Annotated in this window: 44 protein-coding genes, 1 tRNA gene, 1 pseudogene and 1 riboswitch (2 of these 47 only partly in view); of the genes and pseudogenes, 23 read left to right on the forward strand and 23 right to left on the reverse strand. The window is 71.5% G+C overall.

What is annotated here, in order from left to right; all coding sequences use genetic code 11:
- The 6 genes and pseudogenes from OG912_RS00525 to OG912_RS00550 all read left to right on the forward strand — a co-directional run.
- A protein-coding gene (locus OG912_RS00525) for a non-ribosomal peptide synthetase/type I polyketide synthase (RefSeq protein WP_327707638.1) crosses the window boundary here: on the forward strand, positions 1-8,297 show its 3' portion. Its footprint begins 1,030 nt before the window's first position; 8,297 of the gene's 9,327 nt are visible here — the last part of the coding sequence; its start codon lies beyond the left edge, outside the window; its stop codon occupies positions 8,295-8,297.
- Positions 8,284-9,969, forward strand: a complete 1,686-nt coding sequence (locus OG912_RS00530) for a phytoene desaturase family protein (protein ID WP_306084029.1) — start codon at positions 8,284-8,286, stop codon at positions 9,967-9,969. The genes OG912_RS00525 and OG912_RS00530 overlap by 14 nt, the downstream gene beginning before the upstream one ends.
- Positions 9,970-9,980: 11 nt before the next feature.
- Positions 9,981-11,624, forward strand: coding sequence for a phytoene desaturase family protein (locus OG912_RS00535; protein WP_327713305.1), 1,644 nt, complete (start codon positions 9,981-9,983; stop codon positions 11,622-11,624).
- Entirely contained in the window at positions 11,621-12,676 is a 1,056-nt protein-coding gene (locus OG912_RS00540) for an MDR family NADP-dependent oxidoreductase (RefSeq protein ID WP_219572193.1), read from the forward strand. The genes OG912_RS00535 and OG912_RS00540 overlap by 4 nt, the downstream gene beginning before the upstream one ends.
- Complete coding sequence (locus OG912_RS00545) at positions 12,673-13,767, forward strand: Rieske 2Fe-2S domain-containing protein (RefSeq protein ID WP_327707639.1); 1,095 nt, start codon at positions 12,673-12,675, stop codon at positions 13,765-13,767. Before OG912_RS00540 ends, OG912_RS00545 begins: the two co-directional genes overlap by 4 nt.
- Positions 13,768-13,879: 112 nt before the next feature.
- Positions 13,880-14,113, forward strand: a pseudogene (locus OG912_RS00550) (tyrosine-type recombinase/integrase); the annotation flags it as partial.
- Between the two features lie 109 nt (positions 14,114-14,222).
- Here the strand turns inward: OG912_RS00550 and OG912_RS00555 are convergent.
- Positions 14,223-14,296, reverse strand: a tRNA-Pro gene (locus tag OG912_RS00555).
- A gap of 128 nt (positions 14,297-14,424) precedes the next feature.
- On the opposite strand from OG912_RS00555, the gene OG912_RS00560 reads away from it, so the two are divergent.
- From OG912_RS00560 to OG912_RS00570, 3 genes are all read left to right on the forward strand, one after another.
- The gene (locus OG912_RS00560; protein ID WP_327707640.1) at positions 14,425-15,126 is read left to right on the forward strand and encodes a transketolase; all 702 of its coding nucleotides are present in this window, start codon (positions 14,425-14,427) and stop codon (positions 15,124-15,126) included.
- Positions 15,127-15,200: 74 nt separating this feature from the next.
- Positions 15,201-16,103, forward strand: coding sequence for a transketolase family protein (locus OG912_RS00565; RefSeq protein WP_327707641.1), 903 nt, complete (start codon positions 15,201-15,203; stop codon positions 16,101-16,103).
- A gap of 121 nt (positions 16,104-16,224) precedes the next feature.
- On the forward strand, positions 16,225-16,836 hold the full coding sequence (locus tag OG912_RS00570) for a carbohydrate-binding protein (protein ID WP_327707642.1): 612 nt from the start codon (positions 16,225-16,227) through the stop codon (positions 16,834-16,836).
- 65 nt (positions 16,837-16,901) lie between these two features.
- Here OG912_RS00570 and OG912_RS00575 read toward each other — a convergent pair whose 3' ends face one another.
- The 5 genes from OG912_RS00575 to OG912_RS00595 form a co-directional block, all read right to left on the reverse strand.
- A complete protein-coding gene (locus OG912_RS00575; protein ID WP_327707643.1) occupies positions 16,902-19,100 on the reverse strand; it encodes a right-handed parallel beta-helix repeat-containing protein in 2,199 nt (732 codons plus the stop codon).
- A complete protein-coding gene (locus OG912_RS00580; RefSeq protein ID WP_327707644.1) occupies positions 19,097-20,563 on the reverse strand; it encodes a M1 family metallopeptidase in 1,467 nt (488 codons plus the stop codon). The genes OG912_RS00575 and OG912_RS00580 overlap by 4 nt, the downstream gene beginning before the upstream one ends.
- Positions 20,560-22,233 (reverse strand): extracellular solute-binding protein, encoded by a 1,674-nt coding sequence (locus OG912_RS00585; RefSeq protein ID WP_327707645.1) that lies wholly within the window; start codon positions 22,231-22,233, stop codon positions 20,560-20,562. Before OG912_RS00585 ends, OG912_RS00580 begins: the two co-directional genes overlap by 4 nt.
- Positions 22,234-22,290: 57 nt before the next feature.
- Positions 22,291-23,151, reverse strand: a complete 861-nt coding sequence (locus OG912_RS00590; RefSeq protein WP_327713306.1) for a carbohydrate ABC transporter permease — start codon at positions 23,149-23,151, stop codon at positions 22,291-22,293.
- 82 nt (positions 23,152-23,233) lie between these two features.
- Entirely contained in the window at positions 23,234-24,247 is a 1,014-nt protein-coding gene (locus OG912_RS00595) for an ABC transporter permease (protein WP_326740286.1), read from the reverse strand.
- 339 nt (positions 24,248-24,586) lie between these two features.
- Here OG912_RS00595 and OG912_RS00600 point away from each other — a divergent pair, with 339 nt between their 5' ends.
- The 5 genes from OG912_RS00600 (at position 24,587) to OG912_RS00620 (ending at position 32,658) form a co-directional block, all read left to right on the forward strand.
- The gene (locus OG912_RS00600) at positions 24,587-25,576 is read left to right on the forward strand and encodes a hydroxyacid dehydrogenase (RefSeq protein ID WP_327707646.1); all 990 of its coding nucleotides are present in this window, start codon (positions 24,587-24,589) and stop codon (positions 25,574-25,576) included.
- Positions 25,577-25,638: 62 nt separating this feature from the next.
- Complete coding sequence (locus OG912_RS00605; protein ID WP_327713307.1) at positions 25,639-26,733, forward strand: LacI family DNA-binding transcriptional regulator; 1,095 nt, start codon at positions 25,639-25,641, stop codon at positions 26,731-26,733.
- Positions 26,734-26,892: 159 nt separating this feature from the next.
- Entirely contained in the window at positions 26,893-28,251 is a 1,359-nt protein-coding gene (locus tag OG912_RS00610) for a M60 family metallopeptidase (RefSeq protein ID WP_327707647.1), read from the forward strand.
- Positions 28,252-28,273: 22 nt separating this feature from the next.
- Entirely contained in the window at positions 28,274-30,685 is a 2,412-nt protein-coding gene (locus OG912_RS00615; RefSeq protein ID WP_327707648.1) for a polysaccharide lyase 8 family protein, read from the forward strand.
- A gap of 35 nt (positions 30,686-30,720) precedes the next feature.
- A complete protein-coding gene (locus OG912_RS00620) occupies positions 30,721-32,658 on the forward strand; it encodes a DUF2264 domain-containing protein (protein ID WP_327707649.1) in 1,938 nt (645 codons plus the stop codon).
- A 25-nt stretch (positions 32,659-32,683) separates the two neighbouring features.
- Here OG912_RS00620 and OG912_RS00625 read toward each other — a convergent pair whose 3' ends face one another.
- The 10 genes from OG912_RS00625 to OG912_RS00670 form a co-directional block, all read right to left on the reverse strand.
- Entirely contained in the window at positions 32,684-33,274 is a 591-nt protein-coding gene (locus OG912_RS00625) for a GAF domain-containing protein (RefSeq protein ID WP_327707650.1), read from the reverse strand.
- Positions 33,271-33,906 (reverse strand): GTP-binding protein, encoded by a 636-nt coding sequence (locus OG912_RS00630; RefSeq protein ID WP_443061070.1) that lies wholly within the window; start codon positions 33,904-33,906, stop codon positions 33,271-33,273. The genes OG912_RS00625 and OG912_RS00630 overlap by 4 nt, the downstream gene beginning before the upstream one ends.
- 118 nt (positions 33,907-34,024) lie before the next feature.
- Complete coding sequence (locus OG912_RS00635; RefSeq protein WP_148017001.1) at positions 34,025-34,396, reverse strand: DUF742 domain-containing protein; 372 nt, start codon at positions 34,394-34,396, stop codon at positions 34,025-34,027.
- A 2-nt stretch (positions 34,397-34,398) separates the two neighbouring features.
- On the reverse strand, positions 34,399-34,833 hold the full coding sequence (locus OG912_RS00640) for a roadblock/LC7 domain-containing protein (RefSeq protein WP_326740279.1): 435 nt from the start codon (positions 34,831-34,833) through the stop codon (positions 34,399-34,401).
- Positions 34,834-34,840: 7 nt separating this feature from the next.
- Complete coding sequence (locus OG912_RS00645; protein ID WP_327707652.1) at positions 34,841-36,811, reverse strand: sensor histidine kinase; 1,971 nt, start codon at positions 36,809-36,811, stop codon at positions 34,841-34,843.
- A gap of 354 nt (positions 36,812-37,165) precedes the next feature.
- The gene (locus OG912_RS00650; RefSeq protein WP_327707653.1) at positions 37,166-38,161 is read right to left on the reverse strand and encodes an alpha/beta hydrolase; all 996 of its coding nucleotides are present in this window, start codon (positions 38,159-38,161) and stop codon (positions 37,166-37,168) included.
- Positions 38,158-38,871, reverse strand: coding sequence for a C39 family peptidase (locus OG912_RS00655; RefSeq protein ID WP_327707654.1), 714 nt, complete (start codon positions 38,869-38,871; stop codon positions 38,158-38,160). The genes OG912_RS00650 and OG912_RS00655 overlap by 4 nt, the downstream gene beginning before the upstream one ends.
- A 216-nt stretch (positions 38,872-39,087) precedes the next feature.
- The gene (locus tag OG912_RS00660; RefSeq protein WP_327707655.1) at positions 39,088-40,113 is read right to left on the reverse strand and encodes an ArsR/SmtB family transcription factor; all 1,026 of its coding nucleotides are present in this window, start codon (positions 40,111-40,113) and stop codon (positions 39,088-39,090) included.
- Positions 40,114-40,257: 144 nt separating this feature from the next.
- Positions 40,258-41,523, reverse strand: coding sequence for an MBL fold metallo-hydrolase (locus OG912_RS00665; protein WP_326740274.1), 1,266 nt, complete (start codon positions 41,521-41,523; stop codon positions 40,258-40,260).
- Positions 41,524-41,616: 93 nt separating this feature from the next.
- A complete protein-coding gene (locus OG912_RS00670; RefSeq protein ID WP_327707656.1) occupies positions 41,617-42,057 on the reverse strand; it encodes a PPOX class F420-dependent oxidoreductase in 441 nt (146 codons plus the stop codon).
- Between the two features lie 216 nt (positions 42,058-42,273).
- Here OG912_RS00670 and OG912_RS00675 point away from each other — a divergent pair, with 216 nt between their 5' ends.
- The 3 genes from OG912_RS00675 (at position 42,274) to OG912_RS00685 (ending at position 44,986) form a co-directional block, all read left to right on the forward strand.
- Entirely contained in the window at positions 42,274-42,864 is a 591-nt protein-coding gene (locus tag OG912_RS00675; RefSeq protein WP_327707657.1) for a carboxymuconolactone decarboxylase family protein, read from the forward strand.
- Positions 42,865-43,025: 161 nt separating this feature from the next.
- Complete coding sequence (locus OG912_RS00680; protein ID WP_327707658.1) at positions 43,026-44,234, forward strand: glutamate dehydrogenase; 1,209 nt, start codon at positions 43,026-43,028, stop codon at positions 44,232-44,234.
- A gap of 161 nt (positions 44,235-44,395) precedes the next feature.
- Positions 44,396-44,986, forward strand: coding sequence for a TetR/AcrR family transcriptional regulator (locus tag OG912_RS00685; RefSeq protein WP_327713308.1), 591 nt, complete (start codon positions 44,396-44,398; stop codon positions 44,984-44,986).
- 82 nt (positions 44,987-45,068) lie between these two features.
- Here OG912_RS00685 and OG912_RS00690 read toward each other — a convergent pair whose 3' ends face one another.
- A complete protein-coding gene (locus tag OG912_RS00690) occupies positions 45,069-46,070 on the reverse strand; it encodes a DUF6745 domain-containing protein (RefSeq protein WP_327707659.1) in 1,002 nt (333 codons plus the stop codon).
- Between the two features lie 64 nt (positions 46,071-46,134).
- Positions 46,135-46,461, reverse strand: coding sequence for a hypothetical protein (locus OG912_RS00695; protein WP_136330525.1), 327 nt, complete (start codon positions 46,459-46,461; stop codon positions 46,135-46,137).
- A gap of 175 nt (positions 46,462-46,636) precedes the next feature.
- Between OG912_RS00695 and OG912_RS00700 the strand changes: the two genes are divergently transcribed.
- The 5 genes from OG912_RS00700 to OG912_RS00720 are packed head-to-tail and all read left to right on the forward strand — an operon-like array spanning position 46,637 to position 51,872.
- Positions 46,637-47,590 (forward strand): STM4015 family protein, encoded by a 954-nt coding sequence (locus tag OG912_RS00700; protein ID WP_327707660.1) that lies wholly within the window; start codon positions 46,637-46,639, stop codon positions 47,588-47,590.
- A gap of 27 nt (positions 47,591-47,617) precedes the next feature.
- Positions 47,618-48,760, forward strand: a complete 1,143-nt coding sequence (locus OG912_RS00705; protein WP_327707661.1) for an STM4014 family protein — start codon at positions 47,618-47,620, stop codon at positions 48,758-48,760.
- A gap of 37 nt (positions 48,761-48,797) precedes the next feature.
- Complete coding sequence (locus tag OG912_RS00710) at positions 48,798-49,613, forward strand: STM4013/SEN3800 family hydrolase (RefSeq protein ID WP_327713309.1); 816 nt, start codon at positions 48,798-48,800, stop codon at positions 49,611-49,613.
- Positions 49,610-50,974: an STM4012 family radical SAM protein gene (locus tag OG912_RS00715; RefSeq protein ID WP_327707662.1), complete on the forward strand. Its 1,365-nt coding sequence runs from the start codon at positions 49,610-49,612 to the stop codon at positions 50,972-50,974. The genes OG912_RS00710 and OG912_RS00715 overlap by 4 nt, the downstream gene beginning before the upstream one ends.
- A gap of 7 nt (positions 50,975-50,981) precedes the next feature.
- Positions 50,982-51,872 (forward strand): STM4011 family radical SAM protein, encoded by an 891-nt coding sequence (locus tag OG912_RS00720; RefSeq protein ID WP_327707663.1) that lies wholly within the window; start codon positions 50,982-50,984, stop codon positions 51,870-51,872.
- Positions 51,873-51,886: 14 nt separating this feature from the next.
- On the opposite strand, the gene OG912_RS00725 is transcribed toward OG912_RS00720, so the two are convergent.
- Together OG912_RS00725 and OG912_RS00730 are read right to left on the reverse strand one after the other, a co-directional pair.
- On the reverse strand, positions 51,887-52,729 hold the full coding sequence (locus OG912_RS00725) for an SGNH/GDSL hydrolase family protein (protein ID WP_326740265.1): 843 nt from the start codon (positions 52,727-52,729) through the stop codon (positions 51,887-51,889).
- A gap of 211 nt (positions 52,730-52,940) precedes the next feature.
- A complete protein-coding gene (locus tag OG912_RS00730) occupies positions 52,941-53,882 on the reverse strand; it encodes a M23 family metallopeptidase (RefSeq protein WP_327707664.1) in 942 nt (313 codons plus the stop codon).
- Positions 53,883-53,885: 3 nt separating this feature from the next.
- Positions 53,886-54,044, reverse strand: a riboswitch (cyclic di-AMP (ydaO/yuaA leader).
- A 474-nt stretch (positions 54,045-54,518) separates the two neighbouring features.
- Between OG912_RS00730 and OG912_RS00735 the strand changes: the two genes are divergently transcribed.
- Positions 54,519-55,331: a tyrosine-protein phosphatase gene (locus tag OG912_RS00735; RefSeq protein ID WP_327707665.1), complete on the forward strand. Its 813-nt coding sequence runs from the start codon at positions 54,519-54,521 to the stop codon at positions 55,329-55,331.
- 90 nt (positions 55,332-55,421) lie between these two features.
- Here OG912_RS00735 and OG912_RS00740 read toward each other — a convergent pair whose 3' ends face one another.
- The 3 genes from OG912_RS00740 to OG912_RS00750 form a co-directional block, all read right to left on the reverse strand.
- Positions 55,422-55,598, reverse strand: a complete 177-nt coding sequence (locus OG912_RS00740) for a DUF6126 family protein (protein WP_326740262.1) — start codon at positions 55,596-55,598, stop codon at positions 55,422-55,424.
- Between the two features lie 47 nt (positions 55,599-55,645).
- The gene (locus tag OG912_RS00745; protein ID WP_327707666.1) at positions 55,646-56,254 is read right to left on the reverse strand and encodes a helix-turn-helix domain-containing protein; all 609 of its coding nucleotides are present in this window, start codon (positions 56,252-56,254) and stop codon (positions 55,646-55,648) included.
- Positions 56,255-56,343: 89 nt separating this feature from the next.
- On the reverse strand, positions 56,344-57,671 hold the 3' portion of the coding sequence (locus tag OG912_RS00750; protein WP_326740260.1) for an aspartate aminotransferase family protein. It continues 70 nt past the right edge of the window; only the last 1,328 of its 1,398 coding nucleotides appear in the window; its start codon lies off the right edge, out of view; the stop codon is at positions 56,344-56,346.

Consider the following 57,671-nt stretch of genomic DNA (forward strand, 5'->3'; position numbering starts at 1 on the left):
CCGGGGCGCGGTGCTACGTCGGCTCGGTCAAGACCAACATCGGGCACACGGAGGCCGCCGCCGGCGTCGCGGGCCTGATCAAGACGGCGCTGGCCCTCCGGCACCGCCGCATCCCACCGCACCTGAACCTCGAACAGCCCAACCCCGCCATCGACTTCGCCGCGCTGCCCTTCGAGATCCCGACCGCACCGGTCGACTGGCCGGAGCACGAGGGACCCGCGCGGGCAGGCGTCAACTCCTTCGGCTTCGGCGGCACCAACGCCCACGTCCTGCTGGAGGAGGCGCCGCCCCGCCCGCCGGAGGAGCCGCGCGCGACGGCCCGGACGCCCGCCCGCTCGGTCCTCCCGCTGAGCGCCCGGCACGCGTCGGGCCCGGCCGAACTGGCCGCAGGCGTCCGCCGCGAACTTGCCGCCGGAGTGCCCCTCGCGGACCTCGGGCACACCCTGGCCCACCGCCGCCAGCACTTCGAGGAGCGCCTCGCCGTCGTCCACTCCCCCCTCGGCCCGCCCGGCTCCCTCGACGAGGTACTGGCCGCCTGCGAGCGCGGGGAGCAGCACCCCCGGGCCGTGCGGGGCCGCCTCCGGGAGCCCGGGGCGCAGCGGCTGGTGTGGGTGTTCACCGGCATGGGGCCGCAGTGGTGGGGCATGGGGCGCGAGCTCCTGGACGCCGAGCCCGTGTTCCGGGAGGCGGTCGAGCGCTGCGATCGGGAGGTCCGGCGCCAGGCGGGCTGGTCGCTGCTCGACGAGCTGACCCGGCCCGAGGCGGAGTCCCGGATGGCCGAGACCTGGCTCGCCCAGCCCGCCAACTTCGCCGTCCAGGCGGGGCTCGCGGCGCTGTGGGAACACCACGGGGTGCGGCCGGACGCCGTCGTCGGGCACAGCACCGGCGAGATCGCGGCCTTCCACCAGGCCGGGGTGTACGGCCTGGAGGACGCCGTCCGGATCGCGCTGGCGCGCAGCGCCCTCCAGCACCGGCTCGCGGGCACCGGCGTGATGCTGGCGGCGAACCTGTCCGAGGAGGAGGCCGAGCGGCTGGTCCGCCCGTACCGGGACCACGTGTCGGTCGCCGCCGTGAACAGCCCGGCGTCGGTGACGCTGTCCGGGGACCGGGACACCCTCGGGGAGCTCGCCGGGCGGCTGGAGCGGGAGCAGGTCTTCGCCCGGTTCCTCGACGTCGAAGTGCCGTACCACAGCGTGCGGATGGACCCGATCGAGGCCGAGCTGCACAAGGCGCTGGCCGGGATCGCGCCGCGCGCCGCCGGTCTCCCGCTGTATCTGACCGGCCGCGAGGGGCGTGCGCGGGGGCCGGAGCTGGACGCCGCGTACTGGTGGGAGAACGTCCGGCGGCCCGTCCGGTTCCGTGCCGCGGTCGACCGGCTGGTCGACGACGGGTACACGCTGTTCCTGGAGATCGGTCCGCACCCGGTGCTCGGCCACTCGATCCGGGAGTGCCTGGAGGGCCGGGCCGTCGAGGGGGTGACGCTGCCGTCGATCCGGCGCCGGGAGGACGAGCCCGAGCGGTTCGCCCGCTCCCTCGCTGAGTTGTACACGCTGGGCGTCGACGTGGACTGGTCGGTGCTCCAGCCCGTGGGGCGGCCGGTGCCGCTGCCGGGCTATCCGTGGCAGCGGGAGCGGTACTGGGTGGAGCCCGCGCCGGTGGAGCAGATCCGGCTCGGCCGGCTGGACCACCCGCTGCTCGGCCGGCGCACCTCCGCGCTGCAGCCGACCTGGGAGAGCCGCCTGGACACCGAGCGGCTGCCGTACCTGGCCGACCACCGGATCGAGGACAGCACGGTCTTCCCGGCCGCCGGGTACCTGGAGATGGCCGCGCAGGCGGTCCGGGCGCTGACCGGCGGCGACACGGCGACCCTGGCCGACGTCGAGTTCTCCCGGGCCCTGTTCCTGCCCGACGGCGAGGCGACGACCGTCCAGCTCGCCTTCGCACCGGAGGAGGCCGGGTTCACCATCGCCTCCCTCGCCGGTTCCGGGACCGGGGCTCCGGACCGTACGGTCCACGCGAGCGGGGTCGTCCGCACCGGGCAGCCACGCCGGCTCGCGGAACCGCTGGACACGGACGCGGTACGGGCGCGGGCGGGGCGTCGGCTCGACCGGGAGGCGTGCTACGGCGAGCTGGCGGCGCTCGGCTACCACTACGGCCCGGCGTTCCGGGCGATCGACGAGGTGTGGACGGCGCCCGGCGAGGCGCTGTCGCTGATCCGGCCCACCCCGGGCATGGGCGACGGGGCCGCGGACTGCCATGTGCACCCCGTGCTCCTGGACGCCTGCTTCCAGACCATGCTCACCGCGATGACGCCGGACGACGGCCGGTCCGCCGGGATCCGGCTGCCCGTCGGCATCGCGGAGCTGCGGCTGGACGCGGTCGGCGACCGGGCCCTGTGGGCGCACGCGACGGTGACCGCGGAGAGCGACGAGGAACTGGTCGGCGACCTCGCCCTGTACGCCGAGGACGGGACGCCGCTCGGCCGGATCAGCGGCTTCCGCGCGGCGGCGGTGGACCGGGTGGCCTCCTCGGTGAAGCTCGGCACCATCGACGGCTGGCTGGCCGAGGTGGTCTGGGAGGAGACGCCCACCGAGGCGCCGGAGGACGGCGGGACCGCCGAGGGGACCGGGGACGGTCCCGACGGCTTCCCCGCGCCCGACCTGGTGGTCTTCGCCGACGAGGGCGGGCTCGGCGCGCGGATGGCCGAGGCGGTCGTGGCGCGCGGCGGGCGGTGCCGGCTGGTCCGCCCGGGCAGCCGATACCGAAGCGGGGCCCGGCACATGACCGTGCGACCCGATTCGGCGGCCGATCTGCGCAGGCTGTTCGACGAACTCGGGCCGGGGTTCGGAGCCGTGGTGCATCTGTGGAACCTCGATCTGCCCCGGCTGGACACGGTCGGCGCGGCGGACCTCGACGGGATCGGCACGGTCGGCGGCTACTCGCTCGTCCTGCTCGCCCAGGTGCTGCCCGAGGCGTGCCCGGAGGGGCGCCTGCACATCGTCACGAGGGGCGCCCAGGCGGTGGTGCCGGGCGAGCCGGTGGAGCCGTTCGGCGCGCCCGCCTGGGGCATCGGCCGGGTGCTGTGGCAGCAGGAGCTCATCGGTCACAGCGGCAAACTGATCGATCTCGACCCGGCCGGGGGTCCCGGCGAGGCCGAGGTGCTGCTGCGCGCGCTCACGGCGGACGACGGCGAGGGCGAGATCGCGCTGCGGTCCGGGCGGCGGCACCTCAGCCGGCTGCGTCCGCCCGCGGGGCTGACCCGTCCGCTGCCGCTGCGGCTGCGCGCGGACGGCGCCTATCTGGTCACGGGCGCGTTCGGGGCGCTGGGGCGGCTGCTCTGCCGCACCCTGGTACGGCGCGGGGCCCGGCGCCTGGTCCTGCTCGGCCGCACCGGCGTGCCGGAGCGCGGCGCGTGGCGGGGGCTCGATCCGGGCGGCCCCGAGGGGCGGCGGGTCGCGTTCCTGCGCGAGCTCGAAGCGCTCGGCGCAGAGGTGCTGGTCGCCGCGGTAGACGTGACCGACGCGGCGGCCATGGAGGGCTGGCTGGCCGGGCGTCGGGCCGCCGGTCTGCCGCCGGTGCGGGGCGTGTTCCACCTCGCGGGACAGGTGCGGGACGTCCTGCTGCCGTCGTTGGACCGCGAAGCGTTCGACGCGGGCTACGGGCCGAAGGTGCACGGCGGGTACCTGCTGCACCGGCTGCTGCGCGACGAGCCGGTCGAGCACTTCGTACTGTTCGCGTCGGTCGCCTCGCTGCTGACCACGGCCGGTCAGGTCAACTACGCGGCCGGGAACGCGTTCCTGGACGCGCTCGCCCATCACCGCCGGGCGCTCGGTCTGCCCGCGCTCAGCCTGGACTGGGGGCCGTGGGCCACCGGCATGATCGAGGAGCTCGGGCTGGTCGCCCACTACCGGGACGCACGCGGGATGAGCTCGCTGGCGCCGGAGGCGGGCATGGCGGTCCTGGAGCGGGTGATCGGGCAGGACCGGGCCCAGTTGCTGGTGGCCGCGGTGGTGGACTGGCCGGTGTTCCTGTCCTGGTATCCCACCCCGCCGCCGCTGGTGTCGGTGCTCGCCGCCGCGGCGCCGCGGGAGGTCCCGGCGGGGCAGGGCGGCAGTCTGCTCGACGCGTTCCGCGCCGCCGACGAGGCGGCGCGTACGGCGTTGGTGGCCGAGCGGTTCGCGGCCCTCGCGGCGGGTGTGCTGCGGGTGCGGCCGGAGCTGGTCGACGCGGACGCCCGGCTCGGCTCGCTCGGTCTGGACTCGCTGCTCGCCATGGAGCTGCGGGCCCGGACCCACACCGAGCTGGGGGTCTCGCTGCCGGTGGTGGCGCTGCTCAGCAATGGGCCGGTGAGCGAGCTGACCGAGCGGCTGCACGCGGGGCTGACCGAGCTCGCGGCGGCCGGGGGTCCGGTGGCGGAGACGGCGGTGGATTTGTTCACCGACGAGGCGTGCTACCCACTCACCCACAACCAGCAGGCCCTGTGGTTCCTCCGGCAGCTCAACCCGGACGGCTTCGCGTACAACATCGGCGGCGCGGTGGAGGTGCGCGCGGAGCTCGACCCGGAGCTGCTGTTCGATGCCTTCCGGACGCTGATCGCCCGGCATCCGAGCCTGCGCGTCAACATCACCGCCGAGGACGGGCGTCCGGTCCAGCGGGTGCGGCCCGAGGCCATCGCCGACACCGGTCTTCTCGATGTGTCCGGGCTGCCCTGGGACGAGGTCCGCGCCCGGCTGGTAGCGGAGTACCGCAGGCCGTACGACCTGGAGCGGGATCCTCTGGTGCGGCTGCGGCTGTTCCGACGGGCCCCGGACCGCTGGGTGCTGATGAAGGCGGTCCACCACATCGTCTCGGACGCGATCTCCACCTTCACCTTCATCGAGGAGCTGTTCGAGGTCTACCACGGGCTGCGCACCGGCCGGCCGGCGGAGCTGGCCCCGGTCCGGGCCCGCTACCTGGACTTCCTCAACCGGCGGAACCGCTTCCTGGCCGGGCCCGAGGCGCCGCGGATGCTGGAGTACTGGCGGGAGCACCTGCCGCGGGAGGTCCCGGCGCTCGAACTGCCCACCGACCGGCCGCGCCCGCCGGTGCAGACCGACAACGGCGCCTCCGAGTTCTTCCAGCTCGACGACGAGCTCAGCGCCCGGGTGCAGACGCTGGCCCGGGAGCACAACGTCACCGTGTTCACGGTGCTGCTCACCGCGTACTACCTGCTGCTGCACCGCTGGTCGGGGCAGGACGAGATCGTGGTCGGCAGCCCCGTCACCGGGCGCACCGAGGAGGAGTTCGCCTCCGTCTACGGCTACTTCGTCAATCCGCTGCCGCTGCACGTGAGCCTGGCCGGGGAGCCGTCGGTGGCCGAGCTGCTGGGCCGGGTGCGGGACACGGTCCTCGGGGGCCTCGACAATCAGGAGTACCCGTTCGTGCTGCTCGTTGAGCAGTTGGGCCTCCAGCACGACCCGAGCCGCTCGGCGGTCTTCCAGGCGATGTTCATCCTGCTCACCCACAAGGTGGCCGTGGAGCGCTTCGGATACACACTGGACTACATCGAACTCCCCGAGGAAGAGGGGCAGTTCGATGTCACGCTGTCCGCGTACGAGGACCGGTCCGACGGGCGCTTCCACTGCGTGCTGAAGTACAACACCGACCTGTTCGACGCGGCGACGGTGCGTCGGATGACCGCGCACTACCGGAACCTCCTCGACGGCCTGACCCGCGCGGAGGGCGAGCGCCCGGCGGGACGGCTGCCGATGCTGGGGGCCGGGGAACGGGAGCGGATCGTCACCGGGTTCGGCGGCGTCGGCCGACGGATCGACCACGACGTGCCGGTGCACGAGCTGATCGGGAAGATCGCCGCGCAGTTCCCGGAGGCGGTCGCGGTGTCCGTGCCGGGCGGGCGGCGGCTCGGCTACCGGGAGCTGGACCAGCGCTCGCGGCGCGTGGCGGCCTCGCTGCGCGAACGCGGCGTCGGCGCCGGGACGGTGGTGGCGGTGCATCTTGCGAAGTCGCCGGAGCTGGTGATCGCGCTGCTCGCGGTGTGGCGGGCCGGGGGCGCGTATCTGCCGCTGGACCCGGACCACCCGGCGGAGCGGCTGGCCGAGCTGATGGAGAACGCCGGGGCCACGCTGGTTCTGACCGACGGGCGGCGGGGCCGGGCGGCCCGGCTGCCGGGACGGCCGGTCACCCTTGACGACCTGGACCGGCCGGGGACCGAGGAGCGGCCGGAGCCGGCCGTGGGCCTCGACCAGACGGCATACGTGATCCACACCTCGGGTTCCACCGGCCGCCCCAAGGCGGTGCGGGTCAGCCACCGCAACCTGGCCTCGGTGCTCGTCGCCTGGCAGCAGGAGTACCGGCTGGACACCGACGTCCGGGTGCACCTGCAGATGGCGGGCGTCTCCTTCGACGTGTTCACCGGGGACCTGGTCAGGGCGCTGTGTTCGGGCGGGACGCTGGTCCTCGTCGACCGGGACCTCCTCTTCGACACCGCGCGGCTCTACCGGACCATGCGCGAGGAGGGCGTGGACTGCGGCGAGTTCGTGCCGTCGGTGGCGCGCGGGCTGCTGGCGCACTGCGAGCGGAAGGGGCTGGGCCTGGAGTTCATGCGCCTGGTGATCGTCGGCTCGGATGCCTGGCGGGCGGGCGAGCACCGGAGGCTCGTCGCGCTGTGCGGGCCGGGGACCCGGGTGGTCAACTCGTACGGGCTGACCGAGGCCACCATCGACAGCGCCTACTACGAGGGGCCGGCGGAGGGGCTGGAGCCGGGCCGGATGGTGCCGGTCGGCCGGCCGCTGCCCAACAGCGAGCTGTACGTCCTCGACCGGCACGGCGAGCCGGTGCCGCCGGGGGTGGCCGGTGAGCTGTGGATCGGCGGCGCCGGCGTCGCCGACCGCTACCTGGGCGATCCGGAGCGGACGGCCGAGCGGTTCGTGACCCTCGAACCGGGCGGCGAACCCGTACGGCTGTACCGGACGGGGGACCTCGGGCACTGGGACGCGGAGGGGGTGCTGCACCTCCTCGGGCGGGCCGACGGGCAGGTGAAGGTGCGCGGCCACCGGGTGGAGACCGGGGAGATCGAGGCGCGGCTGGCCGCCCGGCCCGAGCTGGCGCAGGTGTGCGTGACGGTACGGCGGGACGAGACGGGCGAGAACGTGCTGTGCGCCTACTGCGTGCCCGCGCCGGGCGCGGTGGCCGACGCCCGGGGGCTGCGCCGCCACCTCGCGGAGCAGCTGCCGACGTATCTGATCCCGGCGCACTTCACTGAGGTGTTCGCGCTGCCGCTGACCGCGAACGGCAAGGTCGATCTCGGCGCGCTGCCGGAGCCGCGCGCGGAGGCGGGACCGGAGAGGTACGAACCGCCGGTGACGCTGTACGAGACGCGGATGGCGGGGCACTGGCGGTCGCTGCTCGGGCTGGAGCGGCCGGGGCTGCGGGACGACTTCTTCGAGGCGGGCGGCAGTTCGATCAAGCTGATCGAGCTGATCCACCACCTGCGGACCGAGTTCAACGCGTCCGTGCCGGTCGGGCCGCTGTTCCGGACCAGCACCCTGCACGGCATGGCCCGCACCCTGGAGGACGTCGTCACCGGGCGGCTGCCCGGCGCCGAGCCGTACCTGTGGTTCAACCCGGGCGCGGACCCGGCGGCGACGGTGTTCTGCCTGCCGCCCGCGGGCGGGCACGGGCTGGTGTACCGGCAGCTCGCGGCGCGGCTGCCCGAGCACCGCTTCGCCGCGTTCAACTACCTGTCGGGTCCGGACAAGGCGGCCCGGTACGCGGATCTGGCCGAGGAGCTGCACCCGGGCGGGCCGTACACGCTGTTCGGCTACTCCCTCGGCGGCAACCTCGCGTTCGAGATCGCCGGGGAGCTGGAGCGGCGGGGCCGCGCGGTGGACCTCGTGCTGATCATGGACTCGTACCGGATCGCCGAGGCCGTCGCCCTCGGCGAGGAGCACCTGGCCGAGTTCGAGGCGGAGCTCGCGGAGCACCTGCGGCGGCACACCGGTTCCGAGATCGTCGCCCGGGAGACCGTGGAGCAGGCCCGCGAGTACCTGGCGCACTGCGGTGCTCACCCGTCGCTCGGTGTGCTCGGCGCGCCGATCGCGGTGATCTCCGACCAGGACAAGCTGCTCCGCTTCGCGGCGGACGAGCCCGGCGGCTGGCACGGGGTCACCGCCGCCGGGTGCACCGTACGCGAGGGGCACGGGCGGCACGCCGAGATGCTCGACGGCTCGTTCCTCGACGGGAACGCGGAGCTGGTCCGGGCGCTGCTGGCGGGAGGTACCGCGGATGGGCGTGCGTGACGGCGGGCCCCGTTGGGAGGCCCGGCCTCCCGGCGGGCGGCCCCGGGTGATCATCATCGGCGCGGGCATGTCCGGTCTGGCCGCCGGCTGCTACGCGCAGATGAGTGGGCTGGAGAGCCGGATCTTCGAGAAGCACGTGCTGCCAGGGGGCTGCTGCACCGCCTGGGCCCGGCAGGGCTACCTCTTCGACTACTGCATCGACTGGCTGGTCGGCACGGCACCCGGGACCGGGGCGAACGACGTGTGGCGCGAGCTCGGGGCGCTGGACGGGAAGCGGATCACCCATTTCGATCAGTTCAACCGGGTGGTGACGGAGGACGGCCGGTCCGTCACGTTCTACAACGACCCGGACCGGCTCCAGAAGCACCTGCTGGAGCTCTCGCCCGGCGACGAGCGCCTGATCCGGGCGTTCTGCCGGGACCTCAGGCGCTTCGCGGGGCTCGCCCCGCACTGGGAGCTGAAGCCGCCGCCGCTGAAGTCCCTGACGGAGAAGGCGCGAACGCTGCTCGCGATCCTGCCGGCGTTCCGGCTGTACTGGCGCACCGCGGCCACGCCGATGCGCCGGTTCGCGGACCGCTTCGAGGACCCGCTGCTGCGCCAGGCGTTCCCGAACATGTTCCTCCAGGAGCTGACCGGCTTCCCGCTGCTCCCCTTCCTCTTCACGATGTCCTGCGCCTTCAACGGCAACGCGGGCTTCCCGGAGGGCGGTTCGCTGGGTCTGGCCCGGTCGGTGGAGGAGCGGTACACGGGGCTCGGCGGGCACATCGGCTACCGCGCCCGGGTGGAGCGGATCCTCGTCGAGGACGGGCGGGCGGTCGGCGTACGGCTGCGGGACGGGCAGGAGCACTTCGCCGACCATGTGATCGCCGCCTGCGACGGGCCGACGGTGCTGGACCGGCTGCTGGAGGGGCGGTGGAGCAGCCCGCGCACCGAGCGGCTGTACACGGAGCTGCTGGACCGGCCGGACAACCTGTACCCGGCGGTGGTCTCCGCGTTCGTCGGAATCGACGGCCCGCTGCCCGCTGGTGAGCCACACAGCACCACGTACCTCCTCGGTCCGGAGCGGGGCGCGGCGCTGCCGGGGAGCCTCCAGCACAGTCTGGTGGTGCAGCGGCGGTCCGACTACGCCGACGGCTTCGCGCCGGCCGGGAAGTCGGTGCTGCACTGCACGTACTTCACCGACCACCGGTCCTGGCAGGATCTGCGGAAGGCGGACCGGCGGGCGTACCGGGAGCGCAAGCAGGAGGTCGTCGACTTCCTGCGGGGCTTCCTGGCCGAGCGTCATCCGGGCCTCGAGGAGCGGATCGAGCTGGTGGACGTGGCGACGCCGGCGACGACGGAGCGGTACACCGGCAACACCTACGGCAGCATCCTGGCCTGGAAGGCGTTCTCCGAGGCCGACGACGTGTCGACCGCGCTGGTGGACCGGGACCGGATGCGGCTGCCGGGGCTGAGCGGCTTCTCGATGGCCGGGCAGTGGACCGGGATGGGCGGCCTGATCCGGGCCGCGACCAGCGGCCGGTACGCGGTCCAGTTCCTCTGCGACGAGCTGGGCAGGGAGTTCCGGGCCTGGCCGAGCGAGGGTGCCGGGCCGTGGCATCCCGGGAAGCTGGGCCGGCTGCCACGACTCGAACAGCGGGGCGACGCCGGGAAGGCGGCGGTGGCCGAATGACCAGAAGGACCATGCTGATCGTCGGCGGAGGGCTCGGCGGGCTCTCCACCGGCTGCTACGCCCAGATGAACGGCTATCGCAGCAGGGTGCTGGAGATGCACGAGATCCCGGGCGGCTCCTGCACGGCCTGGGACCGGGGCGACTTCACCCTCGACTGCTGTGTGAGCTGGCTGCTCGGCAGCGGGCCGGGCAACGAGATGCACCAGATCTGGCTGGAGCTCGGCGCGCTCCAGGGCAAGCGGATGCGCAACTTCGACGTGTTCAACACGGTGCGCGGCCGGGACGGGCGGGCGGTCCACTTCTACTCCGATCCGGACCGCCTCGAAGCGCACCTGCTCGCACTCTCCCCCGGCGACGCCCGGGTGATCCGCGACTTCTGCGCCGGGCTGCGGACCTTCCGCAAGGCACTGGCCCGCTACCCGTTCCTCACCCCGGTCGGGCTCATGGGCCGCCTGGAGCGCTGGCGGATGCTGGCGTCCCTGGTCCCCTACTTCAACGTGATCCGGCGCTCCATCGGCACGCTGATGCGGGACTACTCGCAGCGCTTCCGGGACCCGCTGCTGCGCGAGGCGTTCAACTTCATCCTGTACGAGAAGCATCCCAACTTCCCCGTGCTGCCGTTCTACTTCCAGCTCGCGGCGCACGCCGACGCCTCGGCCGGTGTCCCCGAGGGCGGCTCGCTGGGCCTGGCCCGCTCGGTCGAGGAGCGCTACCGAGGGCTCGGCGGCGAGGTCATGTACAACGCCAGGGTCGTGGAGATCCTGGTGGAGAACGACCGGGCGGCCGGGGTCCGGCTGAGCGACGGCACGGAGCTGCGGGCGGACATCGTGGTCTCCGCCTGCGACGGGCGCACCACGCTCCTCGACCTGCTGAAGGGCCGCTACCTCACCGACACCTACCGGGAGCTGTACACCCGGACCATCGCGGAACCCGACATGGTCTTCCCCGGCTACCTCACGGTCTTCCTGGGGCTGCGCCGGCCCTTCCCGGACGGCGAGCCCTGCACCACGTACCTCCTGGAGGACGCGGTCGCGGAACGGCTCACCGGCATCCGGCACCCCAGCGTCAACGTGCAGTTCCGCAGCCGCCACTACCCGGAGCTGTCGCCGCCGGGCACCTCCGTGGTGTACGCCACGTACTTCTGCGACATCGCGCCGTGGAGGGAGCTGAGCACCGGTCCCGAGCAGTTCACCCGGATCCGCCGCGGCGAGGAGCTGCACACGCTGCCGGTCGGGCGCGGGCGCGACTACCAGCGGGCCAAGCGGCAGGTGCGGGACACGATCGTGGACTTCCTCGACGAGCGGCACCCCGGGCTGCGGGACGCGATCGTGGTGCGGGACGTGTCCACCCCGCTCACCCAGGTCCGCTACACCGGCAACTACGACGGCACGGTGCTCGGGTGGCAGCCGTTCGTGGACAGCGGCGAGACCGTGGAGCAGGAGGTCAAGCGACACGGTCCGGGACTGCCGGGGCTCGCGGACTTCTATCTGTCCGGCGTCTGGGCCACCACCGGCGGCCTGATCCGGGCCGCGGCCTCGGGACGGCACGTCATGCACTTCGTCTGCCGCGACGACGGGCGGCCGTTCACCGCCTCCGTCGACGACAGCGCCCCTCTCCCCGTACAACTCATCGAACCCGCAGGAGCGACCCCGTGAAGACCGAGAAGTGGATCGTCAGCGAGCACAACGACGGCGTGCCGGACGTGGACCGGATGTACGTGAAGGTGGTGGAGGAGCTCGACACCGACCTGGCCGAGGACGAGATGCTGCTGCGCACGCGGTACGTCTCCGTCGACCCGTACCTCCACGGGATCGCCCTGGACACCCCGATGGGCGACCACATGGGCGCCGACTCGATCATGGAGGTGCTGGCGGCCGGACCGCGGGCGATGTTCGGCGTCGGGGACCTCGTGCAGGGCTTCGGCGGCTGGCGCACCCACCTGGTCAGTAACGGCGCGGGGGCGCTGTGGCAGACCGGCACGTTCCCGATGGTCTTCCCCGCGTACCGGAAGCTGGACCCGGCCCACTACGACGAGGCGCTGCCGCTGAGCACCGCGCTCGGCATCCTCGGCGGCGCCGGGATGACCGCGTGGGGCGCCCTCACCACCTTCCTGGCCGTACGGACCGGCGACACGGTCCTGATCAGCGGCGCGTCCGGCGCGATCGGCACGCTGGTCGGGCAGCTGGCGAAGCGGGCGGGCGCGCGGGTGGTGGGCACGACCGGTTCGCCGGAGAAGGCGGCGCGGCTGACGGCGCTCGGCTTCGACGCCGTCGTCGTCTTCCGGCACGGCGGGGACCCTGCGCAGCTCCGCGAGGACCTGGCGAAGGCGGCTCCTGGCGGCGTCGACCGGTACTTCGACAACCTCGGCGGGGTCATGACCGACACCGTCTTCACGATGCTCACCGTGGACAGCCGGGTCGCGGTGTGCTGGCAGTGGGCGAGCCAGGTCGGCGGCGAGTGGACCGGGCCCCGGCTGCTGCCGTACATCATGTTCCCGCGCACGACGATCCGCGGGATCTTCGCGCTGGAGTGGTTCACCGAGGACAAGTGGGCGGCGCTGCACGCCGAGCTGGGGCCGCTGGTGCGCGCCGGCGAGATCCGCTACCAGCAGACCGTGCACCACGGCTTCGACTCCATTCCCGCCGCCTACCGCAGCCTGTACACCGACCGCGCGGCGTCCTTCGGCAAGGTGCTGGTCGAGCTGTGAGGCGCGGCCACACCCGGGCGCTCACGGAGGGCCCGAGCCCGGCCGACGCGCACGAGCCAGTCCTGCCGTACCCCGACGGCTGGTTCTCGGTGGCGTTCTCCTCGGAGGTGGTGCGGGGGACGCTGCTGACCCGGCCGCTCCAGGGCGAGGACGTGGTGCTCTACCGGCTCCGCGACGGCGAGGTGCGGGCGGTCCGCCCGTACTGCCCGCACCTGGGGGCGCATCTCGGGCTCGGCGCGCTGGAGGGCGACGAACTGCTGTGCCCCTTCCACCGCTTCGCCTTCGGCCCGGACGGCGCCTGCACGCGGACGGGGTACGGCACGCCCCCGCCGCCGTCCTCGGACCTGACCCTGCTGCCGGTGCGCGAGGTCGACGGCGCCGTCTTCGTGTGGCGGCACCACGACGGGCGGGCGCCGGACTGGGAGCTCACGCCCTGGCACACGCTCGGGACGCGGGCGCCGCGGTTGGCCGCGTGGGAGATGGCGGGGCACAGCCAGGACGTGGTCGAGAACACGGTGGACATCGGGCACTTCACGCCGCTGCACGGCTGGGGCGCGTCGGAGGTAGCCGAGCCGGCGGTCTTCGAGGGGCGGTCCTTCCGGGTCTCGGTGCGCTCCGAGGAGCGGGTGCCGCTGCTGGGCGCGAGTCCGCTGGAGGTGACGCTGGAGGGCAACGGGATCAGCCGGGTGCACGTGTGCACGGCGCTCCCTCGGTTCGGGGTGCGCACCTGTGCCGTATACACGACCACGATGATCGCGCCCGCGGCCTTCCAGCTGCGCCAGACGAGCCGCTTCGAGGTGGCCGAGCCGGCCGCCCTTCCGGCCCCGCTGGCCCGCTGGGTGAGCGGCTCGGCACACCGGCTGCTGGCGGGTGTGATGTTCCGGGGCAACTGCGCTTTCGTGTCCCAGGACTTCCCGGTCTGGGCGACGAAGCGGTACGTGTCTCCGCCCCGGCTGGCCCGCGGCGACGGCCCGATCGGCCCGTTCCGCCACTGGGCCCGGCAGTTCTACCCGCCGGACCGGCTGCGGGCGCGGGTGCCGTCGTCAGTGATGCGGGGAGCGGCGGGGGAAGCGGAGAGCAGGGTGACGTAGCCCGGCCGCTCCGAGAAGCCGGGGGCGGGGGCTTCGCCGGACGGGAGGACGGGGCGGTTCGGATGACGGCGGGGCGTCAGGCGCTCCGCCACGCCTGGTGCTCTTCGAGCGCGAGCATCTGCGCCGCCACGACCTCCGACACACCGGACTGACCTGGTTCGCCGACGCCGGGGTCCACGTACCCGTCCTCCGCAGAATCGCCGGCCACGGTTCACTGACCACCACCCAGCGCTACCTGCACCCGGACGTCCACAAGATCACGGCCGCCGGGGCGGCGCTCTCGGCCCACTTCAACGTGCTGCGCGCACCACGCTCACTCCCGAGCCCCGTCGTCATGACCCGCTGACCCGGTCAAGGACGCCGGACCCCTACTTGGTCCCCAACCGGTCCCCAAAAATGATCAGGGCCGGTTTCGGATTGCTCCGAAACCGGCCCTGATCTACGACTGTCTCCAGTCGGGACGACAGGATTTGAACCTGCGACCCCTTGACCCCCAGTCAAGTGCGCTACCAAGCTGCGCCACGTCCCGTTGCCCGCCTGACCTGGGGTTTCCCCCTGGCTGAACGCGCATGAGAACAATACCGCACTTCAACCGGTGGTCACGAACGGCTTTCCCCGCTTGACCTCAACCGCACTTGATGTTGAACGCTGATCGGCATGACGAACACGACTGCCGCACCGGCTTCCGCATACCGCGACCTGCCCCGGCTCATGAGCCTGATGACCGGCGACGAAAAGCACGGCCCCGCCGCCACCTCGACCCTCGACGCCCTGTGGGTGCTGTACGACCGGGTGCTGCGGGTGACACCCGAGACCGTCGACGCGCCGGACCGCGACCGGTTCCTGCTGTCGAAGGGGCACGGGCCGATGGCGTACTACGCGGTCCTCGCCGCGCACGGGTTCTTCGGCGAGGAGCTGCTGACCGGCTTCGGATCGTACGACTCGCCGCTCGGCCACCATCCCGACCGGCTGCTGGTGCCCGGCGCCGAGATCGGCAGCGGCTCACTGGGGCACGGGCTGCCGCTGGCCGTGGGGACCGCGCTGGGGCTGCGGGCCCAGGGGCTGACCGGGCCGCGGGTGTGGGTGCTGACCGGAGACGCCGAGCTGGACGAGGGCAGCAATCACGAGGCGATCGCCTACGCGGGCCCGGCCGGCCTGGAGCAGCTGCACACCGTGGTGATCGACAACGCCTCGGCGACGTACGGCCGCCCCGGCGGGATCGCGGAGCGGTTCGCGACCGCGGGCTGGTCGGTCGAGTCGGTGGACGGGCGGGACCACGAAGCCCTGTACACGGCCTTCACCGCACCGCACCCGGGGCAGCCGAGGGCCGTGGTCGCCCGGGTCGCCCCCAAGAGCTGAGTCACGCGGCACACGCGCCCACCCACATCCCGCGACCGAAGAATCCGATGACTCCGAAGAAGAGGAACATCCCCATGGACACGATGCGCGACCGCTTCATCGCCACCACCACACGCCTGCTCGACGAGGATCCCCGCCTGGCACTCGTCCTGGCGGAGATCAGCCGCGACGGATTCGACCGGGCCGAGCGGGACCATCCCGACCGGGTCGTCAACGTCGGCATCCGCGAGCAGCTGCTCGTCGGGGCCGGGGCCGGGATGGCGCTCACCGGAATGCGACCGATCGTGCACACCTTCGCAAGCTTCCTGGTGGAGCGGCCGTTCGAGCAGGTGAAGCTGGACTTCGGCCACCAGGGGGTCGGCGGGGTGCTGGTGAGCGCCGGGGCCTCGTACGACTGGCCGGCCGGCGGGTTCACCCACATGGCGCCCGGGGACGTCGCTCTCATGGACACGCTGGACGGGTGGACCGTGCACGTTCCGGGGCATCCCGACGAGGCGGAGACGCTGCTGCGTGAGGCGGCCGCAGGGGACGGGCGGGTGTACGTGCGACTGTCGCTGCAGTCCAACGACCGGGGGCGTCCGGTCGGTGGGACGGGCGGGTTCACCACCGTGCGGGAGGGAGCGGACGGGGTCGTGGTCGCCGTCGGCCCGATGCTCGACAACGTCCTCGCCGCGACGGAGGGACTCGACGTGACCGTGTTGTACGCGACCACGGTGCGCCCGTTCGACGCCCAGGGGCTCCGCCGGGCGGTCGGCGACCGGACCACCGCCGATGTCGTGATCGTCGAGCCGTATCTGGCGGGCACCTCGACGGGCGCCGCCAACGACGCGCTCGCCGTGCTCCCCCACCGGATCCTGGGGCTCGGCGTGGCCCGCGAGGAACTGCGGCGGTACGGGCAGATGGACGAGCACCTCGCGGCGCACGGCCTGGACCCGCAAGGGCTGCGGCAGCGGATCGGCGGATTCCTGGGCCGGTGAACCGGCGGTGCGCGGCCGCGGCCCGCCCATTGACCCCGCGGCAGGCGTGAACCTACCCTGACAACGCACTCAGAAAGCGCTTTCTAACCCTCCTCGGCACCTATCGCACAGGGAGCGCCCGATGAACCGTCCCCCTCCGATCCGTGGTGTCTTACGGAGCCTGTTCCCCCCACGCGACCTCATTCCCATCGCCGGCCTCGTCCTCTGCCCGGTGATCACCCTCTGCCTGCTGGCGAGCTCACCTTCCCGGGCGCATGCCGCCCCCTCGCGGGTACCGGGTCTGGTCCCGGTCACCTGGCCACAGCCCGCCTTCTGCGAGGCGGAGTGGTTCACGACGACCGGCGGGGCGCACGGCGGAGCGATGACGGAGAACCGGGCCGGCGACTCCGGCGGGAGGCGGATCACGGAGATCGAGGACGGCGACTGGATCGACCTCGGCCGCGTGTCGCCTGCGACAGTCCGCTCGGTGACCGTCCGCGCCGCATCCGGCGGCATCGGCGGCACGGTCGAATTCCGGTCGGGGTCACCGGCCGGACCGCTCCTGGGGAGCCTCGCCGTCCCGGTCACCGGCGGATGGGAGCGCCCCGCGTCGCCGACGGCCCGGCTGACGGGTGCCGAGGGCGGGGTACGGCTGTTCGCCGTGTTCACCAATCCTGCATGGGGTGCGGGATCGGCCGACCTGTTCGCTGTGGACTGGTTCCGCTTCAACCCTCCGGCGGCCGGTGACGGATAGCCGGCGCAACGCCGGACACCGGACCGGCCCGAGGGCCGGTCCGGTGTCCGGGTGCGGTGGAGGTGTCAGGAGTGGACGAGCACCTGCGCCAGTGCCACCCGGCCTGTGCCGGTGGCCACGATCTTCACCGTGCGGGTGCGGCTGTCCAGGTTCACCAGCGTGGGACGCAACGCCTTCCCACTGACGTGCACCGTGCCGTCGTCCGTCACGACGTCGAAGTCGGCCGTGGCGGAGCCGGAGTTGTTCCACACCTCCACCTGCCGGACGTGCCGGACACCGCCGAGGTCCACCTGCCACCAGGCACCCTCCTCGGAGAGCGTGCGGGTGTCCGTGTTGGTGTCGGCGTCCAGGGCCAGTTCCGCCGTCGCCGTTCCCTCGGTGGAGGACTGGGTGGCCGTGCCCGTGCGCGCGAGGTCGGTGCGCAGCCGCTCGACCGGACCGCCGCGGGAACCCGCGCGAGCGGCGACGGCGAGCGCTTCGGCAGGCAGCCGGTCCAACCCGGTGAGGTTGTCCGTCATGACGGAGCCCCGGCCGGCGAGTGCGGGTGCGGCGGTGTCGGTCCAGTTGCCCCGGGCGATGTTCTCGATGCCGTAATCCGCCCAGTTGGAGACCCACTTGTAGCCGATGCGGGTGATGACGTTCTTCTCGACGGTGATGTGCGAGGACTGCTCGTCGAGGTAGATGCCGTTGCCGTCGCGCTCGGTGTTGCCGTACGCGGAGCGGTTGATGTAGTTGCCGCTCAGGACGGTGCCGGGCTGGGCGCCCTGGGTGTAGATGGCGCCGCCGTCGTGCTGCTGCTGCGCCACCTCCATGACGTCGGTGATGCGGTTGTTCGTCACCTTGTTGTCGCGCAGCACGGACTTCTGGGCCTCGGTCTGGTTCCAGCCCCAGCCGACGGAGATCCCGGAGTACGGGAGGTGGTCCAGGCTGTTGTGGTCGACGGTCAGCTCCGCCTCGTAACCGGCCCAGATACCGACCGCGTCGGTGTACTCCACGCCGGTGCGGCTGATGGTGTTGTACGCGACGGTGTTGCGCTCACCGGTGAGTTCGGCTCCGGGCATCGGCTCCGTGTCGCCGACGTACACCGCGCCCGATGACAGGTCGGTGAACGTCGAGCGAGTCACGGAGCTGTCCTTCGTGCCTGCTTCCAGGATCGCACCGGCCCCGCCGAGGTGGGTGAACCGGCTGTGGTCGATGCTCACCCCCCGTCCGCCGCGGACGGTGACCGCGGCGGACGGCTTGGTGTAGAAGCGGCCCGCGTGGTCGACGGGGCCGGTGGCTCCGGTCAGGGTGAGACCGGCCTGCATGCCCGCATAGCCCTCGTCGGTGCCGGGCTGTCGGTACGCCGCATACGCGAAGCCGATCCCGTCGACGGTGACGTCGTGGGCACCGTCGACGACGAGCAGCTGTTCGGTGTGCGGAGTGATGGCCTGCGCGCGGCGCATGTTCTCGCCCTTGCGCGGCAGGTAGGTGACGGTGCGGTCGGTCGAGTTCCAGACGAACTCGCCCGGCTGGTCAAGCAGTTCGGGGGCGTTCTCGAAGAAGGCGACGCCGCTGTAGCGGTTGGAGTCGACCGTGGTGGAGTCCCAGGCAGGTCCGGTGCGCTCGGTGCCACTCGCCGAATTGGTCCAGCAGGGCTGGGCGAAGGTCATGGTGTCGCCGCTGACGCCCGCGATCCGGCAGTGGTAGTTGCGCCAGCGGACCCGGATGACGGCCTCGGCGTCCGTGGGGCGCTGCCACCGGTCGATTCCGGTGGCGGTCGCACCCGTCATGCCGGCCTTGGTCGCGTCGCACGTGGCGGCCGCGCAGGCCTCGCCTCGGGCGCGGGTCGCGCGGTTGCCGTCGACGAAGAGCTGGCGCGGGGTGACACCGGCGGGGACATCGGCGCTCCAGGTGCCGTCGGTGTTCTGCCGCCAGCCCGTGATGTCCTGTCCGCCGGAGAGAACGGGCCGGGCGCCGGGGGCCGCGGCCCAGGAGACGCCGGAGTCCGCGGCGCCGAGCCTCAGGGGCTCGTCGAGCCGGTATGTACCGTTCTTGAGGAGCACACGGACCTCGCGTCCTGTCACGGTGCGGGCCAGGTCGCGGGCCCCTTCCGTGGTGCAGGGGTGAGCGACGGTGCAGGAGGTGCCGTGGCCGTCCGGGGCCGCGTACAGGGTGCGGGTACCGGGTGCGGCCTGGGCCGTCGGGGCGGCGAGGAGCGCGGCCAGGAACACCGCGGTGGCGGTGGCGGCGGTTCCTCGTACGACGTTCATCGGGCGGTTCACGCAGATGCCTTCCAGTCGGGGTGGCCGGGCATGGGCGGATTGACGGCTCCGAAGAGCCAGTCGCGCAGGAACGGGTCCACGGAACGGTCGCCGGTGACGTCGACGGTGTGCCGGATGAAGGCCTCACTGGTGTACGTGGAGTCCTTGAAGCGCTTCACCCACTCACGCATCACCTTGTCGAACGACGGCCGGCCGATCTGCAGGCTCAGGGCGTACAGGACGAGCGCGCCGCCGTCGTAGATGTTCGTGCCGCCGAGCGCCTTGGGCAGTCCGGGCGGGCCGTCGGTGGCGCGGACCGCGTCGAGCTTCTCGTACGTCGACTTCATCTTGTCGGCGAAGACGGACCAGCCGCGCTCCTCGCCGTACAGGCCCGCGTAGTACACCGCGGGGCCCTCGTTGAGCCAGGCCTGCTGCCAGTCGTTCGGGGTGACGGAGTCGCCGAACCACTGATGGACGAGCTCATGGACCATGGTCGTCTCGTAGCCGGGCTGACCGTTGGCGTTGAGCTTGAACCAGTTGGTGGAGAAGAGGGAGAGAGTCTGGTTCTCCAGGGCGTCGGTGTAGCCGTCGTAGATGTGGAGCCCGTAGACGGAGAACGGGTAGCGGCCGAACTTCGCCTCCAGCCAGGCGAGATGGTCGGCGGTACGGGCCACGATCGGGGCGTACTTGTCCTCCTGGCCCTGCGGGACGATGTGCCGCAGGGGCAGACCGCGGTGGCTGCTTCCGTAGAGATAGGTGCCCTTGACGACGGCGATGCCGATGAGTTCGGTCGCCATGCGCTCGCGAAGGGCGAAGTGCCAGACGGTGGAGCCGTCGGCGCGCGGGGTCCTGTGGGTCGGCTCGCCGTTGGCGGTGGCGACGAAGCCTTCGGGGGCGCTGATGTGGAAGGTCCACGTCGCCTTGTCGGACGGGGTGTCGTTGCACGGCAGGAAGGTGTCGGCGCGCGAGGACTGGGCGGCCGAGGCGAAACCGCCGTCGGTGCCGAACTTCCAGCCGGTGAGGCCGAGTCGGGGCGCCTTGCCGTTGCCCCGGTAGCGGATCTCGGTGGTGAACGCCTGCCCGAGGTGGAGCGGGCGGGCCGGAGTGACGGTCAGCTCCTGACCGCTCTGTCCGGGTGCCAGCGACCAGGTGGCGGGGCGGCCGGCGACGGTGACGGAGTCGATGGTGTGGCCGTCGGTGTCCAGATTGAAGGCGGAGAGGTCGTGGGTGGCCTTGGCGCTGATCTTCACGGTCGCGGTGAAGTCGTACGTCACGGGGACGAAGTCGAAGGTCAGGTCGTAGTGGACGACCTGGTAGCCGCCGTTGCCGAGTGTCGGGAAGAGCGGGTCGCCGACGCCGTCGGAGCCGGGCTTCGGGTCGAACCCGTGCGGCCGGGCGGAGGCGGGAGAGCCCAGGGCCGGGACGGCGACGGCCGCGGCGACCGCGGCCCCGCCGAGTGCGAGGACCGAGCGTCGCGTGGTCACTTCTTGCCCTTCTGGAAGGCTTCCTCGAACTCGCCGCGGGCCTGCTCGCCGCCCTTGGCCAGGTAGTCCTTGACGAGCTGGTCGTAGGCCGACATGGACTTGCGGCCGGCGATGATGTCCTTGAGGCCGTCCAGCTTGAACGTGTAGAGGCTGCCGTAGCCCTTGGAGTCCCAGGTGGGCGAGGAGTACTGGAGCGTCGGGTCCGGCTCCATCATCGGGATCATCTTGGTGAAGGCTTCGTGCACATGGCGGACGCCCTCCTCCGAGTCGGCGCTGAAGATCGCGGGCACGGCGGAGGCCATGAACTTCCAGGGCACGGTGACGTCCTGGGTGCCCTGCTTGGTGAGCGCGGGGTTGCCCTTGGCGTCGCGGGTGAAGTCCTTGCCCTCGACCCCGTAGTTGATGAGGGTGTACTCCTGGCTGCCGAACGGTGATGCGGCGAAGTCGGCCAGCGCGAGGACCTGCTTCACGCGGTCTCCGGACGCCTTCTTGATGTGGGTGTTCTCCAGCTTGACGTTGTCCATCCAGGCGACGGGCGCGGAGCCGAACGGCACGAAGGGCCTCGGGTCGTACTTCTCGTCGATCGCCTTCATGGCGGCGATGTAGCCGACACCGGGCGCCAGGTAGGTGGGCATGCCGTCGTAGACGTACGCGCCCTTGCCGTTCTTGAACATGTCCGTGTACTGGGCCTTCTGTGCCCCGGACATCTGAAGGGTGCCCGGGTAGAAGCATCCCGCCTTGTAGAGCGACCGCGCGGTCTCCACGGCCTTGCGGAACTCCGGAGTCTCCAGGTCGGTGGTGAATTTCCCGGTCGCGGAGTCCAGCCGCCAGGAGTACGGTGCGCCGGCCGACATGGCGAGGACGTTGGTGGCGCCCGCGATGATCGCGTACTGGTCCTTCTTGGGGCGGGTCAGCTCCTTGCACGCCTCGACGAAACGGTCGAGGCCGGTGATCTGGTCGAGGCTCGTGATGCCGATCTCCTCGAACAGGTCGTGCCGGTAGAAGCCGGCGCCGCCGGTACCGGTGCGCGCGATCGGGATGCCGAAGAGCTTCCCGCCGAAGATCGCGGCCTGCCAGGCGCCCTTCGGGATCGCGGCCAGGTTCGGGTAGTCCTTGACCTTGTCACCGGCGAGGTACGGAGTCAGGTCGGCGCACGTGGCCTGGAGGAAGCCGGACTTGTTGTCGACGCCGCCGACCTCGGGGTACATGAAGAGGTCGGGGAGGCTGTCGCTGGCCACCATGGTGGAGAACTTGGTGCCGTAGTCGTCGGCGGGCACGGCGGTGATGTTCACCTCGCCGCCGAGGAGCTTCTCGATCTCCTGCCAGGCCACGTTCTTGCCGCGCGAGGGCGGCGGCGGGGAGAACGTCTCCATCGTCGCGCTGATCGGCTTCGCCCCCTTGAGCGGCGTTCCCTCGGTGGCCCTCAGCGGCTTGGCCGGATAGCTGAAGAAGCCCTGCGGGACACCGGCGGCGGTGCCGGCCAGGTCGGGCTTCAGACCGATGTTGCGCACCGCGGTGTCCGGGAGCAGCGAGGCGCTCTTGGCCTCCGCCTTGGCGGTCGTGCCGCCGTCGCCGCAGGCGGCGAGCAGCGGGGCGGCGGCCAGTCCCAGACCGAGGCCCGCGCCCATGCGGAACAGTGCTCTGCGATTGATGGGGGAAGAGCTCGACACCTGAATCTCCTTGGAAGTGGGAGAGGGGAAGGAAGAAGTGAGGGGCATTGGCTGCGCTCAGCCCTTGACGGCGCCCGTGAGCACGCCCTTGGTGAAGTAGCGCTGGAGGAACGGGTAGACACAGAGGATCGGGACGACGGCGATCACGAGGACCGCCATCTGGACGGCCTGCTGCGGGGCGAGCACCTCGCCGGCGGAAGCGGCGTTCAGGCTCTGTCCCTGGAGAACGTAGGTGCGCAGCACCATCGGCAGCGGCCATTTGTCGGTGTCGTTGAGGTACAGGAGCGAGTTGAAGAAGGCGTTCCAGTACGTCACCGCGTAGAAGAGGCTGATCACGGCGAGGACGGCCTTGGACAGCGGCAGGACGATCCGGACCAGGATGCGGAAGTCACCGGCGCCGTCGACCTTCGCCGCGTCGTACAGCTCGTCCGGCAGGTTCATGAAGAAGGACCGCAGGACGACCAGGTTGAAGGCGCTGACCAGGGTGGGCATGACGAGCGCCGCGTAGGTGTCGTAGAGGCCGAGTCCCTTGACCAGGAGGAAGTTCGGGATGATGCCCGCGTTGAACAGCATGGTGAACAGGGCGGTCATCAGGATGAAGCGGGACCCGGTGACATCACGGCGGGAGAGACCGTACGCCATGCCGACGGTGACGAGCAGGCTGGCGAGGGTGCCGAAGACGGTGATGCCGACGGAGACGAGCAGCGCCCGGGTGACGACGCCGCCGGTGAAGATCGTGCGGTAGGCATCGAGGGTGGGGTGGTCCGGCCACAGGACGAGGCCGGAGCTCTTGATGATGTCGGTCTGTGAGGCGAAGCTCGTGCCGATGACCCCGACGAGCGGGTAGGCGACGGCGAGGACGACCACCACGACGGCGACCGCCTTGGCGGTCGTGCCCATCCGGGTCGGGCGCTCCATCCACGGGGGCCGGCCGTCGGACTTGCGTACGGGGGCGGGGCGGGTAGCCGGTACGGTGCTCCGGCTCTTGGCGCGCGTCTTCTCAGCGGTCAGCACCGCGGTACACCCCTTCGTGGCCGAGCCGGTGGGCGAACTTGTTCGCGCCCAGCACGAGTGCGGTGCCGATGACCGCCTTGACGAGTCCGACGGCGGCGGCGACGCCCCAGTCGTTGTCCTTGATGCCGTGGTAGTAGACGTAGGTGTCGAGGACTTCACCTGCGTCCGGGCCGACCGCGTCGCGCTGGAGCAGGATCTGCTCGAAGCCGACGGAGAGGATCTGCCCGAGGTTGAGGATCAGCAGCAGGATGAGTACGGGGGCGATGCCCGGCAGCGTCACGTGCCACAGGCGGCGCCGGGGCCCGGCACCGTCGATCGCGGCGGCCTCGTACTGCTGCCGGTCGATGTTGAGCAGCGCGGCGAGGATGATGATCGTGCCCCAGCCGGCGTCCTTCCAGGCCACCTGGAGGGTCAGCAGCCAGGGGAAGGCGTCGGGGTCGCTCATCATGTCGTAGCGCGGCAGGCCCATGCTCCCGAGGACGTCCGGCAGCACGCCGGCGCCGCCCAGGATCTGCTGGAAGATCGAGACGATGATGACCCAGCCGATGAAGTGCGGCAGATAGACGACGCTCTGCACGAAGCGCCTGATGCGATCACTGGCGATGCTGTTGAGCAGCAGGGCCAGGGCGATGGGGACCGGGAAGAAGAACACCAGCTGGACGAGGGCGATCTCCAGAGTGTTGAACGTCGCGCTCCAGAAAGCCGGTTCGGCGAACGCCGCGGAGAAGTTGGCGAAGCCCACCCAGACGCTGTGCATGTATCCGAGGTAGGGCTGGTAGTCCTGGAACGCCACCACGTACCCGAGCAGCGGGACGTAGTGGAAGACGACGAAGTAGAGCAGGCCGGGCAGGGTGAGCAGCAGCATCACCCGGTCGCGCTTGATCCGCTGCCCGAGTGTCAGCCGGCGTGGGGCGACGACGGCCGGGCCGCCCTGCGGGGCGGGTTCTTCGACCCGCTTTCGCCGCTTTTCCCGCGGCAGCGGGGGTGCTGTGTCAGCCATGGTGCGTCCTGTTCGGCTGGGTGGCGCGTGGTGAGCCTTCTGCGGCCGCAAGTTAGTAAGCGGTTAACCCAAGCGTCAAGAGATCCGGGCGAACGTCTTTATTTCCCGATGCTCTCGGTAAGGAAATCCGCCTCCCGAAGGCCTTAATACCCTCACAAATAGGGCAGTTCGATGGCGGGAGAGCTTGACGGTCACCCATCACGCTCCTTAGCGTGCCGGTCATTCCATAGAACGCGATTACTGTCCGGAGGCAGGGTGCGAACCACCGAAGAGGCGCCGGCTCGTTCCGGTACCGATGCTGCGGCCCCGCCCGAGAGGCGCCCGCGCACGGTCCTGGTCATGAGCCCCGGGCTGCTGGACGACGTCTTCCCACCCCCTGTCCGGGCCCGTCTGGAGGAGACCGCGGAACTCCTCGACCCATCCCTGATCAGCGAGTTCGACTCCCCCGACGCCGTGCGGGCACTGGCCTCGGCGGAAGTGCTGCTCACCGGCTGGGGGTGCCCGCCGGTGGACGCCGGTCTGCTGGAGCGGACACCACGGCTGCGGGCGGTGATCCATGCGGCCGGCACGGTGAAAACGTTTCTGTCGCCGACCGCGTTCAACCGCGGGATCATCGTCTCCTCGGCCGCAGCGGCCAACGCCGTGCCGGTGGCGGAGTTCACCCTGGCGGCGATCATCATGGGCGCGAAGCGGGTGTTCCCGCTGGCGGGGCTCTACCGCGCCCGCCGCACCCACCGCACCGGGGCCGACCTCGACCGGCAGCACTGGCTCGGCACGCACGGGCTGACCGTCGGCGTCGTGGGAGCGTCCCGGATCGGCCGCCGGGTGATCGAGCTGCTTCGGGTGGTCCTGGACGCGGAAGTGCTGCTGTACGACCCGTACGTGGGCGCGGCCGAGGCCGAACTGCTCGGCGTGACCCGTACGGACCTGGACACCCTCGTGGCCACCAGCGACGTGGTGAGCGTCCACGCCCCGGACACCCCCGAGACGCGGGGCATCATCGACGCGCGCCGGATCGGCCTGATGCGGCCCGGCACCCTGCTGGTCAACACCGCACGCGGCACCCTGGTGGACACCGAGGCGCTGACCGGGCATCTGGTCAGCGGGCGGCTCGACGCGGTCCTGGACGTCACGTCCCCCGAACCACTGCCCGCCGGCCACCCGCTGTGGGACCTGCCCAACGTCTTCCTCACCCCGCATCTCGCGGGTGCCCAGGGCAACGAGGTGGGCCGGCTGGGGGCACTCGCCGTCGACGAGCTGACACGGTACGCGCGAGGGGAGCCCTTCGCCCATCCGGTGCACCGGACCGACCTGGGGAGGATCGCATGAGCACCGTCCCCGGGCAGGCTCTAGGCTCGGCGTCACACAACAGCCACCAGGGGGTGAGCCGGATGCGCCGGCAGAGCACGGCCGCGGACGGACAGCGGCGGGCCACGGTCACCGACGTCGCACGGCGCGCAGGCGTCTCGACGGCCACCGTGTCACGCGTCCTGAACCGCAACTACCCCGTCGCGGAGGCCACCCGGGAACGGGTCGAGTCGGCCATGCGCGAGCTCGGCTACGTGGTCAACGCGCACGCCCGCGCACTGGCCGGCGTCTCCAACCGCACCGTCGGCATCATCGTCAACGAGGTCATCGACCCCTTCTACGCCTACATCGCCCGCGGCGTGGAGCGTGAGGCGGCGCTCGGCGGACGCCTCTGCCTGGTCTGCTGCACCCAGGGCGACCCCCAGCGCGAGCTGGCCTTCATCGACCTCATGCACGAGCGCAGGGCGGACGCGGTCGTGGTGGTCGGCGGCTCCATCGCCGACCGCGGCTACACGTCCGAACTGGCCCGACGGGCCCGGGAGCTGGACGCGGGCGGGTCCAAGCTGGTGCTGTGCGGACGGCCGCCCCTGGACGAGTCCGCGCCCACGGCGGCGGTGGAGTACGACAACGAGGGCGGCGCCTTCGCCATCACCGACCATCTGCTGATGCAGGGTCACGAGCGGATCCTCTACCTCGGCGGCCCGCCCAAGCTCTCCACCACCCGCGACCGACTGGCCGGCCACCGGCGCGCCCTGGAGCTGCGCGGGGTCGCCATCGATCCCGAACTGGCCCAGCCCGGCGCCTTCAGCCGTAACTTCGGCTACCGCAGGATGGCGGAACTCCTGCGGGACGGGCCGAAGTTCACCGCCGTGTTCGCGGCCAACGACATGGTCGCGGCCGGGGCGGCCCAGGCGCTGGAGGAGGCCGGCCTGCGGGTGCCCAAGGACATCTCGCTGGTGGGGTACGACGACATCCCGGTCGCCCAGGAGCTGCGCCCCCGGCTGACCACCGTCCATGTGCCACTGGAGGAGATGGGCCGTCAGGCCGTGCGGCTCGCCGTCTCGGGCGGCGACGAGGACGACTGGCGCGAACCGACCACGGGCGCGCTGCGTCTCGGCACCCACATCGTGGTACGCGATTCCGTGGCACCCCGGGCCGGCCGATCCACCCGCATGTGACCGGTTACTGACTGCCTGTCCACAGTTGGCCATAGAAAATCGCAGTAACTTCCCGACTCCCCTTGCGGCTGGATAGCAACCGCTTACATGCTGACGGGACGCCCCACCCCCGTTCCGCACGCTTCCGCCCCTCATTCGTTTCTGCAGGGAGAGTTCCGCATGCGTAAGCCCAGTTCCTCCGCCCCGGCTTCCCGCTCCGTCGGGCGCCGCGCCGTCCTGGCCGCCGGCGCCGGGGCGGTGGTCGCCCTCGGCGCCACCGCGACCTCCGCACAGGCCGCGACCGCCCGCCCCGCCGCCCGCCCGGTCTCGCTGACCGTCACCGCCCGCCCGGCCGCCGAGGCCGAACGGCTGCGGCTGGCACAGGCCCTGCGCGGTTCGGAGTTCCAGCCGACCGGCCTGTACGCTCCCGCCGGAGCCCCGCTCTCGCTCACCGTCCAGCCGTACGACGATCTGGTGCCCACCCTCTGGATCGGCGCCTGGGACTACTACGGCGAGATCACCGAACCGCGTAGCTACCCGCTCACCGCGGGCGCCAACACCGTGACCGACGCGCACGGCGGCCCGGTCTATCTGACGCTCACCGGACGCGGCGAGAGAGCCGGTGTGCTGTTCCGCTCCGGCACCGCCCCCATGCCGGTCTTCACCCTCGGCAGCACCACCGAGGCCGAGTACCAGCACCAGCTCGACACCCTGACCGCCTCACCCTGGGTGGAGTTCCACGCCCCGAACACCATCATGACGCTGACCCGTGAGGGCGCCCTGCTGTACCGCGGCGAAGACCATGCCGCGCTGCTCCGGCTGGTCGAGACCATCATCGACTCGCACGCCCGGATCAGCGGACTGGACGGCTCGAAGGCGGTGCACCGGCGCAAGGCGGGGCCGTACCACTTCACCGAGGTCAGCAAGGTGCCGACCGGTGTCGGCGCCTACGCCACGCACGGCTACAACGGCTTCCCGAGGGCCTATCTCGACCGGGCCACCACGGTGGAGGGACTGCGCACGCGCGGCTGGGGTCTCTACCACGAACTCGGGCACCTGCACCAGCAGATGGCGTACAAGCCGGGGGGCCTCACCGAGGTCACGGTGAACATCTACTCGCTGGCCGCGCAGCGCACCCTCGACCAGCCGTCCAATCTGCTCACAGTCGACCCGGCGACCGGGCTCACCGCCTTCCAGACCTCGCGCGCGAAGTTCGGCACGGCCGGGCTGACGTACGAGAAGTCCTTCGGCGCCTACGAGAAGCTCGTGCCCCTGCGTCAGCTGGAGCTGGCCTTCGGCGACGACTTCTGGCCCCGGCTGCACAAGCTGGTGCGCGAGGAGAACCCGCAGTCGGACTACACGGAGAACGACAAGCGTTACCGCGCGCTGGCCACCTATTCCAGCCGGATCGCGGGCTACGACCTCACCGACTTCTTCGTGAACACCTGGGCGTTCCCGGTCGACGCCGTCGGCAGGGCCGAACTGGCGGCCCTCAAGCTGCCGCAGCCGCCCGTCGACCCCAGCACGCTCACCGAATGACGGCCACGGACAGGGAGACAGCATGCAGCTGAGCAGAAGGACCCTTCTCGCCGCGGGCGGCGCGACCGTGTCCGGAGTCCTGACCGCGGGCGCGGCGCGGGCCGCGGAGCCGGAGCCCGCGGCGCCGAGCGCCGAAGAGGACTTCGACGCCCTGGTGGCACGGGCAGAAACCCTGCTGACCGGGGGCGCGTTCGACCCGTCGGACCCCGACTTCGCCGCCGGGGTCGCCGCACTGGACAGCACCGCCGAGGAACTCTGGCACACCCTGGACCGCGACGCGGGCCGCACCGCGCTGTGGACCGACCTCGCCCCCCTCACCGCTCCGGGAAACTTCGGACAGAGCTATACGCGACTGCGGACGCTCGCGACCGCGTGGGCCACCCCCGGCACGTCGCTGTCGGGCAGCGCGGAAGCGGCGGACGCCCTCGTCTCCGCACTGCGCTTCACGTACGACACCGCCTACCGTCCGAGTGCCCCGGAGAGCGGCAACTGGTGGTTCTGGGAGATCGGTGCGCCACGAGCACTCATGGACACCTGTGTCCTGTTGCGCGGCCGCCTGCCCTCCGGTGATCTCGCGGACTATCTGACGGTCGTCGACCGCTTCTGCCCGGACGCGGACCGCCGCACCAACTCCCCCACCCTGTCCGAGACGGGCGCCAACCGCACCGACAAGGCCGTGATCGTCGCGCTGCGCGGCCTGCTCGGCAAGGACGCGGCCAAGGTGGCATCCGCCCGCGACGCGCTCTCCGACGTACGCGACGCCGGTCGCAACAGCCTTTTCCGCTATACGAGTTCGGGAGACGGGTTCTACGAGGACGGCTCGTTCGTCCAGCACGAGGTCGTCGCGTACACCGGCTCCTACGGCACCGTGCTGCTCGGCGGCGCCGCCTATCTGCTCTCGCTCCTCGCCGGTTCCCCGTGGGCGGTCACCGACGCGAAGGTGTCGGTGATGTACGACGCCGTGGAGCGGAGCTTCGCACCGGTGGTCTTCGACGGACTGATGATGGACGCGGTGCGCGGACGGGCCGTGTCCCGGGAGCGCGCGGGCGATCACCGGGACGGTGCGACAGCCGTCGCGGCGATCCTGCTCCTCGCGTCCGGCGCACCGGCCGACCGGGCGGACCGGTGGCGCGCGCTGGCCAAGGGCTGGCTGACACGCAACCGCACCACCCCGTTCGCCGAACTGGCCACGGTCCCCCAACTTGCCCTGGCCAAGGCCGTACTCAACGACCCAGACATCCCTGCCGAGCCCCGCACCACGGGCAGCTTCGTGTTCGCCGACATGGACCGCGTGGTGCACCGCCGCCCCGGCTGGGCCTGCGCCCTGTCGCTGTCCTCCCGGCGCATCTCCGCGTACGAGGCGGGCAACGGCGAGAATCTGCACGGCTGGTACACCGGCGACGGCATGACGTACCTGTACGACGATGACGGCCTCGGGCAGTTCAACGACGGCTTCTGGCCGACCGTGGACCCGTACCGCCTGCCCGGCACCACGGTCGACACGCGCGAGCGCGCCGATCTCGGCACGGGTGGCGGGACCTCCACCTACCGGCCGGCGAACGCCGTCGCGGGCGGTGCGGTGCTGGGTGGCGGATTCTCCGCCGCCGCGATGGAGTTGACGGGCGCCCAGGGCAGCACCCTGCGGGCGAGGAAGTCGTGGTTCCTGCTCGACAACGCGGTGGTCATGCTCGGAGCGGGCATCACGGCGAGCGACGGCCGGACCATCGAAACGGTCGTGGAGAACCGCAACCTCGGCGCGGACGGCCGCAACCGTCTGCTGGTGAACGGGGTTCCCTGCGCCGTGGAGGACGGCAGGCCCGTCGAGTTCGGCCGGGCCGGCTGGGCGCATCTCCAGGGTGTCGGCGGCTACGTCCTCCCCGGCACGACCACCCTGCACGCCCTGCGCGAGCAGCGCACGGGCACCTGGCGGGCGATCAACACGGGCGCGGACACCGGGGGAAGCACCGATCCCGTCAGCCGCCGCTACGTCACGCTCTGGGTGGACCACGGGATCTCCCCCACCGACGCGGGCTACGCCTATGTGCTGCTGCCCGGCGCGTCGGCGGCGGCCACCGCGGTGTGGTCGCACTCGCGGCCGGTGCGGATCATCGCCAACGACGCCACCGCGCAGGCCGTGGAGGACCGCAGGACCGGACTGACCGCGGTGCACTTCTGGGGCGCCGGTTCCGCGGCCGGGATCACCGCGTCCGGTCCGGCGACGGTCCTCGTACGGCGGCGGGGCGCACAGGTGTCCGTCGCGGTGGCCGACCCGGGCCGGACCCAGGCGGAAGTCTCGGTCGAACTCCCCTTCCGCGTCAGATCGGTGGCGGCGTCCGACGCCACCGTGACCCTCATCCCGGGGCCCCGGCCCGTGCTCACCGTCGCCGTCGGCGGCTCCCGGGGCCACACCCACCACGCCGAACTCGTCCGGTAACCACCCGGCAATCCACCCCTAGGAGCAGCACCACCATGTCCGTCGCCCCACATCTGCATCTGCCGCCGACCGACCGGGTCCTGTCGTCACGTACCGGCTGGACCCGGGCCCACTGGGAGGCGACCGCCGACCGGATGCTGGACGCGCTGACGCCGTACGCGACCCCCGGATTCGCCCAGTACCGGCTGCCGGGCCGCGGCAGCTGGTCGGGGATCGTGTCCGACGGGCTGGAGGGATTCGCCCGGTCGTTCCTGCTCGCCGCCTGCCGGATCGCGGGTGCGGGCGGGGCGGTCGATCCCGCGCTGACCGAGCGGTACGCCGCCGGTCTCGCGGCCGGGACGGATCCGGCGAGCGGGGAGGCGTGGCCGCGTCTGACCGACTGCTCCCAGCAGATGGTGGAGGCGGCCTCGATCGCGGTCGCGCTGCACGAATCCCGGCCGTGGATCTGGGACCGGCTGGACGCGAAGGTTCAGGAGCGGGTCGTCGACTGGCTCTCCGGGTTCGTCGGCGGCCGCACCTGGGACAACAACTGGCGGCTCTTCCAGGTGGTGTCCGAGCAGTTCCTCGCCTCGGTGGGAGCGCCGTACAGCGCCTCGGACATCGAGGAGGGGCTGGACAGAATCGAGGACTGGTACGTCGGTGACGGCTGGTACACCGACGGGGACGGCCGCAACTTCGACTACTACATCGGCTGGGCCATGCATCTGTACCCGATGCTGTGGGCCCGGATCGCCGGTGCGGACGGTGACGGCGGCCGGAGCGCGGTCTACCGGCAGCGCCTGAGCCGGTTCCTGGAGGACTACCCGCACTTCTTCGGGGCGGACGGCGCCCCGGTCCACCAGGGGCGTTCGCTCGCCTACCGGTTCGCCGCGCTCGCCCCCGTGTGGATGGGCGCGCTGGCCGACTGCACGCCGCTCGCCCCCGGCCTGACCCGTCGGCTGGCCTCCGGCACCCTGCGGCACTTCGCGGAGCGCGGGGTGCCGGACGAACGGGGACTCCTGACACTCGGCTGGTACGACACGTTCCTGCCGTCCACCCAGCCGTACTCGGGACCCGCGTCGCCGTACTGGGCGAGCAAGGGATTCCTCGGCCTGCTGCTTCCGGCTGACCACGAAGTGTGGACCGCTCGTGAACTACCGCTCCCCGTCGAGGAGTCCGACACCTACACCGCGCTGCCCGCCCCGGGCTGGCTGCTGCACGGAACCCGGCACGACGGCATCGTCCGCCTCGTCAACCACGGCAGCGACCACAACCCGCCCGCGCCGGACGCTGCGGACATCGAGGCAGGCGTCGATCCGGACAAGGACGCGGGCGAGGACGATCCGCACTACGCCAAGTTCGCGTACTCGACGGCGACCGCACCGCAATCCGCCCCGCACGCCCTGGCCCGCAACATCGACGGGCATCTGGCGCTGCTCGCCCCGGACGGAACCCCTTCCCGGCGCCGCCGGATCCATCCGCTGCGCTGCGAGGACCGCATCGCCGCTTCCTGGTCGGCGGCGCGGCTGCCCGGTGACGAGCGCGCGTACCGCGTGGAGACGACGAGTGTGCTGCACGGTCCGTGGGAGATCCGGGTGCACCGGGTCGAGGCGCCCGAGGGCGCGGTGGTCCGGGAGGGCGGCCACGCGGTCGCGGACACACAGAGCCCGTTCGCCTCGTCGGGGCCCGACTGGGCCCTCGCGCGTACGGCCGACGGGCTGAGCAGCGCACTGGTCGCGCTGTACGGCTGGGACGGGGGTGCGGAAGGCGCCGCCGTGGCACGCGACGTCGAATCCCATGCGTACGGACCGCACTCGGCGGTGCCGTATCTGCGCAGCGCTCCCCGTGCGGGCGGCCGCAGCGTCCATGTCTCGCTCGTCGCGCTGTCCCGCGACAGCATCCATCCCGAGGCGCTGCGCACGGCCGTGCGGGTGCGGGTGGACGGGGACTCGGTCGTGCTCACCTTTCTGGACGGCCGCACGGTCGAGGCCTGACGGCGGCGGACCCGTTGTCCGGCGCTCAGGTCCCGAGGATGTTCTCCTCCCGCTGGTGGATGTGTCCGAGGAGCTCCTGCGCCAGGGACTTGATCGTGTCGAGCCCCGCCCGTCCCCACGGGCGGGGCACGATGTCGACCGCGCAGACGGCACCCAGGGCGATACCCGTCCGGTCGATGAGGGGCGCTCCGAGATAGGAGCGGATGCCTATGTCGTCGACGACCGGATTCCCGGCGAATCGCGGGTAGTCGCACACGTCCTCCAGGACCAGTGCCCTGCGCCGGACGACGACGTGCGGGCAGAAGCCGTGGTCGATGGCCACATAGCGGCCGCGGCGGCCGCTTCCGGCCGCCGCGGCCCCCAGGTCGGAGCCCTTCCACGTGCCGGCCGGAGTGTGCAGCCCGGCGAAGAACTGGCGGTTCCCGTCGATGAAGTTGACCATCGAGAAGGGCACATCGGTCACTTCGGCCACCCGGTCGGCGAAGGCGTCGAAGTTGTCGAACGAGGCATCGGACCGCTCCCCCAGGCCGAGGCTGCGCAGCCGCTGGGTCCGGACCTGGGCGTCGCTGTCGACGGGTGTCAGCAGCAGCCGGCCGAGGTCGTGCGGGGTCGTCACGGATGAGCTCCGTAGCTTCCGCGGCCGGTCAGCGGTGCGGGTTCGGCGGAGGCGTTGATGAGGTGCTGAACCAGGGTGACCAGCGCTCCGGTGCCCGAACTCGCAATACGTGCGTCGCAGAGGACGACCGGGACCGCCGGTGCGAGGTCGAGGGCGGCCCGCACCTCCTCGGGGCCGTAACGGAAGGAGCCGTCGAACTCGTTGACCGCGACGATGAATCCGATACCGCGCCGTTCGAAGAAGTCGACGGCCGCGAAGCACTCCTCCAGTCTCCGGGTGTCGGCGATCACGACCGCTCCGAGCGCGCCCTGGGAGAGTTCGTCCCACATGAACCAGAAGCGCTCCTGTCCGGGCGTGCCGAACAGGTAGAGCACATGCTGCTCGTCCAGCGTGATGCGGCCGAAGTCCATCGCCACGGTGGTGGAGGTCTTGGACTCGATGCCTTCGAGGCTGTCGGTCGCCGCGCTGATCTGGGTGAGCAGCTCCTCCGTGCTCAGGGGCGCGATCTCGCTGACCGCGCCGACGAACGTCGTCTTGCCGACGCCGAAACCGCCCGCCACCAGCACCTTGAGCGCGACGGGGAAGCTCTCGGGGCTGCCGTGGTCCTCCTCGTATCCGGACGTGCCGGTCACGTCCCCGTATCCGATGTCGCCGGGCGGGGCCGCGTACCCGCTGCCGCCCGGGGCGTCCGCGTATCCGACGTGTCCGGGGCTTGCGGTCCCCGCGTACGGGGCGGAGCCGTCGAAGCCGTCAGAGCTGTCGTCGTAAGCCATCGAGCACTGCCTCCAGCAGGGATCGGTCGGTGGGCATGTCATGGAAGGCGGGCGGGTGCGCGGTGACCGCGCCGCAGTCGACCAGGTCCGAGAGCAGGACCTTGGTGACGACGGCGGGCAACCGCAGATGCGCGGCGATCTCGGCCACCGAGGTGGGCCCGCCGCACAGCCCGAGCGCCACGGAGTGCTCGGGTCCCAGATGGGTCTGCGGGACGGTCCCGGTGGCCATCACCAGGGAGAGCAGATCGAGCACGGTCGTGGGACGGGTGCGCCCGTTGCTCACGGTGTAGGGGCGGATGAGGCGGCCTGCCGCATCGTCGAGCAACGGCCCGTCCTGCGTGGCCGGCATGGTCACAGCCCCGTGGCGCCCGGCATCCCGGCCGCTTGTCTCGTCGGGGTCACCAGATAGGGCCGGACGCTCTTGACCAGCATCGTCATCTCGTAGCCCAGCACGGCGGCGTCGGCGTTCCGCCCGGCGAGCACGGCCAGACAGGTGCCGGCGCCGGCGGTGGCGACGAACAGGAGCGTCGAGTCGAGCTCCACCACCACTTGGCGGACCTCTCCGTTGTCCCCGAACCGGGCCCCGGCACTGCGGCCGAGCGAGTACAGGCCGGCGGCCAGCGCCGCCATGTGGTCGGCGCTGTCGGCGTCCATGCCGTGGAGGGATTTCACCAGCCCGTCGGCGGAGAGCAGGACCGCGCTGCGCGTGTACGGAACGCGCTGTACCAGCCCGCTCAGCAGCCAGTCGAGGTCCGAGACCTGACCGGACGGCGTATCGGTCGCCATGGTGCATCTACTCCTTGGTGGTGTTCAGTTGCGTTTCGAGTGGGTCTTGATCGCCGGGGTACGAGCCGGCCCGGAGAAGTTCCACAGGAGCGACGCCGCGGACCGGGAGCGGGTCCAGCGGTGCCCGGCCGGTCCGTACGGCTCCGGACCGGCCGATGTCCGTTCCTGCGTTCGTTCCCGAGTCCGTTCCTGCGTCCGGGTACGTCCCGAACCCTGGGTCGGTGTCCGGTGCGGGCTCCGCCTCGGCCTCCTCACACGCCTCGGCAAGGTCGATGCCGCGCCGGAAGGCCGCCACCAGACCCGGGTCGTGCAGGGTGGGCTCCTCCTCGGAACGCGGTGCGGGAGCCTCCCTGAGCTGCGGGACCAGGTGTTCCTGGTTGGCCCGCCTGGGGAGCTGGGGCCGGCCCATCGTGCCGCGCACCACTCCGCTCTCCTGAGGGAGCGCGGGAACCTCGTCGTCCATGGACGGGATGCCCGAAAGAGCGTCGGCGGGGGCGGGCCGGTCGAGGCGTTCGGCACGCAGCGGGAGCGGGGGCCCCTCGCCCTGACGCGACGTCTGCTGCGGTGCCTGGTGCAGCCTCAGTTGCTGCTGCTGCGGAACGTAGGGACGGCGCTCCGGTTCGGGGGCGGGGGCCGCTTCGGGGGCCGGGTTACGGCGTCCTGGGGTGCCGTCCACGGGCGGCGGCCGGTGCACCGGGCCGAGGGGCGGAGCAGGTGCGCCGCCGGCCTCGCCGGACACGTCCTCGTCGGCCCCGAGCAGGGACTGCGGGAGGACGAGCACGGCCTGGGTGCCGCCGTAGATGTTGCTCTGGAGACGTACGGCGATGCCGTGCCTGCGCGCCAGGGAGGCCACCACGAACAGGCCGATCCGGCCGTCCTGGAGCAGTCGGGCGACATTGACCTGGTCGGGATCGGCCAGCAGGGCGTTCATCCGCTTCTGCTCGTCGCCCGGCATGCCGAGCCCCCGGTCCTCCACTTCCAGGGCGAGGCCCGCGGTGACGCGCTGGGCGCGGAGCAGGACCTGGGTCTGCGGTGCGGAGAACACCGTGGCGTTCTCCACCAGTTCGGCCAGCAGGTGGATCACGTCGGCCACCGCGTGCCCGCGGAGCGTGCCGTCGATCGGGGGTACGAGTTTGACGCGCGGGTACTGCTCGACCTCGGCGATCGCCGAGCGCAGCACCTCCGTCATGGTGACCGGGTTACTCCACTGGCGCCTGGAGACAGCGCCTCCGAGGACGGCGAGGTTCTCGGCATGCCGCCGGATGCGCGTGGCCAGGTGGTCGACGTGGAACAGGCCCTTGAGCAGATCGGGGTCCTCGACCTGGTGCTCCAGCTCGTCGAGCAACTGGATCTCACGGTGCACGAGCGACTGCAGCCGGCGGGCCAGATTGACGAAGACCTCGACCTTCTGGTCCTCGCCGGTGTGCTCGGACAGCCGGGACGCCTGGACGACGGCGGCCACGGCTCCCTCCTGCTGGCGTCCGAGCTCCTGGGCGAGCAGCTCGAAGGCGTCGCTGCCGGGCGCGACGGGCTGCGAGGGGCGCCGCGCGGGCACGGGTTCGCCGTTGCGGAGCTGTTCCACCACCCGTTGCAGTTCGGCCTGGCCCTGAGCGCTGGCCCGGCGCAGGGCCAGGCAGCGGCCGAGGACGGTGGTCGCCACCCGGTTGGCGGCCAGGAAGGCGGCCACCATCGCGGCGACCGACAGCGTGACCGCGGCCCCGAGCACCGTCCAGAGCTCCTTGGACGGCCGGATTCCGCCGGCGCGGGCGGTGTAGATGACGGCCGCGGCACCGGCCAGTGCGACCGCGACGGCCGGCAGGACTGCGGTGCGCAGGAGTTGGGGGCGTATACGCGCCTCGGGAGACGGCTGGGCAGCGCGGGGTCTGGACGCGGCCGAGTGGGAACGGGGACCCGGTCGGCCGTGCCGCCCGCCCTCTCGTCGTTCCGGTCGCGCGTCGGGTGCGCGAAGTTGAGACATCAGCGTCCTCGGTACGTGGGGCACCAGGAATCGGCATTCATGTGGTGACACCTACGGTGGTCGGTCATTCTCGGGTCATCGGCCGGGCAGGCTCGGAACATATGAGCCCACCGTTGATCACCGGGCACACACGGTAGTCGCCTCGTGCGAGGGTGCGACGGGCAGTTGTGGAACTTGCCCGCCATCCGTCCCGCTCTGGTATGACCTCTCGCACGAGCGACCGATTTCGCCGGGCACCTACCCGGTGGGCCGATACCCGTCGGCGGTGCCGCGCCGCAGCGACGCGACACCACCCACGGACGCGGCAAGCCCCCTCGACCGCCGTCGAGGGGGCTTGCCGGGCTGCGGGAGCGGCTATGCCTTGCGGAGTCTGGCGATGATGCCGTCCAGGTCGCGCTGGAACATGTAGTCGCGGAAGACGTGCCCGCCGGGCTCCTCGTGCCACTCGTGCGGGATGCCTGCGTTGCCGAGCAGAGCCCGGAACTCCCGCTGCCCGGCCAGCACCTGGTTCTCGTTGACCTGGTCGAACCAGTTGACCGGGTCGGGGCTGGTGCCCGCGACCAGGAAGACCCGCTTGTTGCGGTAGCTCTCGATCCGTTCGACCGGATTGTCGGCGCTGACCCGGGACTCGTCCCACAGCGGCACGCCGTACACCGTGCCGCCGGCCAGTTCCACCGCCGCGGACGAGGCGTTGGCCCAGTGACCGACCAGGCCCGCGTCACGGCGCAGACTGGCCGGACCGGAGTGGGCGCTCACCGAGGCGAAGTGGCCGTAGTACTTGGCCGCGTACTTCAGCGCGCCGAAGCCGCCCATCGAGAACCCCGCGACGGCCCGTCCGTCGTACTCGGCGTACGTACGGAAGTTCGCGTCGATCCAGGGCAGCAGCTGGGCGATGTGGAACGTCTCCCAGTTCCGGGGACCGGCGTTGGAGCTGACCGGGTTGGAGTACCAGCCCGCGTGCCCCCCGTCGGGCATCACGACGATGACCGGCCTGCCCGCCGTCCAGGCCCGGATGCCCGCACGGTCGAAGGTGATGAAGTCCTGGTCCGTGCCGCCGCCGTGCAGCAGGTAGAGCACGGGGTAGCGGCGGCCGCCGGTGTGGTAACCGTCGGGGAGCAGGACGTTCACTCCGGGGTTCCAGCCGATCGCGTCCGTCGCGAACCGGTAGTACCGCATTCGGGGATCGCTCTCGTTGCTGTCCACGATGCGCAGCCCGAATCCGTCTCCCGCGGCTCTGGCGGCCGTTGCCGCGGCGAGGACGCTCCCGGCGCCCAGGGCCATCGCCGCGGAGAGCCCGCCGGCGGCCCTGATGACGCTTCTGCGGGTGGGACGGCTCCCGTTGGCGCTCATGCCGAGTACCCCTTCGGCGGTATCAGCGTGGCCAGTTGGTCGAAGGAGATCCAGTAGATCTGGTTGCCGCTGAAGGACGCGGGGTCGGCTATGAGGACGGTGCGGTCCACCTCGTCGTAACCGAAGACGGTGAAGTAGTGGTAGATCGTCTGGTCCGACGGATAGCCGGGCGGCTGATTGCCCGGCGGGGCCACGATGTTGGCCACCAGCGGGTAGTTGCGGTCGATGTCGAAGACGATGTCGTACCAGAGCAGGTCCCGCTGGGCCTGGGTGGGCGGGTCGTTCGGCATCTCCTTCGTCTCGTACCAGCCACCGCCGAGGTTCGAGTTGAGCACGTTCGTGACCTGGCCGATGTGGTCGGTGCCGTTCTGGGTGGTGCCGAGCTGCCAGGCCAGGTCTCCCTGACTGGGCGGGGCCATCCGGGCGGAGAGCGCGATGCGGGTGGCGGCCGGGCCGCACCAGTAGCCGGTCTCCTGGACCTGGTAGTCGATCTGCAGCCAGTGCGCGCTCTGCGTACGGCCGGCGGCGACCTCCAGCCGGCTGCCCGGCTCGTTGTGTCCGCTGACGACGGCCGTGCCGGCCTTCGAGCCGTGCGCGAGCACGGACACGGACGAGGTCTGCGGTACGGGTGACGCCTGGGCCAGGGTGGGCTGGACGAGGACTCCGACAGCGGCTACGGCGATCGCGGCGGACACAAGTCTCTTGCGCATGCAGGCTCCTGAAGAGGGTGGGGGCGGCCTTGCGGGAAGAAACGCATTCGGGAAACGCTCAGCTGTGCGGGACAGCGGGAATCAGCGTCTCCGGTGCCGCACCGGGCGCGCAAGCGCTGAAAGTTCAGACTTACGCCGGTACTTGAGAGGCCGTCAGATCTTGTGCTGCCGTCACGTCCTGGCTGCCGTCACGCCTCGACCGTCGCCCTCCGGGATTCACGCGCCGCGCTCGGGCGGCCGACGGGTCCGCTCCTCGGCGGCCAGCAGCGCCCTCCCTTCGGCGGTCGCGACGTGAAAGGAACGTCCGGCCTTGCGCACCGTGGCGACCAGCCCTGCCGCACGCAGCACGTTCAGGTGCTGACTGACGGCAGGGTGGGTCACATCCAGGAGCCGGGCCGCCTCGACCGTGGAGCAGCCGGTGCGGGTGGCGCGCAAAATGCCCGCACGGGTGTGCCCGAGCAGGGGCCCCAGAGGACCGGCGCCATCCATGGCACGGGCCCCGGGGGCGGCGGCCGGGGCCGGTCCTGCCCAGTTGGCCGCATGGTCGATCGGGTAGACGAGAACGGGCGGCAGGTCCCCGTCGGCCAGTGTGATCGGCGTCGGCCAGCAGAAGAACGACGGCTGGAGTACGAGCCCCCGGCCGCGCAGGCGCAGGTTCTGATCGACTGGATACGTCACTTCCAGGACGGGCGGACGCCAGCGGAACTGCGGCCCGAGCCCGGTCAGCAGACCCTCGGTTCCCCCGTCGAGCAGGCTGTGCAGCCGGACGGCGCGGTCGGCGTCGATGTGGGCGTGCACGCGCTGCCAGTACGGTGCGAGTGCTTCGCGCTGGTACGTGCCCAGAGCCCCGCCCAGACGCCGCAGGGTTTCGGCATCACCTCCAGCCAACGGACGGACCCAGTTGGGCAATTGGAGGGACGATGCCAAGTGGGTCAGGTCGGTCCGCAGCCGTGGTCGTGGGGTGCTCATCAAGGTGTCGAGGGATGCCTGCAGCGTGGCGCGGTCGCCGGACGTGGGGGTGAGGAAGTCGGGTGAGTAGCCACGCGGGGGCAGTAGCGAGGACAGCAGCCGGGGGCTTTCGGAGAGCCTCGGCCGCACCCAGCGACGCCAGGCGCCGAACACCCTTTCACCGTCGCGCCGTTGCAGGGTCTGCACGCTGTTGCTGATCTCCCAGAGGAAGTCCGGGCCGGGGGCCACCCTGACCCGCGCCAGGTCCTCGGACGTGAAGTACACCCGCAGCATGGCCGCTCCCCCGGGAAGTGAGCTCCTCCGGGCGCAGCGTACCGCCGTTCGACCGCCCTCCCACCCGGTTCGGACGTCACTGCGCCGGCCGTGCCGGTGCACCGCCCGGGGAGGCGGTGCACCGGCACGGCCGACGCGTCCGTCCTATGCCTGGGCGGCCCGGTCCCGGTCGCGGCCGGGGGTGACGGCGGCCTTGGCCCCGCCGGGAAGCTGTACGTGCACGGGGGGCCAGTTGCCCCATCCCGGTGCCGGTTCGGCGGCCACACCGCGCCACCACGGCTCCACGGCGGGCGGATCGGCTGGTTCGAACGGCTGGCCCGGTCGCGGGGCCGCCATCGTCACGCCGGCGAACTGCGTGGCGCGCATGGACCATTCGGCGGGTTCGGCCCATGGATGCAGGGCGAGGTTGAAGGTGCCCCAGTGGATCGGCAGCATGACGCCCGCCGACGGGTCGTCGCCCTGGAGGTCCAGATGGGCCTGGACGCCCTCGTCGGGACTCATGTGGATATCGGGCCAGGCGCCGGGTTCCGGCTTGCTGTCCGTCTGGTCCTTCGGCCAGTACTGGCTGTACGCGCCGATCTGGATCATGGTGGCGTCGAAGGGGCCGTGTGCCGCGCCGATCTCCTTGAAGCCGGGGAAATAGCCGGTGTCACCGCTGTGGTAGATCCGGTGCTCGGGCCCTGCGACGGCCCAGGACGCCCAGAGGGTGTGCTGCTGGTTGCGCAGGCCCCGGCCACAGAAGTGCCGGGCGGGAGTGGCGGTCAGGCTGATTCCGGCGACGGTCGTGGACTCGTTCCAGTCGAGCTCGTGGATCCGGTCCAGGGGCACGCCCCAGCGCTCCAGGTGCGCACCGACGCCGAGCGGTACCGCGAAGACCGTGGCCGTGTCCGCGAGGGTGCGGATCGTCGGGAGGTCGAGGTGGTCGTAGTGGTCGTGCGAGATCACCACGACGTCGACCGGGCCGAGGGCACCGAGCGGCAGCGGCGCCGGGTGCACACGCTTGGGACCGGCGAAGGCGAAGGGCGAGCAGCGCTCGCCCCACACCGGGTCGAACAGCACCCGGCGTCCGTCGATCTCGGCGAGCACACTGGAGTGCCCCATCCAGGTGAGCCGCAGCCCGGAGGCGGGGGGCTCGGCAAGGTCGGCGAGGGTCGTGGCGTGCACGGGCACGGTCCCGGTCGGCGCCCTGAGAACCCGCTCCTCCTTGCGGAAGTAGACCTTCGCGAACTCCAGGGCGGACCCGGACGGCCTGGTCCGCGCCCCCACCGGGTTCTGGAAGACCCCGTCGGCGAAGTTGGGGGAACGGCGGATGCGCTCCATACGGGCGCCGCCCGGGTCGGCCCCGAAGGCGGCGGGACGCAGCGCACGCAGTCTGGTGCGGAGCGGGAGTGGGGAGTCAGCGCCGGTCACAAGGTCTCCTGAGGGAGTCGGTATCGTCTCATTATGGACAGGGTGGACGACAGTGCGAGTACGGAGCACCCAACGGGATGGTGCTCCGGAATTTCAGCCACGCTGCTGTCCGTACACGTGCTCGACGTGGAGCCGCAGGACGATCCGGCGGTCCCTGACCATGGCCTTGCGGTAGTCGTCCCAGTCGGGATGCTCGCCCTGGACGTCGCGGTAGAGGCTGATCAGTTCCGCCACGGTGGCGTCGTCGGGGTCGGCGGCCACCGGAGTGAGCTCGGCCGTACCGTCGGCGACCGTCCAGGCCCAGCGGTCCTGACTGGTCACGTGGTAGCTCGCCCGCGGGTCCCTCGACAGATTCCGGGTCTTCGCCCGGCCCTCGGTGACCGAGACGCGGACAATGCGCTCGTCGGGGTAGTAGAAGTGGTTCACATTGGACAGCTGCGGTCTGCCGTCCCGCCTGAGCGTGACCAGCACACCGCCGTTCTCCTCGGCCAGCAGCCGTAGGAGCCCCTGCTCCTGTGCATCGAATCCCGTCATGCCGAATCCAACGTCCGGTCCGCCCACAGGATTCCGCATCCGGTGCGGCGGCGTTCGGCATACGTCCGGATCCGGCCACCCCGCGGTGCCCGGCCGCTCCTCCCGGCGCCCCGATGTCACATCCTGCGGCCCCCGCGCGTCGCACCCGTGCCAGCAGCCCGGCGACGGCGCCGCACCGCCCCCGCCGGCACCGAGCCGTACCGAAGGAGACCGGCCATGACCGCCCGTATCTCGCTCGACCCGCCCCGCAGCCTCTTGTTCCGCGCCGTCTCGTGGTACTCGAACCGTGCGTACGGGAAGGTCATCGATCCCCTGCGCGCCGGCGCCCACCACACCGGGGTGCTGTGGGCCTACTCCCGGCTCGAGCTGTCCGCGGGCCGCTGGAAGAAGCTGGACCCGCAGCTCAAGGCGCTGGCGGTGATGGCGTCCGCGGCCACCGTCGGGTGCAGCTGGTGCATGGACTTCGGCTACTGGGTGAGCCACAGCCAGGGCATGGACCCGCGCAAGCTCCGCGAGGTGCCCGAGTGGCGCGGGAGCGACGCCTACACCCCGCTGGAGCGCGAGGTGCTGGCCTACGCGGAGGCCATGACCGTCACCCCGCCCCGGGTGGAGGACGAGATGGTGGACCGGCTGCGCAGCTCGCTCGGCGAGGCGGCACTGGTCGAGCTGACGTCGATGATCGCGGTGGAGAACATGCGGTCGCGGTCGAATTCGGCCCTCGGCCTCACCAGCCAGGGCTTCAAGGACTGGTGCGAGCTGCAGCCGCCCGGCGCGTCCGGGCGGCACACTCCGGCCACTGACCGGTGAGGCGGCGCAGGCCGCGTTGACAGCGTGTCCCCGGCTCCCGATACTGACTGGCGATTCAGTAAATGATCGTCGGCCGGCATCGGGAGCGACGGGTCCGCTCCCCCGGTATCCACGACACCGCCCCGGGCCCGCCCCGATCGCGTGACCGAGGAGTACCTCCGATGAAGACATCTCCGGTGTCCCAGCCCGCCCCGTTGATCTCGCTGACCTGGACGGACCACGTCACGGGCCGCCGGGGGCACCTCGTCGTCGACCGGCTGGTGCGAGGGGTGTCCAGTGGCGGGCTGCGCATGCGCGAGGGCTGCACGCTGGCCGAGGTGACCGGGCTGGCCCGTGGTATGACGATGAAGGAAGCGCTCCACTTCGACGCGGACCGGTCCGGGGCGCGCTACATACCGCTCGGCGGCGCAAAAGGCGGCATCGACTGCGACCCGCGCGACCCGGCGGCGTACGGCATCCTGGTGCGCTATCTGCGAGCGGTGCGTCCGTACGTGGAGAACGTCTGGACGACCGGCGAGGACCTCGGGCTCACCCAGGACCTCGTCGACCGGGCAGCGACGGAGGCCGGACTCGTCTCCACCGTCCAGGCGGTCTACCCGCTGCTCGACGACGAGACCGTGGCGCGCCGGCGGCTGGCCGACGCCTTCGCCGTCGAGGTGGACGGCATCGGCCTGGACGAGCTGGCCGGAGGCTGCGGGGTCGCCGAGTCCGCGCTCGCCGCACTGGACGGGGCCGGGGTCGCCTACGGGGACGCGCGGGTCGCGCTCCAGGGGCTCGGCACCATGGGCGGGGCGACCGCCCGGTTCCTGTCCCGGGCCGGCCTGCGGGTGGTCGCGGTCGCCGACGTCAAGGGCACGATCGCGAACCCGGCCGGTCTGGATGTCGAGGCGCTCCTCGGCGCCCGCGACGCCTACGGCACGGTGGACCGCGGCGTGCTGCGCGACACCGATCAGGAGCTGCCCGCCGACGCCTGGCTGGCGCAGGACGCGGACGTGCTCGTGCCCGCGGCCGTCTCCTACGCCGTCGACCTGACGAACCAGGCCCGGATCACAGCCCGCTGGGTGGTCGAGGCGGCCAACATGCCGGTCCTGCCCGAGGCGGAGGCCCTGCTCACCGCGCGCGGGATCACGGTGCTGCCCGATGTGGTCGTCAACTCCGGTACCAACGCCTGGTGGTGGTGGACCCTGTTCGGCGACATCGGGGCCGATGCGGACGAGGCCTTCGCGCACATCCGGCGCGCGATGCGCGACCTCATCGAACTCGTGCTGGCCCGCGCCGCGACGGACGGCTGCACCCCGCGCGCGGCGGCACACGCCGTCGTCGCCGACCGGCTGCCGGTGATGGCCCACCGCTTCGGCTGGTACCGCTGACCGCAGGTCTCGAGTCACCGGGGAGTGGGCACGGGGCCGGAACCGCCCCAAGCGACGAACAGGCAGGCCACGAGAGGGCAGGGCCCGTTCCCGCTCCGCCCCCGGTCTGTGCCCGGGGCGGCATTGGTTAGGCTGACGCCGTGGCAAGAGTGCGGTTAGGTGTGGCGGAGCGGCGCGAGGAACTGCTGCGCGCTGCCGTCGAGCAGATCGAGGTACGGGGTGTCGCGGCGGTACGGATCGCCGATGTGGCGTCCGTGCTCGGCGTGAGCAACGCCCTTGTGCTCTACCACTTTTCCACCAAGGAGAAGCTGGTGGCCGCCGCCTTCGCGCACGCCGCCGAAGCCGATCTGGCCCATCTGCGCAAGCTGCTGAGCCGGCGCACCACTGCCGTCCGTCGCCTGCGCGCCGCCGTGCGGTGGTACGCGCCGACGGGCCAGGCCAAGGGCTGGCGGCTGTGGATCGAGGGCTGGGCGGCCTCCCTCCGCGACCCGGCGCTGCGTAATGTCGCGGGCGATCTCGACCAGCAGTGGAAGGCCGAACTGGCCGAGGTCATCGAGGAGGGCGCGGCCGCGGGCGAGTTCCTCTGCGACGACCCGATGTCCGTCGCCTGGCGGCTGACCGCGCTGCTGGACGGTCTGGCGGTACAGATGACGTCGTACGCGGGTCCGCTGTCCCGGGCGACGATGCTGGAGTGGGCCGAGGAGGCGCTCGCCCGTGAACTGGGCATCGACCACGAGACCCTGACGGCTTGACTGCCCGCCGGGGCCGGCCGCCCGGTCCTCGTGATCCCGCCCCTTCGGCTTCCGTCCGCCGATTCCCGCCCCAGGACGCCTGTCAGGTCTGGCGTACCGGCGCGTAGGACTCGCCCTGGAGTCCGAAGGTCCACGCGACGCCCTCCTTCGCGGTCCTGGTGCGCGGCGGCACCCGGAGCCAGTACGTGCGATGCGTCCCGTCCGGCTCGGGAGTGGAGTTGACCACCTCCACCATGACCACGTCCTCGTCGCCGTCGAGCGCTATCCGCCAGAGAATGCCCGTCTCGTCCCGGTGGACCGGTTCGGCTCCGGACTCGGTGAGATAGCGGTCGTATCCGTAGAACTCCAGCATCACGCGGCGCAGTTCCGCGTTGTCCTCGGCACGGATGCGCTCGGGTGTCAGGGCGCCCAGCTCCGCGAGGAACGCGGCGGGTACCGGCATGCCGCGCCAGGCGTACAGGGCGAAGCCGTCGCGGTAGGCGAGCGCGGGGCCGTCACCGCTGTCCAGCCGGCCCGCCTCGTCCCGGCGCAGGGTCTGGGGGCGTTCGCTCATCACCACGGTGCGCTCGTAGGGCCACCACCAGCCCGCGTTCCTCGCGACGGCCGCGAGTCCGTCGAGCCTCTCGCCCCGGCCGTCGAACGCGGCGAGCCAGGCCGCGTCGTGCTGGCCCAGGACTGCGTCGAGCAGGACCAGCCGGACATCCGACTCGTCCTCGGGCTTCACGGCGAGATCCGCCACGACCCCCGCCCGTATGCGGTCGGCCAGCGCGGACGTGGTCTCCCAGAGCTGAGCGCCGGTGGCGGACCACAGCGCGGACCAGCCTGCCGGGCCCAGCTCGTCGTACATCCGGCGCCGTTCCTCCGCCCAGGGCCGGGTCCGTACGTCCTCACGGACCGAGCGCCCCGCGTCAGTCAGCTTCTCCACGGCCTCGACGGCGGCCCTGGGCGAATCCGCCCAGACGAACTCCGTCGGCTCGGCCAGACCCGCGCTGCGGTAGGCGAGCCGCGCCCCCTCCTCGGCCGCCGCCCGGTCCGCCGCACCGGTCGCCGCCGCCACGGCCCGCCATGAGTCCACGTACTGCATCGTCTTCCCCGTCCCCTGTTCCTGATTTCCTGATACGCGTGAGCTTCTGGGTGTTGCCGGATTGTCAGTCCGCGACGATGCGGACCGCGCCCGGTGCGTACTCACGCTGGCGCACCACCCTGAACCAGCCCTTCGGCAGCGAGATCACCGCGTGCTCCTCGTGCACCACGCGTCCGCCGTCGGGAAGGTGGAGCAGCATCGGGCCGAACACCCCGCCCTCCCGGATCAGCCGGCCCGGCCCCGGCACCGCGTGCGCATGTCCGGTGACCTCACCGAGCGCGAGGACCAGCCGGCCACGCCCGTCGCGCAGTTCGCCCGGCGCCTCCAGGAGGTTCGCGGGCACCGCGGACTCCTCCAGCGCCATGATCAGTACGTCGCCCTGCCGGTACACAGACGTCTCCCCTCCGCGTCGGCACCCGCTGTGCCGGCCACGTGGAAAACGCTACGGCGGGGGTCTGACAATCGGCCGCCGAGAGCTGCCGACGGAGCCCGGTCGTCCCGTTGTCAGTGGGACTTGATAGACCTTGCGGACATCAAACCGTCACTGTCATCAGGAGCTCAGGGCCATGTCCGATGTGGACCACCTGCACGAGTTGCTCGGCCTTCCGGCCGTCGATTTCCAGTCCGGGACGAAGGACGGCTCCCGGCCGGCCGCCGGCGCGGCGGCCTGGCGCGTCTTCGTCGAGCCGTACGAGGACGAGGACCGTACCTGGGAACAGGAGTTCGCCGCCTTCCTGGACGAGGTGGACCCGGCCGGTGTCCGCGCGCTGATCATCGGGCAGTGGGGCGAGTCGTACGAGGAGAAGTCGTCGTACCCGATCGGTCTCGTGATCGCCGCAGCCGAGCGGCTGACCTCGCTGGAAGCGGTGTTCGTCGGCGATCTGACGATGGAGGAGGCGGAGATCTCCTGGATCGAGCAGAGCGATGTCACCGCCCTGCTCGATGCCTTTCCCGCGCTGTTGGAACTCGGGGTGCGGGGTGGTTCCGAGCTCGCCTTCCCTGCCACGAAACACGAGCGGCTGCGTTCGCTCACCATCGAGACCGGCGGTCTGCCGGTGCAGGTGGTGCGCGGGGTGCTGGACAGCGAACTGCCCGCGCTGGAGCGGCTCGACCTGTGGCTGGGTGTCTCCGCCTACGGGGGCGACACGGACGTCGCGGATCTGGCCCCGCTGCTGTCGGGGACGCGTTTCCCGGCCCTGCACCATCTCGGTCTGCGCAACAGCGAGGTGGAGAACGAGATCGCGGCCGCCGTCGCGTCGGCCCCGATCGTGGCGCGGCTGCGCACCCTCGACCTGTCCTGCGGCACGCTCGGCGACGAGGGAGCGGCGGCGCTGCTGGAGGGGCAGCCGCTGACACATCTGGACGTCCTCGATCTGCACCACCACTTCCTCACCGAGCCGATGGAGCGCCGGGTGGCAGAGGCGCTGGAGCCGCACGGCGTGCGGGTGGATCTGTCGGACCGCTGCAAACCGTGGGGCGACCGCGGAGCCGCGGGCCGGTACGTCACGGTGTCGGAGTGAGTGCGCCATGACGGACGGAGCCCCGTTATGCCGCCGTCGGCGAAAGGCGCGCCGCGCCTGGCGGTAGTCGGCAATCCCGGCAGCCGGCGGGTCGGCCTCTTCCAGGACGCGGTGCACGCCGCCGGGCTGCCACCGGCCCGCGCGGTGTCCTGGCTCGATGTGCTGAAGGGTCAGGCGGACTTCCTGCCCGGGGAGACCGTGCGCATCGAATCGCCCGGTGAGGACGCCGAGGTCGAGCGGCTGCTGCGCGGGGTGGACGACCCGACCAGGGTGGAGGGCTCGGCCCTCTGGTACGCGCGGTTCACCTCCGCCGTACGGGACGTGGCGCGGGCCGCCACGACGGCGGGCGCGCTCCTGCTGGACGGCCCCGGCGACATCGCGGTGCTGTTCGACAAGCGCCTGTGCCACGGCGTCCTGGACGCCGCGGGTGTCCCCGTACCCGCTTCGCCGACATCGGGACGGGCCGCGCATCCTGTCCAGGGCTGGGCCGATGTGCGTGCGTTGATGGCGGACCACCGTATGCCGCGCGTGTTCGTGAAGCCCGCGCACGGGTCCTCCGCGTCCGGGGTGATGGCCGTGGAGACGGCCGGCCCCGGACGGATCAGGGCGACCACCTCGGTCGAGCGCGACCCGGCCGGTCGCCTCTACAACTCGCTCCGGGTACACCGCCTCACGACGGAACGGGAGGTGGCGGCGATCGTCGACGCACTCGCACCCGACGGTCTGCACATCGAACGCTGGCTGCCAAAGGCCTCGCAGCGGGGCCGGGCGTCGGATCTGCGGGTCGTGGTGGTCGACGGCCGCGCCACCCATGCGGTCGTCCGCACCAGCCGCTCCCCCATGACCAATCTGCACCTCGGCGGTGCGCGCGGCGATCTCGACGAGGTGCGGGCCGCCGTCGAGGCGGCGGGCGGCAGCTGGGCCGAGGCGCTGACCGTGTGCGAGAGGGCTGCCGCCGCCTTCCCGGACATGCTCTGCGTGGGCGTCGATCTGCTGCCCGCCACCGGCTGGCGGCGCTTCGCCGTCGGCGAGGTCAACGCCTTCGGTGATCTGCTGCCGCGGCTGACCGGTCTGCCGGGCAGCGGCGCCGAGGGCCTGGACACCTATGCGGCGCAGGTCGCCGCCGTACTGAACCGAGCAAGGAACCACCGTGTCGACGCAACCGCCTGAACCCCCCTCCGGCGTCACGGACGCCGCCGCCCCCGACATGAGCGCGGTCGTGGGCAGCCACGATCTGCTTCTCGTCACCCTGGACACCCTGCGGTACGACGTCGCGGTGGAGCTCGCCGCCGCCGGCCGCATCCCGAATCTGGCCCGGCATCTTCCGGGCGGGGTCTGGGAGAAGCGGCATGCCCCGGGGAGCTTCACCTACGCCTCGCACCAGGCGATCTTCGCCGGCTTCCTGCCCACACCGGCGTCCCCCGGTCCGCATCCCCGGCTGTTCGCCGCTCGGTTCGCCGGCAGTGAGACCACGGCGGAGCGCACCTTCGTCTTCGATACGCCCGACCTGGTCTCCGGACTCGCCGGGGCCGGGTACCGCACGGTGTGCATCGGCGGGGTGGGCTTCTTCAACCGGCAGGCACCGCTCGGCTCGGTGCTGCCCGGGCTGTTCCAGGAGGCGCACTGGGAACCCGGGTTCGGGGTGGCCTCGTCCACCTCGTTCGAGGAGCAGGTGACCCGCGCCGAGCAGGTCGTCGGTGAACTCCCTTCCGGTCAAAGGCTGTTCCTCTTCGTCAACGTGTCGGCGCTGCACCAGCCCAACTGGTTCCACCGGCCCGGGGCGACCCGCGACGCGGGTGACAGCCCCGCCACCCATGCCGCCGCGCTGGAGTACGTGGACGCCCACATCGGGCGCCTCTTCGCCGCCGTGAGCAGCCGCGGCCGCGCCTTCGCGATCGTCTGCTCCGACCACGGCACGGCGTACGGCGACGACGGCTACACCGGTCACCGGCTCGGTCACGAATCCGTCTGGACCGTTCCGTACGCGCACTTCTTCCTGGAACCGGGAGCCAACGCACGATGACCAGTCGGCACACCACTCGCCCGTACCAGAGCTACGTCTACGCCTATCCGCACAAGACGGCGTACGGCAGGCTCTCCGCACATCCCGGCGGACGGCCCGCGCTGAGCGATCTGTGGGCGGGTGAGAGCAAGGACGCGCTCTCGCTCTACCTCCACATACCCTTCTGCGAGGTCCGCTGCGGCTTCTGCAATCTCTTCACCCGGATCGGCGCGCCCGACGAGCTCACCACCCGCTACCTCGACGCGCTGGACCGGCAGGCGACCGCCGTACGGGACGCGCTGGGCGACGCGGAACCGGTGCGCTTCGCCGCCGCCGCGTTCGGCGGCGGAACGCCCACCTTCCTGACCGCCGCCGAGCTGGAGCGCCTGTGCGACATCGCGGAGAAGCGCATGGGCGCCGACCTGCGGTCCGTGCCGCTGTCCGTCGAGACGTCCCCGTCGACCGCGACGGCCGACCGGCTGGCCGTCCTCGCCGACCGGGGGACGACGAGGATCAGCATCGGTGTGCAGAGCTTCGTCGAGGCCGAGGCCCGTGCGGCGGTCCGCCCGCAGCGGCGCGCCGATGTCGAGGCGGCGCTGGGCCTGATCAGGGACAGCCGCATACCGGTCCTCAACATCGACCTGATCTACGGCATCGACGGCCAGACCGAGGAGAGCTGGCGCACCTCGCTGGACGCGGCGCTGCGGTGGCGGCCGGAGGAGCTGTACCTCTATCCGCTGTACGTCCGTCCGCTGACCGGCCTGGGCAGGCTCGGAGCCGCCGATGCGGCAACGGCGGACGCGGCCTGGGACGAGCAGCGGCTGCGCCTGTACCGGGCCGGCCGCGACCATCTCCTCGCCCGCGGCTACGAGCAGGTGTCCATGCGGATGTTCCGCCGTGCCGACGCCCCGCGGACCGACGGCCCCGACGACTACGCCTGCCAGACCGACGGCATGATCGGCCTGGGCTGCGGAGCCCGTTCGTACACGTCGCGGCTGCACTACTCCTTCGACTACGCGGTGGAGATGCGCGAGGTCCGAACGATCATCGACGGCTACACGGCCACCGAGGACTTCTCGCGTGCCGAGGTGGGCCGGTTCACCGACGCCGACGAGGCGCGCCGCCGCCATCTCCTGCAGTCCGTCCTGCAGGCCGAGGGGCTGCGCGTGTCCGAGTACCGCGAGCGGTTCGGTACGGATCCGGACGAGGACTTCCCCGGGGAGCTCGCCCGGTTCGACGCCCGGGGCTGGCTCGACCGGGACGCGTCGGCCACCGGCCTGCTGCGCCTGACGCCCGAAGGACTCGCCCACTCCGACGCTCTGGGCCCCGACCTCTTCTCCCCTGCCGTACGGGCCGCGATGGCCGCGTACGAGCTGAAGTGAGCCCCGCATGGACCTGACGATTCTCTACCGCGGTCCGCTCGCGTCGTGCGATTACGACTGTCCGTACTGTCCGTTCGCCAAGCGGCGCGACAGCCGGGAGCAGCTGCGGGCCGACCGGGCCGCTCTGGAGCGCTTCACGGCGTGGGCGGCGGCGCAGACGGGTGACCGGATCTCGGTGCTGTTCACGCCGTGGGGCGAGGGTCTGGTGCGCTCCTGGTACCGCCGGGCGCTGGTCGAGCTGGCCCGGCTGCCGCACATCCGCAGGGTGGCGATCCAGACGAACCTCAGCGGTCGTACGCAGTGGCTGGCCGCTGCGGGCGCCGCGGGCCGCGAGAAGATCGCGCTCTGGTGCACGTACCACCCGGGCCAGACACCGTACGAGCGGTTTCTCGGCCGGTGCGGGGAGCTGGCGTCCCTGGGGATCCGCCACAGTGTGGGGGTGGTCGGGCTCGACACCCATCTGGACGAGGCGCGGCGGCTGCGGGCCGCCCTTCCCGCGGAGGTCTACCTCTGGGTCAACGCCGCAGAGGGGCACACCTACACGGACGAGGAGGCGGACCGGTGGACGGCGATCGACCCGCTGTTCCCGTACAGCCGCCGTCCGCACCGTTCGGCAGGTCTGCCCTGCCGGACCGGTGAGTCGGTGATCTCGGTGGACGGGGACGGCACGGTGCGCCGGTGTCACTTCGTCCGCGCCGAGCTCGGCAATCTCTACGACGGCAGCTATCGCGCGGCGCTGGGGCCTCGGGCCTGCCCGCTCGCCGTCTGCGACTGCCACATCGGCTATGTGCACCTGGAGACGCTGCCGCTGTATGACGTCTTCGCCGGCGGGGTGCTGGAGCGCATACCGGCGCATCCGCCGTCCCCCGCCGCCGCGACAGGATCCCCGGGCGGCTGAGGACAGCGAGTGCGTCAGAGCGGCAGCAGGTCGGGGCGCTTGGCCTCGACGTGGTCTCCCGAGGACTCGCCGCGCAGCCGCCGCCCGATCCACGGGACCAGGTACTCGCGTGCCCAGTGGATGTCGTCGCGCCGTACTTCGAGCGTTCCGCGCTGTGCCTGCGGCGGCCATGCCTGGTCCGGGTCGGCGGGCACGTCGAGGCCGAGGACCTGCGCGGCGCGCAGCGCGACCCGGGTGTGGCCCTCTGCCGACAGATGCAGCCGGTCGTCGTCCCAGGCCCGCCGGTCCTGCACCGAGCGCAGGGACCAGAGGTCGAGCACCGGGCAGTCGTAGCGGTCGGCGATGGACCGCACATGGGCGGTGTAGGTGGCGATCTTGCCGCGCAGATGGCGCAGCACGGGAACGTTGCGGGTGTCGAAGCCGGTGGTGACCATGACGGTGCCGACCGACCTGGTCAGGTCGGCGACCGCGCGCTCGAATCGCTCGGCCACGTCGTCGGGGTCGGTGCCCGGCCGGATGATGTCGTTGCCGCCTGCGCAGAAGCTCACCAGATCGGGGGCGAGTTCCCTGGCGCGCGGCACCTGCTCCTCGACGATCTGGTCGAGGAGGCGTCCTCGTACGGCGAGATTGGCGTATCTGAAATTCCCGTGTGCGGATCCTGCGGTGTCCGCCACGTCGGTGTCCGGGAGCTGGTCCGCGAGGAGTACCGCGAACCGGTCGGCCCATCCGACGAAGGTTCCGTCCGGGCCGGGGTCACCGACGCCCTCGGTGAAGCTGTCGCCAATCGCCGCGTACGACCCGATGGCGCCCTGTCGGTTGATGACGCCCTGCTGGATGTTGTTCGAATCGTCTGCCACAAGGGCATATCCTGCACCGTCGAATGTGACCTACGCGACCGTAATATGGGGTTGACGGGTGGTGAGATAGACCACCCGGTCAGTTTTTGGTAAAGGGGGAATAAGTACACCCCCCAAGTGCTGCCTTCCGCAAAGCAGAAGGACGGTGCGCCGCCGCGCACCGTCCTTCTGCTTTGCCCAGGTCCGGGTCACCGGACCGGTGTGGCCCGGATCAGACGTTGATCCCGTGCGACGCCAGGTAGGCGATCGGGTCGATGTCCGAGCCGTACGCCGGACCGGTGCGGACCTCGAAGTGGAGGTGCGGGCCGGTGGCGTTGCCGGTGGAGCCGGACAGACCGACCTGCTGACCCGCGGTCACGGTCTGGCCCGCCGAGACGGAGAGCGAGGACATGTGGCCGTACTGCGAGTAGTGGCCGTCGGCGTGCTTGATGACGACCTCGTTGCCGTACGCGCCGCCCCAGCCGGCGGTGACGACGGTGCCGGAGGTGATCGCCTTCACGCTCGTGCCGGTGGAGACGGGGAAGTCGATGCCGGTGTGGCTGCCACTGGACCAGCTGGCGCCGGAGGCGCGGTAGGCGGTGGTGTGGTTGCCCGGGACCGGGTGGACGTAACCGGAGTCGTTGCTCTGGGCGGCCGGGGCCGAGGTCTCCTTGGACGACGAGTCGTCGGAGGAGGACGAGTCGGAGGCCGTGGAGGCCTTCGTCTCGGTCTTGGCCGGAACCTTGGGCGCGGCCTTCGACGGGGTGGTGGAGCCCGTGGAGGTGGTCGAGGCGTGGCCCCAGGCCTTGCCGCCGAGGGTCAGCTTCATGCCCGGGAAGATCAGGCTCGGGTCGTCGCCGACGACCTTGCGGTTGTCCTGGTACAGCTTCTCCCAGCCGCCCTTGAGCTTGTGCTCGGCAGCGATCTTCGACAGATAGTCGCCGGAGACCACGGAGTAGGACGTGGTGCCGGCCTGCTGCTTCGCGACCGGCTTGGCCGGGGTGGCGTGCGCGGCGGCCGACTGCGAGGCGGCGGGAGCGGTCTGCTCCGCGGCGTTGGCACCGGTGGCGCCGAGCAGCGGAAGCGCGATGACGGCTCCGCCGGCACTCGCGACGACGACGCCACGGGCGATGGTGCTGGACTTGGGACGGCGGTGCTTACCCGATATGGGCATGAAGGTTTTCCTCTCCGGCGCCTGCGAGGTGAGCTGTCGGGTTCGGACTGGAGATGTCCGGTCGCGACTGGCGCGACTTCACCCCGAGCCGGCCGGATTCCCGGTCGGCGGCTTACCTGGTTCCCCCGCTCCTGCCACGCGGTGAGTGGGTGCGAATTCCGGGCGGCGGCAGGATTAGGCGGTCCGTCCGGATTGACAGCGAACGTAAACGAGCCGGGACGGCGGAAACAAGCCACGGGTTCCATGGTTGATTCGTCTACGGAAAACCGGCGAAGAATTCCGGTCACACTCCGTGGATTATGGATCTTGGCTTTCCGCGCGGCGTCCGGAATACCCCAACGCCTCACCGCCACACACCGTCACGGATATGATCCCGCTCACGAGAGGTCGGCCATCTCCCGCGTAAGCGGGGCATGTTCGACTAAAAGCCCCAATACGGACATGTCGCGCTCGTTGCCCCACCGCGCCGGAACCTCGGCGGGGATCGACACCTTCGCGGCCCGGGGCCACAGACCCGTGACGTCGGCCCGAAGTGCGGGCCCGCCCAAGATGATTGTCCGAGGAATCAATGTCGTATCGTCACGAGAGTGGACACGCCGGCGACACGCGCCGGCGACAGAGCCTCCAGGAGTGACCGTGACGCAGCAGCTGCCGCAGACCCCGTCGACGGAGCCCGAGCTGGCGGGTGTCCGCAATTTCCGTGATGTGGGCGGGCTGCCCACCTCGGACGGCCGCCGGGTGCGGTACGGACGGCTCTACCGCAGTGGTCACCTGGCACACGCCACGGCCGAGGACGCCGCGTTCCTCGCCGGTCTCGGCCTGCACACCGTCTTCGACTTCCGCAACGCGGCCGACCAGAAGCTGGACGGCCTGGACGTGGAGCTGCCCGGCGTGCGCAACGTGTGCATCCCGCTCACCGACCCGGCGGACGGCACGGAGTTCTGGCGGATGGTGCGCGACGGCAACATGGACGAGCTGCGGTCGATCCTGGCCGACGGCAAGGGGTCCCAGCGCATGATCAATTCCTACCGGCAGATCATCCTGGAGCGCACAACCGAGCACAGCCGGGTACTGCACGCCCTGGCCGAGGACAGCGTGCCCGCCCTGATGCACTGCGCCGCCGGCAAGGACCGGGCGGGCCTCTCGATCGCGGTGTCCCTGCTCGCCGTCGGCGTCGAACGCGAGGCCATCGAGGCCGACTACCTCAAGTCCAACGACGCGCACCGCCGCTACAAGGTCAGCCGCAGTGACACCTCCCCCGCCGGAATGACGCCCGAGGTGATGGAGCTGCTCAATCCGCTCTTCGGCGCCCACTCCGACTACCTCGCCGCGGCCTTCGCCACCATCGACGAGACCTGGGGCAGCACCGACCGCTACCTCGCCGACGGTCTCAAGATCACCCCGGAGATCCGGGAGCGGCTGCGCGAGCGCCTGCTCGACGAGGCCTGACCGTACGGGCGGCGCCCGCCACTACCGATGGTGCACCGCCGCACCGGCCCGTGGTGCACCCTCACGGCTACTGGTTGTGCATTCCCACGGCTACTGGTTGTGCATCCCCACGGCGAACAGCAGATAGAGGAAGCCCGCGATGATGTGCCCGGCCACCAGGTAGGCGAAAAGCCTGATGACGAGCCCGCGGGGCATCTTCTTCTCCTGCGGGTCGTAGTTCTTGGGCCGGCCCGGGCCGAGCGGGTCGTAGTTCTCGGAATCGGACATGACAGGTCCTCTCTGGCGACCGGCGGGCCGGTGGCGGGGACGGGCTCTCAGCGACGGTGGATCCCGCTGCCGAGACACAGCTCGGCAGCGGGGCTCTGCAGCAGGGTGTGGACGAAGAGCAGCTCGGCACCGTCGCGGTCCAGGGCCGCGATCCGGTGCGGGGTGAGCGAGTCGAAGTGCGCGCTGTCACCGGGGGCGAGGTCGTGGACGGTCTCCCCGAGGGTCACCCTGAGATGCCCGGCCAGGACGTACAGCCACTCCTCGCCGGGATGGACGCGCACCAGGTCGCCCTGGGCGCCGTGCGGGACCAGGACGCGCAGCGCCTGCATCGCCCGGCCGGGGCCACCGGCCTGCTGGTACATCCAGCCGTCGGCCTCGGCGCCCTCGAACCTGCGGCCACGGACGATCGCGTCACGTTCCGGGGGGATCTCGCCGAGCAGCTCGGAGACCGTCGTACCGTAGATCCTGGCAAGTCCGAGCAGCATGGGCAGCGAGGGCTGGCGTCGGCCCGTTTCGAGCCGGGACAGGTGGGCGGGCGAGAGCCCGGCCCGCTGGGCGGCGGTCTCCAGGGTGAGACCACGGCTGCGGCGCAGTTCGCGCAGGCGTGGCGCGACCCCGGGCAGCTCGTCTGCCACCCCTCCTTCTGGAGGATTCATATGTCCATTGGGCCAGGACCTTTCCTCGGAGGCAAATTTCTTGCCTCCGAGGCAAAAGTCGCCCCGGCCAGGCGCCGGATACGCCGCGATCAGCGGTTGGCGACGGCCTGCTTCACCAGGGTCCGCCCGAAGTCCCACATCAGCCCGCCGCCACTGTGCGCGTCGTCCATCACGGCCGTGAACGCGCTCACAAAGCGGTCCACGTCCGCTTCGTCGATCACCAGGGGCGGAATCAGCTTGATCACTTCCAGGTGGTCGCCGGAGACCTGGGTCAGGATCCGGTGCTTCTGGAGCAGCGGCACAACCACCATCTGAGCGAAGAGCCCCTTGCGGGCCGCCTGCAGCATGGTCCAGCGGCTGCGCAGCTTCAGCGAGGACGGCCGGCCGAATTCGATGCCGATCATCAGCCCACGCCCGCGCACCTCGTGCAGCAGCTCGTACCGGCCGACCAGCGCGGCCAGCCGTTCGCGCAGCAGATCACCGGTGCGGCGCGCGTTCGCCACCGTCTCCTCGTTCTCCATCACCGCGAGGACCGCGAGTCCGGCCGCCATCGCCTGGGCGTTGGAGCCGAAGCTCGCGGAATGAACCAGGACCCGGTCCATCGAGGAGTAGACGCGTTTGAAGATCCAGTCCTTGCCGAGGGTGGCTCCGACGGGCACATAGCCGCCGGAGAGTGCCTTGGCGACACAGACCAGATCGGGTTCCACCCCTTCCTCGTGCTGGTACGCGTAGAAGTCCCCGGTCCGGCCCAGGCCTGTCTGCACCTCGTCCGCGATGAGCAGCGCCTTGTGCTTGTGCAGCAGCTCCTGCGCCTCCCGCAGGAATCCGGGCGGCGAGGCGTGCACGCCCTTGCCCTGGATCGGTTCGACGACGAGTCCGGCCACATCGCCGCGCTTGAGCTCACGGCGCAGGGCGTCGAGGTCGCCGAGCTCGATGGCGGTGTCGGGCAGCAACGGGGCGAAGCCGTCCCGGAAGCCCGCCTCGCCGTTGACCGAGAGGGAGCCGGTGGTGAGCCCGTGGAAGGCGTGCGTGCAGTACAGGATCCTCGGCTTCCCGGTGGCGTACCGGGCGAACTTGAGGGCCGTCTCGACCGCTTCCGTACCGCTGTTGCCGAAGAAGACGCGGTCCAGGTGCGGGCTGTGGGTGAGCAGCTTCTCGGCCAGCAGGCCCGGCAGCGGCTGGCAGTCGAACCGGGTCAGATCAGCCAGCGAGGCGTCCAGGACGTCATGCAGCGCCTTGCGTACGACGGGGTGGTGGCGGCCGAGCCCCATCACCCCGAAGCCGGCGAGCATGTCCAGGTAGTCGTTGCCCTCCGCATCCCAGAAGTGCGCGCCCTCGGCCCGTTCGTAGACCTTGTCGAAGCCGATGGTGTGCAGCATGCGCGGCAGCTGGTGGTTGAGGTACTTCGTGTGCAGCT

The organism is Streptomyces sp. NBC_00464 (genome assembly GCF_036013915.1).
In the GTDB taxonomy this organism is placed as follows: domain Bacteria; phylum Actinomycetota; class Actinomycetes; order Streptomycetales; family Streptomycetaceae; genus Streptomyces.

Coding starts and splice junctions, on each gene's coding strand:
- OG912_RS00530 (WP_306084029.1), top strand. CDS start 8,284: ATGGGCGTGCGTGACGGCGGGCCCCGTTGGGAGGCCCGGCCTCCCGGC.
- OG912_RS00535 (WP_327713305.1), top strand. CDS start 9,981: ATGCTGATCGTCGGCGGAGGGCTCGGCGGGCTCTCCACCGGCTGCTAC.
- OG912_RS00560 (WP_327707640.1), top strand. CDS start 14,425: ATGACGAACACGACTGCCGCACCGGCTTCCGCATACCGCGACCTGCCC.
- OG912_RS00565 (WP_327707641.1), top strand. CDS start 15,201: ATGGACACGATGCGCGACCGCTTCATCGCCACCACCACACGCCTGCTC.
- OG912_RS00570 (WP_327707642.1), top strand. CDS start 16,225: ATGAACCGTCCCCCTCCGATCCGTGGTGTCTTACGGAGCCTGTTCCCC.
- OG912_RS00590 (WP_327713306.1), bottom strand. CDS start 23,151: ATGGAGCGCCCGACCCGGATGGGCACGACCGCCAAGGCGGTCGCCGTC.
- OG912_RS00595 (WP_326740286.1), bottom strand. CDS start 24,247: ATGGCTGACACAGCACCCCCGCTGCCGCGGGAAAAGCGGCGAAAGCGG.
- OG912_RS00600 (WP_327707646.1), top strand. CDS start 24,587: ATGAGCCCCGGGCTGCTGGACGACGTCTTCCCACCCCCTGTCCGGGCC.
- OG912_RS00605 (WP_327713307.1), top strand. CDS start 25,639: ATGCGCCGGCAGAGCACGGCCGCGGACGGACAGCGGCGGGCCACGGTC.
- OG912_RS00610 (WP_327707647.1), top strand. CDS start 26,893: ATGCGTAAGCCCAGTTCCTCCGCCCCGGCTTCCCGCTCCGTCGGGCGC.
- OG912_RS00615 (WP_327707648.1), top strand. CDS start 28,274: ATGCAGCTGAGCAGAAGGACCCTTCTCGCCGCGGGCGGCGCGACCGTG.
- OG912_RS00620 (WP_327707649.1), top strand. CDS start 30,721: ATGTCCGTCGCCCCACATCTGCATCTGCCGCCGACCGACCGGGTCCTG.
- OG912_RS00635 (WP_148017001.1), bottom strand. CDS start 34,396: ATGCCGGCCACGCAGGACGGGCCGTTGCTCGACGATGCGGCAGGCCGC.
- OG912_RS00640 (WP_326740279.1), bottom strand. CDS start 34,833: ATGGCGACCGATACGCCGTCCGGTCAGGTCTCGGACCTCGACTGGCTG.
- OG912_RS00645 (WP_327707652.1), bottom strand. CDS start 36,811: ATGTCTCAACTTCGCGCACCCGACGCGCGACCGGAACGACGAGAGGGC.
- OG912_RS00650 (WP_327707653.1), bottom strand. CDS start 38,161: ATGAGCGCCAACGGGAGCCGTCCCACCCGCAGAAGCGTCATCAGGGCC.
- OG912_RS00655 (WP_327707654.1), bottom strand. CDS start 38,871: ATGCGCAAGAGACTTGTGTCCGCCGCGATCGCCGTAGCCGCTGTCGGA.
- OG912_RS00660 (WP_327707655.1), bottom strand. CDS start 40,113: ATGCTGCGGGTGTACTTCACGTCCGAGGACCTGGCGCGGGTCAGGGTG.
- OG912_RS00670 (WP_327707656.1), bottom strand. CDS start 42,057: ATGACGGGATTCGATGCACAGGAGCAGGGGCTCCTACGGCTGCTGGCC.
- OG912_RS00675 (WP_327707657.1), top strand. CDS start 42,274: ATGACCGCCCGTATCTCGCTCGACCCGCCCCGCAGCCTCTTGTTCCGC.
- OG912_RS00680 (WP_327707658.1), top strand. CDS start 43,026: ATGAAGACATCTCCGGTGTCCCAGCCCGCCCCGTTGATCTCGCTGACC.
- OG912_RS00690 (WP_327707659.1), bottom strand. CDS start 46,070: ATGCAGTACGTGGACTCATGGCGGGCCGTGGCGGCGGCGACCGGTGCG.
- OG912_RS00700 (WP_327707660.1), top strand. CDS start 46,637: ATGTCCGATGTGGACCACCTGCACGAGTTGCTCGGCCTTCCGGCCGTC.
- OG912_RS00705 (WP_327707661.1), top strand. CDS start 47,618: ATGCCGCCGTCGGCGAAAGGCGCGCCGCGCCTGGCGGTAGTCGGCAAT.
- OG912_RS00710 (WP_327713309.1), top strand. CDS start 48,798: ATGAGCGCGGTCGTGGGCAGCCACGATCTGCTTCTCGTCACCCTGGAC.
- OG912_RS00715 (WP_327707662.1), top strand. CDS start 49,610: ATGACCAGTCGGCACACCACTCGCCCGTACCAGAGCTACGTCTACGCC.
- OG912_RS00720 (WP_327707663.1), top strand. CDS start 50,982: ATGGACCTGACGATTCTCTACCGCGGTCCGCTCGCGTCGTGCGATTAC.
- OG912_RS00730 (WP_327707664.1), bottom strand. CDS start 53,882: ATGCCCATATCGGGTAAGCACCGCCGTCCCAAGTCCAGCACCATCGCC.
- OG912_RS00740 (WP_326740262.1), bottom strand. CDS start 55,598: ATGTCCGATTCCGAGAACTACGACCCGCTCGGCCCGGGCCGGCCCAAG.
- OG912_RS00745 (WP_327707666.1), bottom strand. CDS start 56,254: ATGAATCCTCCAGAAGGAGGGGTGGCAGACGAGCTGCCCGGGGTCGCG.